Annotated in this window: 59 protein-coding genes and 1 pseudogene (2 of these 60 cut by a window edge); 31 read left to right on the top strand and 29 right to left on the bottom strand. The window is 62.9% G+C overall.

Features of this window, described 5'->3' with window-relative positions; all coding sequences use genetic code 11:
- The 3 genes in view from NKH37_RS17730 to NKH37_RS17720 are tightly spaced (at most 54 nt apart) and all read right to left on the bottom strand, a layout consistent with a single transcriptional unit that may run on beyond the window.
- On the bottom strand, positions 1–355 hold the 5' portion of the coding sequence (locus NKH37_RS17730) for a metal-dependent hydrolase family protein (RefSeq protein WP_352493952.1). It extends 986 nt beyond the left edge of the window; only the first 355 of its 1,341 coding nucleotides appear in the window; it begins with the start codon at positions 353–355; the stop codon falls past the left edge of the window.
- Positions 356–409: 54 nt separating this feature from the next.
- The gene (locus NKH37_RS17725; protein ID WP_352845844.1) at positions 410–1,189 is read right to left on the bottom strand and encodes an alpha/beta fold hydrolase; all 780 of its coding nucleotides are present in this window, start codon (positions 1,187–1,189) and stop codon (positions 410–412) included.
- The gene (locus NKH37_RS17720) at positions 1,186–2,064 is read right to left on the bottom strand and encodes a fumarylacetoacetate hydrolase family protein (protein ID WP_023716702.1); all 879 of its coding nucleotides are present in this window, start codon (positions 2,062–2,064) and stop codon (positions 1,186–1,188) included. Before NKH37_RS17720 ends, NKH37_RS17725 begins: the two co-directional genes overlap by 4 nt.
- A gap of 21 nt (positions 2,065–2,085) precedes the next feature.
- Here NKH37_RS17720 and NKH37_RS17715 point away from each other — a divergent pair, with 21 nt between their 5' ends.
- A complete protein-coding gene (locus NKH37_RS17715) occupies positions 2,086–2,931 on the top strand; it encodes a FadR/GntR family transcriptional regulator (RefSeq protein ID WP_245278491.1) in 846 nt (281 codons plus the stop codon).
- A gap of 43 nt (positions 2,932–2,974) precedes the next feature.
- On the opposite strand, the gene NKH37_RS17710 is transcribed toward NKH37_RS17715, so the two are convergent.
- Positions 2,975–3,823, bottom strand: a complete 849-nt coding sequence (locus NKH37_RS17710) for a MurR/RpiR family transcriptional regulator (RefSeq protein ID WP_023716700.1) — start codon at positions 3,821–3,823, stop codon at positions 2,975–2,977.
- 216 nt (positions 3,824–4,039) lie between these two features.
- Here NKH37_RS17710 and murA point away from each other — a divergent pair, with 216 nt between their 5' ends.
- The 9 genes from murA (at position 4,040) to NKH37_RS17665 (ending at position 14,675) form a co-directional block, all read left to right on the top strand.
- Positions 4,040–5,296: a UDP-N-acetylglucosamine 1-carboxyvinyltransferase gene (murA, locus tag NKH37_RS17705; protein ID WP_352493949.1), complete on the top strand. Its 1,257-nt coding sequence runs from the start codon at positions 4,040–4,042 to the stop codon at positions 5,294–5,296.
- Positions 5,293–6,183 carry a glucosamine kinase nucleotide-binding domain-containing protein gene (locus tag NKH37_RS17700; protein WP_352493948.1) on the top strand — a complete coding sequence of 297 codons (891 nt, stop codon included), beginning with the start codon at positions 5,293–5,295 and terminating at the stop codon, positions 6,181–6,183. Before murA ends, NKH37_RS17700 begins: the two co-directional genes overlap by 4 nt.
- A gap of 186 nt (positions 6,184–6,369) precedes the next feature.
- Positions 6,370–7,275, top strand: coding sequence for an N-acetylmuramic acid 6-phosphate etherase (gene murQ, locus NKH37_RS17695; protein WP_502895874.1), 906 nt, complete (start codon positions 6,370–6,372; stop codon positions 7,273–7,275).
- Positions 7,276–7,374: 99 nt separating this feature from the next.
- On the top strand, positions 7,375–8,895 hold the full coding sequence (locus NKH37_RS17690) for an ABC transporter substrate-binding protein (RefSeq protein ID WP_352493947.1): 1,521 nt from the start codon (positions 7,375–7,377) through the stop codon (positions 8,893–8,895).
- Positions 8,896–8,929: 34 nt separating this feature from the next.
- On the top strand, positions 8,930–9,889 hold the full coding sequence (locus NKH37_RS17685) for an ABC transporter permease (protein WP_352855262.1): 960 nt from the start codon (positions 8,930–8,932) through the stop codon (positions 9,887–9,889).
- On the top strand, positions 9,889–10,728 hold the full coding sequence (locus NKH37_RS17680) for an ABC transporter permease (RefSeq protein ID WP_352482737.1): 840 nt from the start codon (positions 9,889–9,891) through the stop codon (positions 10,726–10,728). The genes NKH37_RS17685 and NKH37_RS17680 overlap by 1 nt, the downstream gene beginning before the upstream one ends.
- A complete protein-coding gene (locus NKH37_RS17675) occupies positions 10,725–12,473 on the top strand; it encodes an ABC transporter ATP-binding protein (RefSeq protein ID WP_353004993.1) in 1,749 nt (582 codons plus the stop codon). The genes NKH37_RS17680 and NKH37_RS17675 overlap by 4 nt, the downstream gene beginning before the upstream one ends.
- Positions 12,474–12,543: 70 nt before the next feature.
- Entirely contained in the window at positions 12,544–13,545 is a 1,002-nt protein-coding gene (locus tag NKH37_RS17670) for a serine hydrolase domain-containing protein (protein ID WP_352482740.1), read from the top strand.
- Between the two features lie 5 nt (positions 13,546–13,550).
- Complete coding sequence (locus NKH37_RS17665; RefSeq protein WP_352482741.1) at positions 13,551–14,675, top strand: anhydro-N-acetylmuramic acid kinase; 1,125 nt, start codon at positions 13,551–13,553, stop codon at positions 14,673–14,675.
- Here the strand turns inward: NKH37_RS17665 and NKH37_RS17660 are convergent, their stop codons facing one another.
- Both NKH37_RS17660 and NKH37_RS17655 read right to left on the bottom strand, forming a co-directional pair.
- Positions 14,676–15,104, bottom strand: coding sequence for a GNAT family N-acetyltransferase (locus NKH37_RS17660; RefSeq protein WP_352855263.1), 429 nt, complete (start codon positions 15,102–15,104; stop codon positions 14,676–14,678).
- Positions 15,105–15,153: 49 nt separating this feature from the next.
- Positions 15,154–16,335 (bottom strand): MFS transporter, encoded by a 1,182-nt coding sequence (locus NKH37_RS17655; RefSeq protein ID WP_023716690.1) that lies wholly within the window; start codon positions 16,333–16,335, stop codon positions 15,154–15,156.
- Positions 16,336–16,383: 48 nt separating this feature from the next.
- On the opposite strand from NKH37_RS17655, the gene NKH37_RS17650 reads away from it, so the two are divergent.
- The 3 genes from NKH37_RS17650 to NKH37_RS17640 all read left to right on the top strand — a co-directional run bounded on the left by NKH37_RS17650 (position 16,384) and on the right by NKH37_RS17640 (position 18,541).
- Positions 16,384–16,923: an Lrp/AsnC family transcriptional regulator gene (locus NKH37_RS17650; RefSeq protein ID WP_352482745.1), complete on the top strand. Its 540-nt coding sequence runs from the start codon at positions 16,384–16,386 to the stop codon at positions 16,921–16,923.
- A gap of 138 nt (positions 16,924–17,061) precedes the next feature.
- Positions 17,062–17,601 carry a dihydrofolate reductase family protein gene (locus tag NKH37_RS17645; protein WP_023716688.1) on the top strand — a complete coding sequence of 180 codons (540 nt, stop codon included), beginning with the start codon at positions 17,062–17,064 and terminating at the stop codon, positions 17,599–17,601.
- A gap of 22 nt (positions 17,602–17,623) precedes the next feature.
- The gene (locus NKH37_RS17640; protein WP_352482747.1) at positions 17,624–18,541 is read left to right on the top strand and encodes a sigma-70 family RNA polymerase sigma factor; all 918 of its coding nucleotides are present in this window, start codon (positions 17,624–17,626) and stop codon (positions 18,539–18,541) included.
- 74 nt (positions 18,542–18,615) lie between these two features.
- On the opposite strand, the gene NKH37_RS17635 is transcribed toward NKH37_RS17640, so the two are convergent.
- From NKH37_RS17635 to NKH37_RS17610, 6 genes are read right to left on the bottom strand one after another with little or no spacing between them, the layout of a single operon-like run.
- Complete coding sequence (locus tag NKH37_RS17635) at positions 18,616–19,875, bottom strand: ABC transporter substrate-binding protein (RefSeq protein ID WP_023716687.1); 1,260 nt, start codon at positions 19,873–19,875, stop codon at positions 18,616–18,618.
- Positions 19,876–19,923: 48 nt separating this feature from the next.
- Positions 19,924–20,352, bottom strand: a complete 429-nt coding sequence (locus NKH37_RS17630) for a DUF4440 domain-containing protein (RefSeq protein ID WP_023716686.1) — start codon at positions 20,350–20,352, stop codon at positions 19,924–19,926.
- A gap of 8 nt (positions 20,353–20,360) precedes the next feature.
- Entirely contained in the window at positions 20,361–21,416 is a 1,056-nt protein-coding gene (locus NKH37_RS17625) for an aldo/keto reductase (protein WP_352482750.1), read from the bottom strand.
- Positions 21,413–21,766 (bottom strand): TIGR04076 family protein, encoded by a 354-nt coding sequence (locus NKH37_RS17620; protein ID WP_352482752.1) that lies wholly within the window; start codon positions 21,764–21,766, stop codon positions 21,413–21,415. Before NKH37_RS17620 ends, NKH37_RS17625 begins: the two co-directional genes overlap by 4 nt.
- Positions 21,767–22,255 (bottom strand): DUF3830 family protein, encoded by a 489-nt coding sequence (locus NKH37_RS17615; RefSeq protein WP_352482754.1) that lies wholly within the window; start codon positions 22,253–22,255, stop codon positions 21,767–21,769.
- On the bottom strand, positions 22,252–22,989 hold the full coding sequence (locus tag NKH37_RS17610) for a GntR family transcriptional regulator (protein ID WP_353041252.1): 738 nt from the start codon (positions 22,987–22,989) through the stop codon (positions 22,252–22,254). Before NKH37_RS17610 ends, NKH37_RS17615 begins: the two co-directional genes overlap by 4 nt.
- Positions 22,990–23,114: 125 nt before the next feature.
- On the opposite strand from NKH37_RS17610, the gene NKH37_RS17605 reads away from it, so the two are divergent.
- The 6 genes from NKH37_RS17605 (at position 23,115) to NKH37_RS17580 (ending at position 28,055) form a co-directional block, all read left to right on the top strand.
- Positions 23,115–23,912, top strand: a complete 798-nt coding sequence (locus tag NKH37_RS17605) for an ABC transporter ATP-binding protein (protein WP_352482755.1) — start codon at positions 23,115–23,117, stop codon at positions 23,910–23,912.
- Entirely contained in the window at positions 23,909–24,658 is a 750-nt protein-coding gene (locus NKH37_RS17600; RefSeq protein ID WP_352482757.1) for an ABC transporter ATP-binding protein, read from the top strand. The genes NKH37_RS17605 and NKH37_RS17600 overlap by 4 nt, the downstream gene beginning before the upstream one ends.
- Positions 24,655–25,563 carry a branched-chain amino acid ABC transporter permease gene (locus tag NKH37_RS17595; protein WP_352482758.1) on the top strand — a complete coding sequence of 303 codons (909 nt, stop codon included), beginning with the start codon at positions 24,655–24,657 and terminating at the stop codon, positions 25,561–25,563. The genes NKH37_RS17600 and NKH37_RS17595 overlap by 4 nt, the downstream gene beginning before the upstream one ends.
- Positions 25,560–26,543, top strand: coding sequence for a branched-chain amino acid ABC transporter permease (locus NKH37_RS17590; protein WP_352482888.1), 984 nt, complete (start codon positions 25,560–25,562; stop codon positions 26,541–26,543). Before NKH37_RS17595 ends, NKH37_RS17590 begins: the two co-directional genes overlap by 4 nt.
- The gene (locus NKH37_RS17585; protein ID WP_352845828.1) at positions 26,540–27,832 is read left to right on the top strand and encodes an NAD(P)/FAD-dependent oxidoreductase; all 1,293 of its coding nucleotides are present in this window, start codon (positions 26,540–26,542) and stop codon (positions 27,830–27,832) included. Before NKH37_RS17590 ends, NKH37_RS17585 begins: the two co-directional genes overlap by 4 nt.
- Positions 27,833–27,908: 76 nt before the next feature.
- A complete protein-coding gene (locus NKH37_RS17580) occupies positions 27,909–28,055 on the top strand; it encodes a hypothetical protein (protein WP_352465989.1) in 147 nt (48 codons plus the stop codon).
- A 51-nt stretch (positions 28,056–28,106) separates the two neighbouring features.
- Here the strand turns inward: NKH37_RS17580 and NKH37_RS17575 are convergent, their stop codons facing one another.
- The 6 genes from NKH37_RS17575 to NKH37_RS17550 form a co-directional block, all read right to left on the bottom strand.
- On the bottom strand, positions 28,107–28,943 hold the full coding sequence (locus NKH37_RS17575) for a GNAT family N-acetyltransferase (RefSeq protein ID WP_352482761.1): 837 nt from the start codon (positions 28,941–28,943) through the stop codon (positions 28,107–28,109).
- Positions 28,944–28,948: 5 nt separating this feature from the next.
- Complete coding sequence (locus NKH37_RS17570; RefSeq protein ID WP_023716674.1) at positions 28,949–29,689, bottom strand: aspartate/glutamate racemase family protein; 741 nt, start codon at positions 29,687–29,689, stop codon at positions 28,949–28,951.
- A gap of 2 nt (positions 29,690–29,691) precedes the next feature.
- Positions 29,692–30,510 (bottom strand): ABC transporter permease, encoded by an 819-nt coding sequence (locus NKH37_RS17565; RefSeq protein WP_023716673.1) that lies wholly within the window; start codon positions 30,508–30,510, stop codon positions 29,692–29,694.
- A gap of 4 nt (positions 30,511–30,514) precedes the next feature.
- Positions 30,515–31,426: an ABC transporter permease gene (locus tag NKH37_RS17560; RefSeq protein ID WP_352482763.1), complete on the bottom strand. Its 912-nt coding sequence runs from the start codon at positions 31,424–31,426 to the stop codon at positions 30,515–30,517.
- Between the two features lie 197 nt (positions 31,427–31,623).
- The gene (locus NKH37_RS17555) at positions 31,624–32,913 is read right to left on the bottom strand and encodes an ABC transporter substrate-binding protein (protein ID WP_023716671.1); all 1,290 of its coding nucleotides are present in this window, start codon (positions 32,911–32,913) and stop codon (positions 31,624–31,626) included.
- A gap of 36 nt (positions 32,914–32,949) precedes the next feature.
- Positions 32,950–34,038: an ABC transporter ATP-binding protein gene (locus NKH37_RS17550; RefSeq protein WP_352547462.1), complete on the bottom strand. Its 1,089-nt coding sequence runs from the start codon at positions 34,036–34,038 to the stop codon at positions 32,950–32,952.
- Between the two features lie 258 nt (positions 34,039–34,296).
- Between NKH37_RS17550 and NKH37_RS17545 the strand changes: the two genes are divergently transcribed.
- Positions 34,297–35,010, top strand: a complete 714-nt coding sequence (locus tag NKH37_RS17545) for a GntR family transcriptional regulator (protein ID WP_352845821.1) — start codon at positions 34,297–34,299, stop codon at positions 35,008–35,010.
- Positions 35,011–35,017: 7 nt separating this feature from the next.
- On the opposite strand, the gene NKH37_RS17540 is transcribed toward NKH37_RS17545, so the two are convergent.
- Positions 35,018–36,115, bottom strand: a complete 1,098-nt coding sequence (locus NKH37_RS17540; protein WP_352845819.1) for a lactonase family protein — start codon at positions 36,113–36,115, stop codon at positions 35,018–35,020.
- 189 nt (positions 36,116–36,304) lie between these two features.
- Here NKH37_RS17540 and NKH37_RS17535 point away from each other — a divergent pair, with 189 nt between their 5' ends.
- The 3 genes from NKH37_RS17535 to NKH37_RS17525 are packed head-to-tail and all read left to right on the top strand — an operon-like array spanning position 36,305 to position 39,183.
- Positions 36,305–36,856 (top strand): MaoC family dehydratase, encoded by a 552-nt coding sequence (locus NKH37_RS17535; protein WP_352590334.1) that lies wholly within the window; start codon positions 36,305–36,307, stop codon positions 36,854–36,856.
- A gap of 3 nt (positions 36,857–36,859) precedes the next feature.
- A complete protein-coding gene (locus NKH37_RS17530; protein ID WP_352590337.1) occupies positions 36,860–38,020 on the top strand; it encodes a CaiB/BaiF CoA transferase family protein in 1,161 nt (386 codons plus the stop codon).
- Between the two features lie 20 nt (positions 38,021–38,040).
- Positions 38,041–39,183 (top strand): extracellular solute-binding protein, encoded by a 1,143-nt coding sequence (locus NKH37_RS17525; protein WP_352590494.1) that lies wholly within the window; start codon positions 38,041–38,043, stop codon positions 39,181–39,183.
- A 219-nt stretch (positions 39,184–39,402) separates the two neighbouring features.
- On the opposite strand, the gene NKH37_RS17520 is transcribed toward NKH37_RS17525, so the two are convergent.
- Positions 39,403–40,239: an amidohydrolase family protein gene (locus NKH37_RS17520; protein ID WP_352590340.1), complete on the bottom strand. Its 837-nt coding sequence runs from the start codon at positions 40,237–40,239 to the stop codon at positions 39,403–39,405.
- A 67-nt stretch (positions 40,240–40,306) separates the two neighbouring features.
- Positions 40,307–41,095 (bottom strand): IclR family transcriptional regulator, encoded by a 789-nt coding sequence (locus NKH37_RS17515; RefSeq protein ID WP_352502210.1) that lies wholly within the window; start codon positions 41,093–41,095, stop codon positions 40,307–40,309.
- A gap of 158 nt (positions 41,096–41,253) precedes the next feature.
- On the opposite strand from NKH37_RS17515, the gene NKH37_RS17510 reads away from it, so the two are divergent.
- From NKH37_RS17510 to NKH37_RS17475, 8 genes and pseudogenes are all read left to right on the top strand, one after another.
- On the top strand, positions 41,254–42,573 hold the full coding sequence (locus NKH37_RS17510; protein ID WP_352715849.1) for a type 2 periplasmic-binding domain-containing protein: 1,320 nt from the start codon (positions 41,254–41,256) through the stop codon (positions 42,571–42,573).
- A gap of 142 nt (positions 42,574–42,715) precedes the next feature.
- Positions 42,716–43,612, top strand: a complete 897-nt coding sequence (locus NKH37_RS17505) for a carbohydrate ABC transporter permease (protein WP_353041248.1) — start codon at positions 42,716–42,718, stop codon at positions 43,610–43,612.
- 2 nt (positions 43,613–43,614) lie between these two features.
- Positions 43,615–44,481: a carbohydrate ABC transporter permease gene (locus NKH37_RS17500; RefSeq protein WP_352590345.1), complete on the top strand. Its 867-nt coding sequence runs from the start codon at positions 43,615–43,617 to the stop codon at positions 44,479–44,481.
- Position 44,482: 1 nt separating this feature from the next.
- Positions 44,483–45,579 (top strand): annotated as a pseudogene (locus NKH37_RS17495) (ABC transporter ATP-binding protein).
- Positions 45,580–45,583: 4 nt separating this feature from the next.
- A complete protein-coding gene (locus NKH37_RS17490) occupies positions 45,584–46,696 on the top strand; it encodes a mandelate racemase/muconate lactonizing enzyme family protein (RefSeq protein WP_352845816.1) in 1,113 nt (370 codons plus the stop codon).
- A gap of 9 nt (positions 46,697–46,705) precedes the next feature.
- Positions 46,706–47,035, top strand: coding sequence for an L-rhamnose mutarotase (locus tag NKH37_RS17485; RefSeq protein ID WP_352590351.1), 330 nt, complete (start codon positions 46,706–46,708; stop codon positions 47,033–47,035).
- Positions 47,028–48,104, top strand: coding sequence for a Gfo/Idh/MocA family protein (locus tag NKH37_RS17480; protein ID WP_352590354.1), 1,077 nt, complete (start codon positions 47,028–47,030; stop codon positions 48,102–48,104). Before NKH37_RS17485 ends, NKH37_RS17480 begins: the two co-directional genes overlap by 8 nt.
- Position 48,105: 1 nt before the next feature.
- Positions 48,106–48,585 (top strand): MaoC/PaaZ C-terminal domain-containing protein, encoded by a 480-nt coding sequence (locus NKH37_RS17475; protein WP_352845813.1) that lies wholly within the window; start codon positions 48,106–48,108, stop codon positions 48,583–48,585.
- 238 nt (positions 48,586–48,823) lie between these two features.
- Here NKH37_RS17475 and NKH37_RS17470 read toward each other — a convergent pair whose 3' ends face one another.
- The 8 genes from NKH37_RS17470 to NKH37_RS17435 form a co-directional block, all read right to left on the bottom strand.
- Entirely contained in the window at positions 48,824–49,780 is a 957-nt protein-coding gene (locus NKH37_RS17470; protein WP_352547444.1) for a C-terminal binding protein, read from the bottom strand.
- A 12-nt stretch (positions 49,781–49,792) separates the two neighbouring features.
- The gene (locus NKH37_RS17465) at positions 49,793–50,551 is read right to left on the bottom strand and encodes an HpcH/HpaI aldolase family protein (protein WP_023716650.1); all 759 of its coding nucleotides are present in this window, start codon (positions 50,549–50,551) and stop codon (positions 49,793–49,795) included.
- A 43-nt stretch (positions 50,552–50,594) separates the two neighbouring features.
- The gene (locus tag NKH37_RS17460) at positions 50,595–51,308 is read right to left on the bottom strand and encodes a hypothetical protein (protein WP_352482785.1); all 714 of its coding nucleotides are present in this window, start codon (positions 51,306–51,308) and stop codon (positions 50,595–50,597) included.
- A 26-nt stretch (positions 51,309–51,334) separates the two neighbouring features.
- Positions 51,335–52,645: a TRAP transporter large permease gene (locus tag NKH37_RS17455; RefSeq protein ID WP_353041246.1), complete on the bottom strand. Its 1,311-nt coding sequence runs from the start codon at positions 52,643–52,645 to the stop codon at positions 51,335–51,337.
- 3 nt (positions 52,646–52,648) lie between these two features.
- Entirely contained in the window at positions 52,649–53,161 is a 513-nt protein-coding gene (locus NKH37_RS17450) for a TRAP transporter small permease (protein WP_023716647.1), read from the bottom strand.
- A 79-nt stretch (positions 53,162–53,240) separates the two neighbouring features.
- Positions 53,241–54,218, bottom strand: a complete 978-nt coding sequence (gene dctP, locus NKH37_RS17445) for a TRAP transporter substrate-binding protein DctP (RefSeq protein WP_352547442.1) — start codon at positions 54,216–54,218, stop codon at positions 53,241–53,243.
- A gap of 92 nt (positions 54,219–54,310) precedes the next feature.
- The gene (locus NKH37_RS17440; RefSeq protein ID WP_353005003.1) at positions 54,311–54,856 is read right to left on the bottom strand and encodes a flavin reductase family protein; all 546 of its coding nucleotides are present in this window, start codon (positions 54,854–54,856) and stop codon (positions 54,311–54,313) included.
- A protein-coding gene (locus NKH37_RS17435; RefSeq protein WP_352455311.1) for an LLM class flavin-dependent oxidoreductase crosses the window boundary here: on the bottom strand, positions 54,856–55,785 show its 3' portion. Its footprint extends 165 nt past the window's final position; the window shows 930 of its 1,095 coding nt (coding positions 166–1,095); its start codon lies off the right edge, out of view — the gene reads right to left on this strand; the stop codon is at positions 54,856–54,858. The genes NKH37_RS17440 and NKH37_RS17435 overlap by 1 nt, the downstream gene beginning before the upstream one ends.

Here is a 55,785-nt window from a genome sequence, read left to right as displayed (position 1 = left end):
GTACCAGCTTGGCCATCTCCATGGTGACCAGCATGTGCTCTTCCACCTCCATCATCTGGATCGGGTCGATGCCGGGCGCGTTGTTCCAGGAGAGATGCAGATGCGCGTCGATCATGCCCGGCATCAGCGTCGCGCCCATGCCGTCGATCGTTGTGACACCGCCTGACAAGCCGCTGTAGGAGGACGACACAGCCGGCGAGCCGAAACGCGACGAGCCCTTGGTGATCTGCTTGATACGGTTGCCCTGAACCAGCACTTCGCCGGTGTAGGGGTATTCGCCGGTCGCATCGAGCACGCGCACATTGGTAAAGAGCGTGCTGCCCGGACCGTTTCCGTTCCAGCCGTCGTCTGCCATCAGAAAACCTCCCAAACTGTCGAGCGCACTGTTTTTACGCCCGAATTCCGATCCTCACCTATCAACGCGTCTCAAAAAATCGGCGAGCCTTTGGCTGCTTTCGCGAGGGCACTCCACCGTGGCCCAATGTCCGCACCGATCGAAAGACAAGAATATCGCTCCCTTTATCCTGTCGGCAAGCGCCTGGCCGACGCTCATCGGATTGACCGTATCGGCGTCGCCGGTAACCAAAAGGGTCGGCGCTGAAATCCGGCGCGTATCCACAGCCGTCGCCTTGGCCAGGGCTTCGCAGCTGCGGGCATAGGCTTCCGGGTCCTGCCTGGTGATGGATTCGCGCACGAAGGCGACGGCGGCCAGCGAGGTTTCCCTGGTATGTGCCGACAGCGCATTGGTGACGATCTGGTCGGCGATGTCGGCGATACCGCCCGATCGCGCCAATCGCGCCCGGTTGGCAAGGCCTTGCCGCGTCGCCTCGGCCGGCTCGGCGAGAGCACCGAACAAAACCAGCGACCTGACCAGCGACGGCTGCATCGCTGCGACCAACTGACAGACGATCGTGCCCATGGAGTGGCCGACGAAATGCGCCCGGGTGACGCCCATGCCCGCCATGGCGCGGATGACGGCGTCGCTCATTAGCTCGATCGTCAATGGATCGAGCGGCCGCGGCGAGCGGCCGGATCCAGGCAGGTCGAGGCGGATGACCCGGTAGGCCGAGAGCGCCTCCAGCTGCGGCTGGAACATGTTCGAGGTTCCGCCGAGACCGTGGATCATCACCACCGGCTCGCCCTCGCCGGCGACTTCCGCGACAATCGGACCGACGGTGACAGTTGTCATTGCACCCGCTCCACGATCCGGTTCTCCAGCGTCCCGATGCCGTCGATCTCGACCCGCACAATGTCGCCGGCTTTGAGATATTTCGGCGGATCAAAGCCGATGCCGACACCGACCGGCGTGCCGGTGGCGATGATGTCGCCCGGCTTCAAGGTGATGCCTTGCGAAAGCGTCGATATGATCGTCGGAATATCGAAGATGAGCAGCGATATTTTGGAATTCTGGCGGAGGTCGTCATTGACGAAACAACGTACCGAAGCGTTTTCCAGGTCGAGCTCATCCTTGGTGATCGCCCATGGCCCCATCGGGCAAAACGTATCCTGCGACTTACCGATTAGCCATTGGCTATATTTTCCCTGCAGGTCGCGGGCAGTGACGTCGTTGACAATCGTATAACCCCAGACGTGATCGTAAGCCTCGGCTTTCGAAATGCCGCGTCCGCCCTTGCCGATAATGACCGCCAGTTCCGCCTCATAATCGATCGCAATCGATATGGAAGGGTCGATCAGCACGTTCGAATGTGTTGCAACGACCGATTCGGGGACCTTCGAGAAAATGATCGGATGTTGCGGAATGGCGCCGGCACCGGCGCTCGAATCGAAGCCGCTGCGGGCAAACTCGTGGGCGTGTTCATAATAATTCTTGCCGACGCAAAAGATGTTGCGGGCAGGCAAAGGTATCGGCGCCTCGAGCTCGACCTGCGCCAGCGGAACCGGCGACAGCGTGCGCGGCATCCCGGCGCCGTTGCGCCGCAACAGCGCCAGCACGCCAGACAGCGCCTGGTCAACAGGGATATCGAAGGGGGCGACCGACTGATTGTCGACATCGACAACGCCGACGCGACGTTCGCCTGCAATCGAAAACGTCGCGACCTTCATTCGTTCCTCCATGAACCTTTTATGAGCCAATATAAGCTCTTTCGTTACACGCTATCGCCGATTGGTTTAGGCTGCAAGAGGGTTTTCGTCACTTGTCGCGGTAAATCGGGCCTTGACCTCATCAGGTACTGGACCGGCAGGGCGCCGGCTGATAGTATTGGTTCAACATTGGATCAGATTAAAAGCTCTCAACAAATGCCCAAGCTCGTCGCCAACGACATCGCCACTGTGCTGAAAAAACGGATTTCGGCCGGCGAGTGGCTTCAGGACGGGCGGATGCCGCCCGAGCGCGACCTTGCGGCCGAGTTCGGCGTGGCGCGCAATACGGTGCGTCGTGCCGTCGGCTTCCTGGAGGAGGACGGAACGGTTGTCCGGCATGTCGGGCGCGGCACTTTTCTGACTGCGACCAATCCCGATTCCATCGCGGCGACGGTCACGCGGATGGAAGGCACCAGCCCCGCCGACATGATGGAGATCAGGCAGTTGCTGGAGCCAGCGGCGGCGGCCTTCGCCGCCACAAATGCCAGCATGGCGGAACTAAACGCGGTTCGCGAAGCGCATCAGACCGCATGCGCTGCCGAGGACATGCCGGACTTCGAGCATTGGGACGCCGAGTTCCATCACTGCGTCTTCGCCTGCTGCCGCAATGACTTCCTGAAAGAGATTCACAATCTCATGCGCACGATCCGCAACCAATCGCCGTGGTTCGAAATGAAAAAGCGCTCATTCTCGGAGGAGCGCAGGCGCGTTTATTGCGACGAGCATCAGACAATATTGGACGCATTGCTGCGCCGCGACCCGGAAAGCGCCAACCAGGCGATGCTCGCCCATCTCAAGACAGTCGAGCGCAACCTTCTGGGCCGCTAATAGACGCGCGGCTCAAGGAGAGCGGGTGAGATGCGTCCAACGACTAAGCCTTCAGTACCGAGACGGCCAGTTCGCTGTTGTGGACGTATTCGTTGGCGTCAGGCTGCTTCTGCACGAGCAGGATGAACAGCAGGTCGGTGAGCGTCAGTTGTGCGTCGCGCGCGGTTATCGACGAAGAGCGCGCGCGCTCTTCATCGGCGATCGTGTGGAGGCGAATGTCGGCAACGCGGCTCAGCGGATTGTCGCGAAGTCCAGTGACGGCGATCACGGTGGTGCCACGTTTGCGAGCCAGTTCGGCTATCCGCAGGGTTTCGATGCTCGCCCCGGAATAGGAGAGCGCGAACAGCACGTCGCCTCGTCCAAGCGTCGAGACATTGGCCATTTGCACATGGCTGTCGCTGTCGTGCAGCACGTTGCGGCCGAGCTTCATCAGCTTGTAGGAGAAATCGCGCGCCACGAGCGAGGATGCGCCGACGCCGGCCAGATGAATGCGGCGCGCCCCGTTCAACGCTTCGAGGGCTTTGCCGATTTCCTGCTCGGTGTTGGCTGCGACGGTCTGTTGCATCGACAAGAGCTTGCTGCCGATCAGCTTGCGCAAGATGACCAGATAGCTGTCGCCGACCTCGATCGAACCGTGGATCATGCCGGCCGGCACGTGCCATTCCTGCGACTTGGCCTCGCTGACGGCGAGCTTGAGCTCCTGATAGCTGGCATAGCCGAGCTTCTGGCTGAACTTGACGACGCTCGACTGACTGCGGCCGATTTCGGCGGCGAGCGCCGCCGTCGACAGGCGCAGCATCTGGTCGGGATTGTCGACGATGTACCGCCCGATCTCGCGATCGCCGGGCGCCATGATCTCGAGCTTGGCCTCGATCTTCTTCAGGACGGACATGCGTTCCCCTGTTGCCAGTCATCGACAATGCCAAGCCAAGGAATAAATTATTCCGTTCCTGATTGACAGCCAAGAATGATCTATCAAATCTCGACCCGTGCGGTTTCGGCCTGGCCTTTCGCCCACACCAACGATTCGGACATGCACGGGAATTCGGACATGAAAGATCGCCTGCAAGCGCGTAGACTCGCCGACACCTTGGATTAGGGCAGAGCCATGGATAGATTGCGGATCGTCGGCGGGCACAGGCTTGAGGGCGCGGTGACGATCTCCGGCGCCAAGAACGCGGCCTTGCCGCAAATAGCGGCAGCTTTGCTCAGCCCCCACCCGCTGCAGCTGACCAACCTGCCTGAGGTGACCGATGTCGACAACATGCTTGGCGTCGTCGGCCTTCATGGGGCTGAAGTCACCAGATCGGCGCATGCCGCCACAATCGATGCCAGTGCTGCCGTCTCTAGGGAGACAAGCTACGACACAGTCAGGCGCATGCGCGCGACGGTGCTGGTTCTCGGTCCGCTGCTTGCCCGCTTCGGCCATGCCCGGGTCTCGCTGCCTGGCGGATGCGCGATCGGCGCACGGCCGGTCGACATGCATGTCGCCGCGCTTGCGGCACTTGGCGCCGACATTGCCATCGAAAACGGGCTGATCGTCGCGTCTGCGCCGGGCGGACTGAAAGGCGCGCGCATCGTTTTGAGCTCGCCGTCGGTCGGCGCGACCGAAACTGCGATGATGGCGGCGACGACTGCACACGGCGAGACCGAGATCCTCAACGCGGCCCGCGAGCCGGAGGTGGCCGATCTTGCCGCCTGCCTGAACGCCATGGGCGCGCGGATCGAGGGCGCCGGCACGCACCGCATCCTGATCGCGGGCCGCACAGACTGGCGCGCCGCCACGCACGACATCATCCCGGACCGGATAGAGGCCGGCACCTATGCCGTCGCAGCGGCTATCACCGGCGGTCAGCTCGAGCTGACCCACGCGCGGCTCGAGCACATGGCATCCGTCGTCCAGCTGCTCGAAGCAGCCGGTGTGAAAATATGGCCGGGCGACCGCGGGCTGATCGTGTCGAGAGACGGGCCACTCGAGGCGGTCGACGTGACGACGGAGCCCTATCCGGGCTTTCCGACCGATCTTCAGGCGCAGTTCATGGCGTTGATGTGCTGTGCCGAGGGCGCTTCGCTGTTGCGCGAGACGATCTTCGAGAACCGTTTCATGCATGTGCCCGAACTGATGCGGCTCGGCGCCAATATCAAGCTGCAAGGCACCATGGCGCTGGTGCGCGGAGGCGAGAAGCTGAAGGGCGCGCAAGTGATGGCGACCGACCTGCGCGCCTCCGTCTCGCTGGTGCTGGCGGCGCTGGTGTCCGAAGGCGAGACAACGATCAACCGGGTGTACCACCTCGACCGTGGCTATGAGCAGCTGGACCGCAAGCTCCGCCTGTGTGGCGCCCAGATCGAGCGGATAAGTGGATGAGTGCCGGCGCGGTGTCTCCGCATTATTTCCTGGGCGTCGATGGCGGCGGAACCGGCTGCCGGGCGCGTATCGAAGACGAGGCAGGAACTGTGCTCGGGCAAGGCCTGTCGGGCCCGGCGACAACGCGGCTCGGTATAGAGGCGGCCTGGGCCTCGATTGCCAAAGCCTTTGGCGCGGCGATCGAAGAGGCAGGGTTCGCGGCGGTGGAAATCGCCAGGATCCGCGCCGGCATCGGTCTTGCCGGCATCGGCCGCAAGGGTGTGCTCGAGGCGTTTCGTGGCATCGAACATCGCTTTGCGAGCATCGACTTCGTCAGCGACGGCGTCGCGGCTTGCCTTGGCGCTCATTCGGGTCAAGACGGCGCCATCGTCATAGCCGGGACCGGTTCGATCGGGCTCGGCTTTGTCGAAGGGCGCGACCTGCGCGTCGGCGGCTACGGTTTTCCGATTTCCGACGAGGGCAGCGGCGCCGATCTCGGACTAAAGGCAGTGCAGCTTGCCTTGCGTGCCCATGACGGCCGGCATGAGCGGACGGCGCTGCTGACCGAGGTGATGCAGCGCTTCAGGGACGATCCGTTCGAGGCGGTGGCCTGGATGGACCGCGCCAGCGCGACCGACTATGCCGCCTTGGCGCCGATGGTGATCCGCCACGCCGACCAGGGCGATCCGGCCGGACGGCGCATCGTGCAAGGTGCTGCCGAGCAGGTCGACACGTTCGTGCGGGTGCTGTTCGAAAAGGGCGCGCCGCGGGTTACGCTGCTCGGCGGTCTGTCCAGCCCGCTAGAGCCATGGCTCGCTCCCGACGTCCGCCGACGTCTGAAGCCGGCCGATGGCGATGCGGTTTCGGGAGCCATAATCCTGGCTAGGAAATCCCTGTGTCAGCGATAGTGCTCCTGCCTTAAGGAATATTATATTCCTAGAATCCGTTGACACGAGGAATATCGAATTCTAAAAAGTTAACCAAGCAGAAGCAAGTTGCCGGTCGCCGGCTGCGGGCACTGGACGTCGGCTGGCACCGCATCACATTCCTGCTCACAGCAGATTGAAAGCAAGCAAGTGGTCGAACACGGGTTGATGTCGGAGCTGGAGCGATTGGTTTCCGAGGACCGGAATCCGAAGACGATGGACATCGATCTGTTGCCGGCCCTCGAGGTGCTGCGCAAGATCAATGACGAGGACAAAGGCGTTGCGGCAGCCGTCGAGAAGGTCATCCCCGACATTGCTGCGGCCGTGGACCGGATCGTGAGCGCGTTCCAGAAAGGTGCACGCCTTGTCTATATGGGCGCGGGCACGAGCGGCCGGCTTGGCGTCCTCGACGCCTCGGAATGTCCGCCGACCTTCGGCGTGCCCGAGGACATGGTGATGGGCCTGATCGCCGGCGGCGTCGACGCGCTGGTGCACTCCGCGGAAGGCGCGGAGGACGATCCGAAGCAGGGAATAAAGGCGCTGCAGGACATCAAGCTGACCGCCGGCGACGTGGTGGTCGGCATCGCTGTCAGCGGACGCACACCCTATGTCATCGGCGGCTTGACCTATGCCAAGCAGGTGGGAGCCACCACCGTGGCGCTGTCCTGCAATCCGCGATCGACCATTGCCGGAATTGCCGATATTGCCATCTCTCCGGTGGTTGGACCGGAGGTCCTCACCGGCTCGACCCGACTGAAATCGGGAACCGCGCAAAAGCTGGTGCTCAACATGCTGTCGACCGCCAGCATGATCCGCATCGGCAAGAGCTATCAGAACCTGATGGTTGACCTCAATCCAAGCAACAAGAAGCTGATCGCCAGGGCGGTCAGGATCGTGATGCAGACGACCGGCTGCGCGGCGCAGCAGGCACGACAGGCACTCGACCAGACCGGCAATGACGTAAAACTGGCAATCCTGGTGACGATCACCGGCATGGGCGTCGAAGAAGCACGTAAGGCGCTTGCCAATGCGGGAGGTTTCCTGCGCAAGGCGATAGGCGAAAAGACGGTGTAAGACCGCATGGATGCTGGGCCGATGTTCCGGGGCGTGTGTCCCTTTGAAGCGGTCCGGGGAACTGCAAGGCATCAGGTTTAACAATAATGGGAGACGACAATGGTACGGCACATTGGCAAGAAACTGCTTTCCGGGATGACGCTTGCGGCAATGCTGGCCATTGCCGCGGCACCGGTGCAGGCGAGTGCGGCGACGCTGCACATGGCCTGGTCGCAGGACGCCACCGGTCTTGATCCGCACAAGCAGACGGCATTCTCCTCGCTGCGGTTGCTGGAGCTGATCTATGAACCGCTGGTACGGCTCGACGCCAATCTGCAGATCACGCCCGCGATTGCCGACTCCTGGCAGTTCTCGGCGGACGGCAAGGAGCTGAGCTTCAGGCTCAATCCGAAAGCAAAATTCCAGAACGGCGCCGCCGTGACCTCGGCCGACGTCAAGGCATCTTTCGAGCGCATACTCGACGAGAAGACCGGTGCGGCCGCCCGCGCCAACTTTCTCTCGATCGCCAGCATCGACACGCCCGATCCAGCCACCGTCGTGTTCCACCTCTCGCAGCCGGATGTGCCGATCCTGACGGCGATGAGCGACGTCAATGCCGCGATCGTCCCGGCAAGCGAAATCACGGCCGGCTCGATCGGCACGACGACGGTCGGCTCGGGTCCGTTCAAGCTCGAAAAGTGGGATCCTAATTCCAAGGAAGTGCTTGTCGCCAACAAGGATTGGGCGGGCGGCGCGACCGGTGTCGACGGCATCGAGATCAGCGTGCTGCCGGACGAAACGGCGATCCTGGCGGCGATGCGCACCAAGCAGATCGACTTCGCCCTGCTCAACGATCCACTTGTCGCCACGCTGGTGCCCAAGGAGGCCAGCCTGCAGTTGAACCGCGTGCCGGTGCTTGCCTACCACGTGCTGCAGCTCAATCCGTCCCGCAAGCCGATGACCGAACTCAAGGTGCGTCAGGCGATATCCTGCGCCATCGACCGGCAGGAAGTGCTGGACACCGCCTCGCTCGGCGAAGGCAAGGTCACCGGCCCGCTGACCATCCCGGCGCTGGCGACCGATCCGAGCCAGTTGTTCTGCTACAAGCGCGACGTCGAGAAGGCCAAGCAACTGATGACTGAAGCCGGCTATGCCGACGGCTTTTCGGCGACCGTGATCGGCGCCACCGGCGAGCCGCCGACAGCAGCGGCGGAAGCCCAGGTCATCCAGTCGCAGCTCGCCGAAATCGGCGTCAAGCTCGACATCAAAATGATGGAGCTCAACGTCTATGTCGATGCATGGCTGAAGGGCGATTTCGACATGGCCGTCGCGCTGAACGGCGGCAGGGCCGATCCCTACACTATGTATAATCGCTACTGGACCAAGACCGGCAATCTGCAGAAGGTGGCGAACTATATCGACGATACGCTGGACGGCCTGATGCAGAAGGGCCGCACCGAGACCGACCCGGCGGCGCGCAAAGCGATCTTCGCCGACTTCGAGAAGCACATCACTGAGATGTCGCCCTGGATATGGCTCTACACGTCCTACAGCTACACGGCCCAGCAGAAGAATATCGCGGGATTCGAACCGGTGCCGACAGGTTCGCTGTTCAGCCTCGCCAAGGTGACGATCCAGTAGCTGCTTCGATGCCGGACGAGAGGATATTCTTCGCGTGAACTATCTGATGCGGCGACTGGCGACCTTCCCTCTCGTCCTGCTTGGCGTGTCCATCGTGGTGTTCCTGGCAATCCGGATGGTTCCGGGCGATTCGATCACGGCGATGCTGGGAAGCGAAGCCGGCCTGCTGACGCCTCCTCAGCGCGACGCGCTTGCGGCCTATTTCGGCATCGACCAGCCCTGGTTCATCCAGTACTGGCGTTGGCTGCTTGGTCTTTTCCAAGGCAATCTCGGCATTTCGTCCACCTATGGCAGGCCGGTGCTCGGCGTTATTCTCCAACGCTTCCCGCTGACGCTGGAGCTTGCGCTGCTGTCGATGATCATCGCCCTTGTCGTCGGCATGCCGGCCGGGATCTTTGCCGCCACCCACAATGAGAAGCTTTCCGATCTCGGCGTGCGCGTTGTCGCAATGATCGGACAATCGACGCCGAACTTCGTCCTTGCACTGCTGATCATCTACACGCTGTCGGCGGGGTTTGGCGTTTTGCCGGCGATGGGCGAGTTTTCGCCGCTGTGGCGGGATCCGCTGCGCAATCTCAGCCAGCTGTTGCTGCCGGCCGTCACGCTCGGTTTCGCCTTCGCGGCGTCGGTCACCCGTATATCGCGTTCGGCGATGCTCGACGTGCTGAGCGACGATTACGTCAGGACCGCGCGCAGCAAGGGCGTCTCGGCGCGCGGCGTCATCTGGCGGCATGCTTTGCCCAATGCGCTCATCCCGGTCGTGACGCTGAGCGGCATAGAGTTCGGCTATCTCCTGGGCGGGGCAGTCATCGTCGAGCAAATCTATGCACTGCCCGGTCTCGGCCGCATGGTGCTGGATGCCATCCTGCAGCGCGACTACGCGCTGGTGCAGGGAAGCGTGCTGTTTATCGCCTTCAACTTCATGATCGTCAATCTCCTCGTCGACCTCGCCTATGTCGCGCTCGACCCGCGCATTCGGCTAAGCGAACACTGATGGCGACATTGCGGGCTATACTTGCGCACACCAGCGGCCGCATCGGCGGTGCCATCGTTGCGCTTTATCTGCTGCTCGCCGTACTTGGCATGCTGGGGCTGACGCCGCACAATCCGCTGACGCAGCACCGGGTCGAGCGGCTGCATGCGCCTGACAGCACGTACTGGATGGGCACGGATCTGTTCGGCCGCGATGTCGCAAGCCGGCTGATGACCGGGATCGGCCAGTCCTTCCTCGTGGCCTTCTTTTCGGTCGCCTTCGCGACGCTGGCCGGCACCGTGCTCGGGCTGGCGGCAGCCTGGTTCGGGCGCCGCTGGGACGGCCTGGTGATGCGCATCATGGATGTGCTGCTGGCATTCCCGGCGATCCTGCTGGCGCTGCTGATCGTCGCGGTTGCGGGACCGGGAACCTGGACCAGTGTCGTCGCCATTGCCATCGTCTACACGCCGATCTTCACGCGCGTGGTGCGCGGCCCGGCTCTGTCGCTCAAGGCGCGTGAGTTCGTCGACGCGGCCCGCACGTTCGGCAGCAGCTCGAGCTACATCGTGACACGGCATCTGCTGCTCAATCTGGTCGCGCCGTTGACCGTTCAGGTGACGCTGGCGCTGGCCTGGGCACTGCTCACCGAAGCCGGCTTGAGCTTCCTCGGGCTCGGCACGCAGCCGCCCGCCGCGTCGCTCGGCCTGATGCTGAGCGACAGCCGCAACCTGATGGAGACAGCTCCCTGGTTGATGATCTTCCCGGGGGTGGCGATCATGATCAGCATCCTCGGTTTCAACCTGCTCGGCGATGCGTTGCGCGATGTGCTCGACCCGAAGACGCGGAGATCGATCGCATGATCCCGCTGCTGTCCGTCAGCGGTTTGCGCGTCGGCTTCGGCCGAAAGCCGTCAGCCAATGAGGTCGTGCGCGGCGTCAGCTTCGATCTCGCTGACGGCGAAACGCTGGCCATCGTCGGCGAAAGCGGCTCGGGCAAATCGGTGACGGCGCTCTCGATCAATCGCCTTGTCGATTATGGCGGCGGCCGCATCACCGCGGGCTCGATCAAGCTGAAGCGGGCCGACGGCAGCATGTTCGACCTGACCGCCGCGGCCGAGCCGCAGCTGACGAAGATCCGCGGCGGCGAAATCGGCATGATCTTCCAGGAGCCGATGACCTCGCTCAATCCGGTGCTGACCATCGGCAGGCAGATCCAGGAGTCGTTTCGCCTGCATCGCGGCCTGACCGGCCGGCAAGCGACGGCGGCGGCCAAGGACGCGCTCGACCGTGTGCGCATTCCCGACGCAGCACGGCGGCTGAAATACACGCCCAACCAGCTTTCGGGCGGCATGCTGCAGCGGGTGATGATCGCCATGGCGCTCGCCTGCAACCCGCGCCTGCTCATTGCCGACGAGCCAACGACGGCGCTGGATGTTACGGTGCAGGCGCAGATCATGGCGTTGCTCGCCGAGTTGAAGCAGGAAACCGTGATGTCGATGATCTTCATCACCCACGATATCGGCTTGGTTGCAGGTATCGCCGACAAGGTGATGGTGATGCAAAGCGGAGAAGCTGTCGAGCAAGGCGCGCTGAACCAGATATTGGACGATCCGCAGCATCCCTATACGCGGCATCTGCTTCATGCGGTGCCGCATTTCGCCGGCGGCAGTGCGACACGCAAAGACATGCAACGCGAAAAGCAAAAAGCTACCGAGCCGGCGCTGAAGGTCGATGGCCTCGTGGTGCGATTTCCCGTCAAGGGTGGCTTTTTCAGCCGCGCCAGCGGTGCCGTGCATGCGGTGGACGGTGTGGATTTCGACTTGATGCCGGGCGAAACATTGGCCGTCGTCGGCGAGAGCGGTTCCGGAAAATCCACCGCCGCCCGTGCGATTCTGGGGCTGGTGCGCTCGACGCGCGGCACAATCTTGGCCAGCACGCGCAAGGCCGCCGCCGGGCAGAGCGCCCTTCCCGTGCAGATGGTGTTCCAGAATCCCTATGGCTCGCTTAATCCCAGGCTCGCCATCGAAAGCATTCTTGCGGAACCGGTGATCGCCACGGGCGGGCGGATAACTGCTGAGACGCGAGCGAAAATGGCCGCGCTGCTGAACCGCGTCGGCCTGCCGGAAAACAGCCTGCAGCGTTATCCGCACGAATTCTCCGGCGGCCAACGCCAACGGCTGTGCATTGCCCGTGCGCTGATGCTCAATCCCTCCGTTGTCGTCCTCGACGAAGCGGTTTCGGCGCTCGACGTATCGGTGCAGGCCAGAGTGCTGGAGCTTTTGATCGAGCTGCAGAGTGAATTCGGGCTGGCCTATCTGTTCATCTCGCATGACATGGCTGTGGTCGAGCGGATCGCCCATCGCATCGCGGTCATCTATGCCGGCCAGATCGTCGAGATCGGCGATGCCAGATTGGTGCTCTCGGAGCCGAAGCACTCCTATACCAAACAGCTTATCGCGGCCGTTCCCACCATAGACCGGCGGCATGAACGTTTCGAGCTGGACACGCGCCAGGTTCCCTCGCTCGTGCGTCCGCTGGGATTTGAGCCGGGCCCGGCAAAATGGCAGCAGTTCGGGCCGGATCATAGAGTACGGGTGGAAGTGTGATGATTGTCGCCCGAAAGCATGCAGAGGCAGACGGACAGCTCCCTCGCTGCCTTTCAGACGGACGCCGCAATTGATCGATCCCGATCTCTTCTCCCGCGCATTCGCCCCTCTCGAAGCGGCAGTGGCTGCGGCGCGCATTCCGGGCGGCGTGCTCGGCATGGTCGACCGGGACGGCGAACGCATCGTCCGGGCAATCGGCTCAGCCCAAGTCGTGCCGAAGATAAGGCCGATGCATGTCGGGACATGGTTCGATCTGGCATCCCTGACAAAAATCATCTTCACCACACCGCGCATTTTGGCGCTGGCGGAAGAGGGGGTCATCGACCTCGACGCGCCGCTGATTTCGGTCCTGACCGATCTTCGCCAATATGACGAAAAGGCCTGGGAGCGGACGGTGACGTTTCGCCAGTGCCTCGGCCATCAGACACCGTTTCCCGCCGTCGCGCCGATCTACACCTATGGGCGTGACCCCGAGCTGTTGCGCGCCTTTGTCTTGCAGCGCGAGTGGCAGGTCGGGGAGCCGGTCTATTCCGATATCAACTTCATTCTGCTCGGCTTCGTCCTGGAGCGCCTGTCCGGCAAGACCATTCGCGACATGGATCCCGGTCCGGGCTTCGCGTTCTCCGCCGAACCGGGTCAAGCGGCGGCCACAGAAGATTGCACATGGCGCCATCGCGTGCTGTCAGGCGAGGTCCACGACGACAATTGCTCGGCATTGCAAGGGGCCGGTCACGCCGGGCTGTTCGGAACGGCAGCTTCGGTCCTCGACTTTGCGCGAGGGCTGCTGGACGGGACCGGCGCGTCGCAGCGTTCGATAGCGCTGATGCGCACGCCCTTGTCGGCAACCCGCACCCATGGCTGGGAGCGACCCTACGAAGGCTGGTCCGGCGGCCGGCTGTGCAGCCCCGAAACCATCGGGCATACCGGCTTCACCGGCACCGGGCTTTGGGTCGACTTCGACAAAAGCAGAGCGTGGACCTTGCTCACCAACCGGATCCATCCGACACGTCATTTCAACAGCGGGATCGCAGCGCTTCGCCAAGCGGTCGGCGATCTCGTCAACGGAGCCTGACAATCATGAAAAATGGCGAACCAATGTGGGCCGTCGGCTTGATGACCGGCACCGTGCTGGACGGCAATATCGACGTCGCGCTGATCAAGACCGACGGCGAACGGATCGCGGATTTCGGCACCTACACGCTGGCCCCCTACCCGCAGTCGATCCGGACCTTGCTGGAAGAGACGCTTAGGCAGGCAAGGAACTGGAATTTCACCGGGCCGGAACCGGCAATCTTCCACGAGGCAGAGGAGGCGCTGACGCGCGCCCAGTCTGCGGCGGTCAAGGATCTTGTCGAAAGCCACGGCCTGACCATGGCCGACATCGGCGTCGTCGGCTTTCATGGCCAGACCGTGCTGCACCGTGCCCCGCAAGTAGGCCGACTGGGCCAGAGTCGCCAGCTCGGTGATGGCGAGCTGATGCATGCCATCCTGGGCACCAAGGTCGCCTATGACTTCCGCTCGGCCGACATGCGCGCCGGCGGCCAGGGCGCGCCGCTGTCGGCGGCCTATCACGCCGCGCTGCTGCGCGAAGCCGACGCCAGCGGCGACACGGCGGTGCTCAATCTCGGCGGCGTGGCCAACATCACCTGGTGGGACGGCAAGGACAATGTCATCGCTTTCGATACCGGACCCGCCAACGCGCCGCTGAACGACTTCATCAAGTCGAAGGGGCTTGGCGAAATGGACCGCGACGGCGCGCTGGCTCGCGTCGGGACGGTCGATGAGGCACGGTTGGCCAAGCTCCTGCAGCACCCGTACTTGACCAAGCCATACCCGAAATCGCTGGACCGTTTCGATTTCGGCGCCTCGATGGCGGAAGGGATGAATGCCGAGGATGGCGCTGCCCTGCTGACGGCCTTCACCGCGGCCGCGGTCGGCAAGGCGCTCGATCTTCTGCCGCGCCGGCCGAAGCGGCTGGTGGTCAGCGGTGGCGGTCGCCACAACCCAACGATCATGGCCATGCTTGCCAGCCGCGCCGGCGTCGAAGCCGTGCCGGCGGAGGCGCTTGGCTGGAAGGGCGACGCGGTGGAGGCGGAGTGTTTTGCCTTCCTGGCTGTGCGCGTGCTTAGGGGCTTGCCGATCAGCTTCCCCAGCACGACCGGCGTGCCACAGCCGATGTGCGGCGGACGCCTTGCCGGCTAGTTAAGCCACCAATTTCTTCTGCAGGAAGATACGGCTTCGGCCAATGGGAAAGTCGGCGAGCGCACCGAACGGTCGATAACCTTGGCGCTCATAGGCCTTGACGGCCTTGGGATTGAACGTGTCGATCCAGGCGCCGTGACAGCCGCGCGCCATCGCCTCCCTCTCGGCTGCCTCGAGCATCCGGCCGGCCATGCGCTGGCCGCGCAGCTTTTCATCGACCCAGAGCCATTGCACATAGAGCCAGCCCCAGGCGGTGTATCCCGAGATGCCGGCGACAATCGCGCCGTGCTCATCGCGCACGAACACGGCCAATGTCTTCCTGCCGGAGGCGCCGACATCGCTGTCGTTGAACGCCGCAAGCCGCTCTCCAAGAAAAGCCAGCTCGTGCGGCAAGGGATTGGCGGTTGTCTCAAGCGTTGTATTGTCCATCCAACGAGCATCTATCGAAGGACCGGGCCGAGACGCAAGCCTTGCTGCGCTATAGCTTCGGCGAACGCCACGCCGCTGCCGCAGCAGCGATCAGCATGAGCAAGGCTGCAACCACCGCCGATGCCGCAAACCCGAACGTGGAATAAAGCGGCCCGAACGCCGTGGTGCCGACGAACACCGCGAGATAGGTCACCGCGCTGTTCAAACCCATGATCGTGCCGCGGCGCGCAGGGTCGAGCGCCGATAGGCGCATCACCAGGACGTTCAGCCCGAAATGATTGGCAAGGCCCCAGACGGCTATCATCGCTATGGTCAGGCCGAAGCTGCCACTTGCCGCAGCAATCGCGACATAGACGAGCGCGACGAGCAGATAGGCAAACGGCATGACCCGCCGCGCGCCCAGACGATCGATGACGCCGTCAAGAAGTGCCGCCGTGCCAAAGCCGGCGCCATAGGCGAGCGCGGCCAGCCCGTTGGCACTGACCGGCCGTCCCAGGCCGTTGTGAAGGTGATCGCCGAGATAGCCATAGACGCCATAAAACGCCGTCATGAAGGCGGCGCAGGCGACCAGAAGCGGCACTATGCCGGGAACACCCAAGGCGCCCAGCGGCGTCGGTGCCGGACCGCTCTTCCTGACGTCGCTGAGCAACGTCAACGTGAGGCTGGCCAATGCGAGTGTTGCGAGCACCGCGACCGCCGCGAACACGGCGCGCCAATGCACCAGGTCGGCAAGTACGGCCGACAGCGAAACGCCGGCGACCATGCTCAGCGTCCAGCCGGTCAGCACGACGCCGATGGTCCCGCTTTCACGACCGGGCGGCGCAATCGCGGCGGAGCTGGCATAGATTGCCGGCATGGCGACACCCGCAGCAATGCCGGCGAGAAGCTGGGCCGCGACCAGCGCCGTCACCGTCGGCGCCGCAGCGCTGGCGACGAGCGCTATTGCCAGCAGCAGCAACGCTCCCTGCAGCATGCGGCGGGCGCCGAGCCGGTCGATGTAGCGCGCCAGGAACAAGGCGCTTGCCGACGTACCGAGCCCGAACGCGGCGGACGCGATCATGACCGCCGGCACGCTTGTGCCGAACGACGCGGCCACCGCCGGTGCAATCGGACCGAGCACAAGCGAGTTCGAGCCGATCACGGCAATGCACCCGGTCAGCAGGTAAGCGAGTGCCGGGATTGGCGGCTTGGGGGCCGCTGCGAATGTGGCGACTTGATCACTGTTCGACATATGGCAATAATGGCCGTATTAAATTCTGCATCAATCGGGAATTTTAATATGGATGAAGAAACAGATGGCATTCCGCAGAACAGGCCTGCCGCCCGCGATATCGATGCAATCGACCGAAAAATATTAGGCGTCCTGGTCGACGACGCGACGATCAGCTATGCCGAGCTCGGCGACCGCGTCGGCCTTTCGCCGCCGGCAGTCCATGAACGCGTCAAGCGCCTGCGGCGGAGTGGCGCCATCCGCAACACCGCGGCCATCATCGATCCCAAGGCGGTACACAAGCCGCTGCTCGCCTTCGTCCATATCGATACCAAGGGGTGGGGAAAGACGCCGGAGCTGATGGCGATTTCCGAACATCCCGAAGTCGAGGAGATCCATTCGGTGGCCGGCGACACATGCATGCTGATCAAGGTCCGCACCGAGGACACGCGGGCGCTCGAAGGCCTGCTGTCGCGCCTCTACGAAACACCCGGCGTCACCTCGACGCGAAGTTACGTGGTGCTATCGACCTATCTGGAGCGGCCAGTGCAGCCGGGGATTACGACGGAGTGGCCGACGCCCCGGCACATGGCCAAGCCGCTCTATTAACTCAAACGATCCTCACGCGTATCCAAAGTCGAACCGGGAACGTCCTAGAGACTGCATCCTGTGGTTATCCATCGGGCCGTTTCGTTTTCGTCGGTTCTTGGGTCTCACGGGACGCCTGTGCGCAACCGGAGATATGCGATGAGAAAATTGATAGTGGGCAGCTTCATTTCGCTGGACGGCGTCATCGAAGCGCCAATGGAATGGGCCTCGCCCTTCTTCGACGAGGAGATGAAGGAGCACTCCTATGAAAAGGCCGGCGAGGCCGATTTTTTCCTGCTCGGCCGCATCACCTATGAAATGTTTTCGGCGCGCTGGCCGCAGGTCAAAGGCAGCAAGTACATGGACCGCATGAACGGACTGAAGAAGCTCGTTGCGTCGCGCAGCCTCAAGGAGGTGAGCTGGAACGCATCGCTGATCGAAGGCGACGTCGCTGCCGAAATTGCCAGGATCAAGCAACAGGCCGGCGGCAACATACTGAAGTATGGAGTGAGCAATCTCGACCAGACGCTGCTCGCCAACAGGCTTGTCGACGAGTATCAACTCTCGATCGTGCCGACCCGCGTCGGGCATGGCAAACGCGCTTTCCAGGATGTCGACCCATCCCTGGTCAAGCTGGAGCTTATAGATACGCACCGTTTCAAGAACGGCGTCATTACGCTGACCTATGTCCCGCTGTGATCCGCCGCCGAATTGAATGCCCATGAAGATGCAGCCAAGACTTGACCCGACCGGGCTTTTCGACGTCCGCTACGCCGGCTTCCTGGAGACAGTCGCGCATTTGCGTGGGCGGCTGCACCGCTACTGTGCACGCATGACCGGTTCGACGCTCGACGCCGAAGACGTGATGCAAGAGGCGCTGTTCGAGGCCTATCGGAAGATCGAGAAGCTGGACGATGCGAGTGCTCTTCGCCCCTGGCTGTTTCGCATTGCACATAATCGCTGCATCGATTTCCTGCGAAGCCGGCAGGTGCGTCAGCATGCGGAGGCCAATTTCGTCGAAGACGAGATCATCCTGCCGGTCGAGCCGGTGGGCAACGGCGCGGATCGCGCGATCGAACGGCTGGTTATCCACCTGCCGCCCAAGGAACGCGCCTGCGTCCTGCTCAAGGATGTCTTCGACTATTCGCTGGAAGAGATCGCCGATCTCGTCGGCTCGACCGTGGGTGGCGTCAAGGCCGCGTTGAGCCGTGGCCGCTCCAAATTGGCCGCCTTGTCAGGCGAGCCAATCGTCCGTTCGGAGCCCCAGCGCGATCCGGAACTTCTGGAATTGCTCAGCCGCTATGTCGAACTGTTCAATCGCCGCGACTGGGACGGGGTACGGGCGCTGACCAGCGCGGATGCCCAATTGCAAGTCGCGGATTGCTTCAAGGGAAGGCTATCGGAATCACCTTACTTCGTTGAATACGAAAGAGCCTCGACGACCTGGAAAATGGCGATTGGCATAATCGATAGCGAGGCGGTGCTGCTCGTGCTTCACCATGGCGAAGACGGTTGGAAGCCGGCCCATCCGGTTCGGATCGAAGCCGCTGGCGGGATCATAAATCGCGTCACCGATTACTATGCCTGCCCCTGGATCATGCCGGCCGCTGGTGCGGTGGTCGTTTCCGGGCCGGCCTAACCGGCAGCAGGACTTGCAAGTGTCCGGCATCGACCTCAATGAAATGGGATCGATGCCGGACGGGGCATAGGCGCTTACTGAAGTTTCGCCTGCAAGGCGTTGACGTCATCCGTCGTCATTTCGCCGTCGGTCGTCACCTTGCCGTCGACGATCTTCCAGAGCCGGAACGGGCCGGTGATGTCGCCATACTTATCGAAGGCGACCGGACCGATGACGCCTTCGTAGCGGATCGGCTTGCCCTCCTTGATCAGGCCGAGCGCCTTGGCGAACTCGTCCTTGCCGGCATAGATCGGCGTGCCGGCCGGGTCGACCGCCTTGTACATCGCGTCCTTGATCTTGGCCGGATCCTCAGAGCCGGCAATGGCGATGGCCAAGCCGACGATGGCGCCGGCATCATAGGATCGATCGGCCGCCGGGTTCGAGGGTTCGATGCCCGAAAATTCCTTGTAGTTTTTGGTGAAATACTCGGTCGATGCGGTCGGGCTGGTGCCGGAGGAAGTGCCGTACGCATCCTTCAGGTAATCCGCGCCAACGGATTCGATGAAGTCCGGGCTGTTCATGCCGTCATTGAGCAGGAACTTCTGGACACCGCCCTGCGAAATCCAGGTGCGGGCGATGGTCGCGCCGTCGACAGGCGTGCTGACGAGATAAAGCCCGTCCGGTTCGCCGGCCATCGCCGCGGTCACTTCCGAGGCATAGCTCGACTGCTTTTCATTGTAGGGCGTGTCGGAGACGATGGTGCCGCCGAGCGCCTTATAGGCGCGTGAGAATTCCGCCACCATGTTAACGCCGAAGTCGTTGTTGACGTGGATGACCGACAGCTTCTTGAAACCCTTGTCGATGGCGTATTTGGCGGCAGCGACACCCTGCAGCGCATCAGATGTGATGGTGCGGAAGAAGATGCCGTTGGTCTTGCCGTCGCGCCCAAGCGCCGTCAGCGTCGGCGACGAGGAAGCAGGCGACACCTGGACGATCTTGGCCGGAGCGGTGACCGAGGTCAGGATCGGGATCGACACCGAGGAAATGATGCCGCCGATGATCACCGGCACCTTCTTGACCTGCACGAGTTGTGTCGCGGCATCGACCGCGATGTTGCCTTGGCTCTGGCTGTCGCGGGTGTCGGTTGCTAGGTCGCAGCCGCGCACGCCGCCCGCCTCGTTGATATCGCGGAAGGCCATTTCGACCGATTTTGCGCCGGCCTGGCCGTATTCGCCGGCGGGACCGGTCAGTTCCATGACGAGGCCGACCGTGATCTTGCAATCCGCGGCCTGCGCTGCACCGGCCGCTGTCACCAGAGCCAGCGCAGTGGTGATCTGAAGTATGGTCTTTTTCATTGTTGTTCCCCTTTCGTTACACGACTCTCATTGACGCCTTGAACCTGTTCAGTCTTCCGGCATCTGCAGCCAGGTTTCATGCAGATGTCGCCATTCGACGCCGTTGGGCGCCGATGAGCTGGTGGTGAAGACCGCACTCGAGCGGCGGCGGCTGTGCTTGCCCCCGCGCTGCTGTGCTTCGATGTAACAGACGACGATCGTGTCGTCTGACTGCCAGCCGGCCCGGATATCCTCGATCGAGATACTGAAATCGCCATCAGAGGTGGCGCGGCTTGCCCTGACATGGTCGAGCACCGCGTCACGATCGAGGACCTGACCGTCCGGCGCAACCATGCAGAAGCCTTCGCCCATGACGCGTTCGAAGCGGCTGAAATCTGCATTGTCCGCACTCGCCGCATTGAACCAGTCGACGAAGAAGCGGTGGAGATCGACCACTTCGGCACTGGCGCGGGAAAGCAAGGAGGGCTTCTCGTCCATGGCCGCGCTCATTTCCTGCCTGCATTCAAATTGTAATGCATGATCGAGCCGTGGCGGCCGTGACGGTCGCGTTCCAATGTGTAGACGTCGCCCAGCGGCCCACGGCTTTGCGCGATCACGGCAGCGATCCTCGCCCGGTCGTCGGCATCGAGCGCGATGTCCATGATTCTGGCATTGGCAAGGGCGTGCGCCTGGTTGCGGGCGCCGACGATGACGGCCGCCACTTGCGGCTGCTCCAGCACCCAGGCGCTGGCGATGGTGGCGATGTCGACGCCGTGGTGGTCGGCGACGGCCTTCAGTGTGCGAAGCAACTCCTGGAAAAGCTCCCAACCGCCAAAGTCGTCGATGATCAGCTTGTATTTGACCAGCGACCGGTTTTCGAGTGGCGTTTGAGGCTCGGCAACGCCTAGCCATTTTTCGCTGAGGAAGCCGCCCGCCACCGAACCGTAGCAGAGGAAACTGACGCCGTGCTGGCTGGCGAGCGCCGCAAGGCTGTTGGCCGGCCGCTGGTCGAGTACCGAGTATTGCAGCTGTTGGCTGACCAGCGGCACGCCGGCGGCCAGGATCTCGGCCAGCCGCGGCGTGTCGAAATTGGTGGTGCCGATGTTGCGCACCTTGCCTCGGAGACGCAGGTCGTTGAGCCAGCCCATCGCATCGACGTAGCCCGGCAGCGCATAGTCCCACCAATGGAACTGAACGAGATCGAGCCGCTCGGTCTTCAGCCGCCGCAGCGACTGGTCGACGATGCTGCTGATGTAGTCGCGGCTGATGCTGGAAAGCCTTTCGAGGTCAGGCACCAGCTTGGTGTGCACCTTCATCTTGGCGGCGGCGTCGAGGCCGCGCTCATTGGCAAGCCGCAGGCGCGCGGCACCGATCAGTTCCTCGACGCCGGTATAGATGTCGGCACAGTCATAGGTCCCGATGCCGGCGTCGAACGTGGCGATCAGGTCGGTTACCGCCTGTTGGCGGTCGATCGCGCCGTGCCCGCCGGCAAGCTGCCAGCCGCCACGAATGACGCGCGAGATCGTGTAGCCGGGGCTGAGCTCGAACGCCTTGGCGGTCATCTCTGGTCAGTCTCCTTGGGCAGCGGCACAGCCGTGGTTTCTGAATGACTGAACCACCGCTTGCCGGTCCTGACGATCCTGAGCCGGCTGGCGCAATTGGGATCTGGACAGGCGATCTCGGCATCCGAAGTCATCCAGTCGTTCCTGTGGGTCGGGCGTTGCTTTGCGGCCAGAAGCGGCAACACTGCCGCAATGGAATAGATCGAGAAGCCCTGCCCCGTCGGCATCGACAGCATCTCGCCCTTCAACTCGAAATAGTCGCCGGCCTTGGCACCGCAATAGATCGGCTTGCCCTCGGGGACGACCGCCTCGACGCGAAGGTCGAAGAGTTCGAAACTGTCGTCGGCCATTCAGATCTCCACCCGGGTGAAGGTGATGTCACAGGCGCCGTTGCGGCGGATCGCGCCACAGGCGGCAGCGAATTGATCGCGCTCTTCGGGACGCACCTGCGCGACGACGCTTCCGGCAAGCCAGCCGATCGGGAACAGCAAGCGCGCGCCCGGTCCATAAAACAAGCCGATGTCGAAGATGGCATTCGGGTTGCCGCCCCACATGCGCGGCGGCACGTAGGACAACACGATGTCACCCGGCTGCGGCGTTAGCGTTGCGTTCTCCGCCGGCAAGGGCCTGGCATAGGTTTGGCCCTCAAGTTCGGCTGATGGAACCGGGCAGGAGATTTCCGGCCCGGTCCACATCGCATGGATGCCGGCAACGACGCGCGGCTGCTCGAGATAGGCCAGCAGGAAGGCGGCGTTGTCGGGCGCCTTTTCAGGCAACAGCAGCGCGGTCACGGAAAGCTTCGAGCGTGGCTCGGTGATCCTGATGCCAGGCGTCGTCATGCCCTCAATCCTTCTTTGCTTGCGGATTGGAGCTTGTCGCGCAGGAAGGCGAAGGGCCGGCTGATGTCCGCCACCAGCGCCTCGCGCGCTGCCTGGGCATCCTGCCTGGAAAGCGCTGCGACGATACGACGATGGTAGTGGGCGGTATCGACTTCACCGGCATCGGAAAATGCGTAAATGGCCACGCGAATGCACGGCCCGGATTGCAGCCACAGGCTCTCGATCATCGGGATCAGCACGGCGGAGCCACAGCATCGGTAGATCTCGAAGTGGAAGCTCTGGTTGAGCGTCGCCTCGCGGTCGATATCCTTCTTGTGCTTCAGCGCCCGCATCTCGTCCCATTGGCCCAGCATGGCTTCGACCGTGGCTATCTGGCGCGAATTCATGCGTGTAGCGGCAAGTGCTATCGCTTCGCCCTCTATGAGGGAGCGGGCGCGCAAGAGGTCGTCGATACGCTCCAGCGTGATAGGCGGCACGCGCACCGAGCGGTTGGGAAGCGCCTCCAGCGCCTTCTCGGTGATCAACCGCCCGAGCGCCTCACGCACCGGCATGGTACTGGTGATCAGCGCGTCGGCGAGGCCACGGATGGTCAGCACCTGACTCGGCTCAAAAAGGCCGCCGATCAAGGCACGGCGCAGCTCCGAATAGACGCGATCCTGCACGGTTTCGCGGCCGACCGGCGTAAGCTGGGCTGCGATCGTTTCGTTATTCCGTTCGATGGCGGCCTTCTGCATGGCGTTCCCGGTGGCCATTCGGCCCGTTTTCGGCTTGCGGAAGAAATTAAAGCCGAATAGCGTGATCAAAGCAAGTGTGATCACAAATCATAGGCGGCGAAGATCGCTTTCGGCCAGAGGGATTGATGGGCGACACGACAGAACGGCAGGAGGAGATCCGCACGCCGGTTCTGACGGCCAGGAACGTCGTCAGACGCTTCGGCGGCCTTGTCGCGGTCAACAATGTCTCGTTTGACGTCCAGCCAGGCGAAATACTCGGCCTTATCGGCCCGAACGGCGCCGGCAAGACGACGATGTTCGACCTGCTGGCCGGCAGCATCCTGCCGACCAGCGGCGAAATCCTTCTCAACGGCGTATCGGTGTCGGGGGAAGCTGCCCATCGCCGCATCGGCCGCGGCCTTGGCCGCACGTTCCAGATCCCCCGGCCCTTGCCCAATCTGACACTGATCGAAAACGTCATGCTGGCCGCGCAGGGGCAGGCCGGAGAAAGACTGCTCGCCAATTTCCTGACGCCGCGGCGGGTCGCCACCGAAGAGCGGGCGGCCGAGACGAGAGCCATCGAATTGCTTGAGCTCGTCACGCTCGCCCGCCTGGCGCACGAGCCGGCGCGCGTGCTTTCGGGCGGCCAGCGCAAGCTGCTCGAACTGGCCCGCGTCATGATGGCCGATCCGGCAATCATCCTGCTCGACGAACCTGCGGCCGGCGTCAATGCGACGCTTCTTGAAGTCATCATCGACCGCATCCGCGATATCAACAGAAGCGGCATCACCTTCCTGCTGATCGAGCACAATATCGACATGGTGACGCGGCTCTGCCACCGGGTGCTGGTCATGGCAAGCGGCCAGCTGCTGTGCGAGGGCACTCCGGACGAGGTTGCGCGCGACCCGCGCGTCATCGAGGCCTATCTCGGAGGCGCTGCATGAGCCAAACGGTACTCGACGTCCGCGGTCTCGAAGCCGGCTATGAGCCCGGCGTGCCGATCGTGCGCGGCGCTTCGATCACCGTCGACCAGGGCGAGATCGTCATCGTTCTCGGTCCCAACGGCGCCGGCAAGTCGAGCCTTATCAAGGCCATCGCCGGCCTTGTCCCGATCACCGGCGGCACCGTGCTGCTGGACGGCAAGGACATCACGGCGGCGCCCGCCCACACCATGGTCCGCCTTGGCCTTGCGTTCGTGCCGCAGACCGAAAACATCTTCCCGCTGATGTCGGTCGAGGACAATTTGAAGGTCGCCTGCGGCATCCTGAGGCCGCGCGAGATCCCTGCCCGCATCGAGGAAATGTATGCGGCCTTCCCCGATCTCGCCCGTCAGCGCAGAACGGCCGCGGGCAATCTCTCGGGCGGACAGCGGCAGATGCTGGCCGTCGCCCGGGCGTTGATCGTCCATCCCACGGTGCTGGTGCTCGACGAACCGTCGGCCGGCCTGTCACCGAAATTCGTGGCGATGGTGTTCGAGATGCTGGCCGGTATCCGCAAATCCGGCGTCACCATTCTGCTGGTCGAACAGAACGCCAAGGCAGCGCTTGCGATCGGCGATCGCGCCTACGTGCTGGTCGAGGGCAAGGACCGGCACCAGGGCATCGCCTCCGAGCTCTGGAACGATCCTGTCGTCGCCGAGCTCTATCTTGGCCAGCGCCGCCCCGACCTTGGAAAAGGAGGCGCGGCATGAACCTGCAATTCGTCGCCGACGGGCTGCTGGCAGGCTCGATGATCGGCCTCGGCGCCATCGGCGTGACGCTCACCTATTCAATCCTGCGCTTCTCGAACTTCGCCCATGGCGACTTCATGGCCTGGGGCGCCTATGCGACGCTCGCCGTGGTTGGCGCTATCGGCGCGATGTTCGGCAAGATCGCGCCGATCGCACCCCTCTCCTTCGGCTGGCCGCTGATCGTCGCGCTCATCATCGGCATGGCGGCCACCGGCCTGCTGGCGCTGGCGCTCGACATGGTGCTGTTCGCGCGGCTGCGCGCCAAGGGCCAGGCGATCATCGTGGTGATGGCGAGCTTCGGCGCCTCGATGGCGCTGAGAAGCCTGCTCGAATTCATCTTCACCTCGCGTCCGACCTATTTCAGCCGGGCGATCCAGATCGCCATGCCGATAGGCTTCGGCATTCGCATCACCCCGGACCAAATCGCGCTGCTGCTGCTGACCGCCGTTCTGGTGCTCGGCGTACATCTTTTGATGACGCGTACCCAGACCGGCCGCTCGATGCAGGCGTTGAGCCAGAACGCGGCACTTGCCCGCATTGTCGGTATCGACGTCGCCAAAGTCGTGCGCGTCACCTGGATCATCGGCGGGGGGCTGGCCTGTGTCGCCGGCGTCATGATCGGCATTCTCATTCAGATCCGCCCGTTCATGGGTTTCGAGATGCTGCTGCCGATGTTCGCGGCCGCCATCCTCGGCGGCATCGGCAGTGTGCCCGGCGCCGTTCTCGGCGGCTTGATCATCGGTTTGGCCGAAGCCGGCGCGGTGCAATTGATCGGCGCCGAATGGCGGGCGGCCATCTCCTTCATCATCCTGATGGCGGTGCTGTTCGTGCGGCCTATCGGCCTTTTCGGAGTGGGGGAACGCTGATGGATCTGCTCGGCTACGGCGCTTTCTTCCTGACCACCGCGCTGATTTTTTCGCTCGTCACGCTCGGGCTCAATTTGCAATGGGGGCTGACCGGGCTTTTCAATGTCGGGGTCGCCGGCTTCGTTGCCATCGGCGCCTACACCTCGGCACTGCTGACCACGCCCGACGATGCCGCGCGACTCGGCGGCTTCGATCTGCCGATCCTTGTCGGCTGGCTCGGCGCCATGCTGGTGGGCGGTGTCGCCGCCGCCATCACCGGCATCGCCACGCTGCGCCTGAGATCGGACTATCTGGCGATCACCACCTTTGGCGTCGCCGTCGTCGTGCAATTGGTGGCTCTCAATGCCCAGACGCTGACCGGCGGCCCGTTCGGCATCGGCTTCATTCCGCGTCCGTTCGGCGGTCTTGCCGAAACCCCATTACTGTTCAACCTGTCGAATCTTGCCGTCGTCTCGGTGGTGACGCTGATCGTCTATCTCGCGCTGGAGCATCTGTCGCGCAGCCCGTGGGGGCGCGTGTTGAAGGCGCTTCGCGAGGATGAGCGGGCCGCGATATCCCTGGGAAAAAGCGCGCGGTTCTACCGGGTCCAGGCCTTTGCCGTCGGCGGCGCCATCATGGGGCTGGCCGGTGCGCTGCAGGCGCACTTCACCGGCTTCATCGCCCCGGACAATTATTTGCCGGCGCTGACTTTCCAGGTCTGGGTGATGCTGATCGTCGGCGGCTCGGGCAGCAATATCGGCGCCGTCATCGGCAGTATCCTGGTCTGGGCGATCTGGGCCGGATCAGGAGCCTTGACGAGTGTGTTGTTCTCGCCCGAACAGCAGGCCCGCGCCGCCTCACTGCAGATCGTCGCCATCGGCGTGATGCTGTGCGTCATCCTTCTGGTCAGGCCGAACGGCCTGTTCGGCGACAGGCCGCGACGCGCAAGGTTCGGCAAGGGCGCGAAAGCGGCTCCGGACGAGAGCGCTGCACGGTCATGAGCAACGTTGCCGTGCCACGCGGCCTTTCGCTATGGCACGCCGTCGGCCGCAACCGCCGCGACCGGCCGGCGCTCGAAGGTGCACTCGATGTCGATCTGGCGATAGTCGGCGGCGGATTTTCGGGCCTTTCAACCGCGCTGCACACCGCCGAAAGAGGCATCTCGGTGGCCGTCCTCGAGGCGGAAATCATCGCCTGGGGGGCAACCGGCAGGAACGCCGGCTTCGTCGTGCCGAATTTCGCGAAAAGAGACCCCGACGATATCATTGCCCAGCTTGGGCCCGAACGCGGCGAACGCCTTGTCGATTTCGCCGCCGGCAGCGCCGACCTCGTCTTTGCCCTGATCAAGCGGCATGCCATCGAATGCGATGCCGTCCAGAGCGGCTGGATACAACCAGCCCATTCACCGGCCGCTTTGCAAAAGACCAGATCGCGCGCCGAACAATGGGCACAACGCGGAAGACAGACTGTCGCGCTGGACAGACAGGCGGTCGAAGAGCTGACCGGGGTTCGCGGTTATCTCGGTGGCTGGATCGACAGATCGGGTGGCGTCCTCAATCCGGTCGAATATGCGCGCGGATTGGCCGACGCGGCGGAAAAGGCCGGTGCGCGCATCTTCGAACATACGCGGGTTAAATCGATCGAGCGGACAGGGGGTGGCTGGACTCTGAAGACGGCCTCCGGTTCGGTCCGTGCCGAAAAAGTGCTGGTCGCCACCAACGCCTATGGCGGACAGCTCGAGCGTACGCTCCAGCGAACCTACTTCCCACTGAAGATCTTCCAGATCGCGACGGCGCCGCTGCCGCGCGAATACCGCACCCGGTTGCTTCCGGGCGGGCAAGGCGTCGGCGACACCAGGCGCAATCTTTTCACCTTCCGCTTCGATGGCGAAAACAGGCTGATAACCGGCGGCATGCATGTTTTTGGCCCCGGTGCCGACACGCGGGTGCCGCGGGCGATCTGGCGATGGCTTGCCCGGCATCTCGATCTCCCGGGAATGCCGCCGATCGACTACAGCTGGTCGGGCATGGCTGCAGTCGAGCCCGACTTCCTGCCGCGCCTCGTCGATCTCGGCCCCGGCCTGGTTGCGGGCTTTGCCTGCAATGGGCGCGGCATCGCCATGACGACTGCCATGGGCAAGGTGCTTGCCGACTGGGCTGATGGAACAAAGCCTCAGGATTTGCCGCTGCCGTTTGGACCGTCGTCGCCGATCCCGTTCCACAGCCTGATGCGGCATGCACCAAACATGGTGCTCCCCTGGAGCATGCTGCGCGACCGGCTGGATGGCTGATCGACGCGCGTGTCCGTCCGTCGTCCTGATACCCGAACTGCTAGACTCGCTCACATCATGTTGTTAACGACAGCGGATGAAGCAGAACTATCTTTATCTCATCATCGGCGCTTTGGCCGTCGCCGTCATTGCCTTGGGCATCTATGTTTATCGCGAGGAGACTAAGCCGAAAGGCGTGGAACTTCGTATCGACGATTCCGGCATTTCGGTTCAGGAAAAATAGACCAGATATTCGTGTTGCCCGACTTTACGCTAGACGTCGGCTTGCACCGTTTCAGCCAAGCTCCAACGTCGTTATCGCAAAAACCCCGGACTGCATGAGCTGCGGCGCCCTTCCCTTGTACATCCGAGCTGTCTCGAAGCCGGGTTGAAGGCCGGCGGACGACAGCAGATCTGCAAATTGCCCGCTGGTCTCGGGCACGTCGAGATGGACGTTTCCGGGACCGGACATGTGCGCGAGTGCGGCGAAGAGACGGCTCGCTGCATCCAGGCTGTCGGCAAAGAGCGGGCCGATCTTGCAGCCGTCCCGGCATTGGCGCGCGACGCCATATCCTGCAATGGCGCCGTGCTTGACGATCGCATGGGCCATATGCGGCGGGCGCAGCCAGTGCTCCAGGAAGGATCGCCTCGGGCCGGGAAAGAAGCGGCGGTCATAGTCCAGTATGTCCGGCACGAGTTCCGGCCCTACGGCGCGAATGTCGCTGCCGGCGGCTGCCGGGGCATTCGACGACCCCATGAGCCGTATCGTCCGGTAGGCCGGCGCAAAACCCATGCTGCGGTAGTTGGCCTGTTGTTCGACGACGCCGTCGAGGCCGATCGTGCGGTTGTCGAGCCGCGCCATGCCGGCATCCCAAACGGCCTTACCATGGCCTTGGCCACGCCTGTCCGGCCGGCAGATATACAGGCCGATGAAGCCGAATTCCTCGCCATAGGCAACGGCTGAAATGCCGGCCGCCATCTCGCCGTCGATAAAGGCGCCGATGAAGCCCTGCGGGTCGGCTGTCTGGAACAGCGCTGCGTCGCTGAGGCCGGGGTTCCAGCCTTCCGCCGCCGCCCAATCGACAAGGGTTTGCATTTCTTCACGTGCGAGCGTTCGGATCGTTCGGGGCATTGCGATCACTCGGCGGCATCAGGCGCGAAGGACTTCAACGCACCATGATAGGGCTTTGCCAATGGGCTTGCATAGGCGCCGCGCTTGGATGTCGTCAGGCCAAGCGTTATCAAGGCCTCGGCCTGCTTGACTGCGGCGCCGACGCCGTCGATGACCGGAAGCCCGAATTCCCGCTGCAGCGCGGCCGCCAAGTCGGCCATGCCGGCACAGCCGAGCACGATCGCTTCGGCGCGATCCTCGTCGATGGCGCGCGCAATCTCGTTGCGCAGCTTCAGGAGCGCATCGGATGCCGGATCTTCGAGGGCAAGAACCGGGATATCGGCAGCGCGCACGCGCGCGCGCCCCGCCATGCCATAGCGCTGCACCAACCCTTCGACCGGCACGTGCGAGCGTCCGGTGGTGGTGACGACGGTGAAGCGCTGGGCGATGAACGAGGCCGTGCTGAGCGCTGCCTCGCAAATGCCGATGACCGGAATGTTGGCCATGGCGCGTGCGGCGTCGAGGCCGGTGTCGTCGAAACAGGCGATGATCGCAGCCTGCGCGCCTGAGCGCTCGCCGGCAGCGATCTCGACCAGCAGGCCGGGTACGGCAAGCGCTTCATCGTAATAGCCTTCGATCGAAACCGGGCCCATCGTCGAGGTGACGGCAACGATCTTCGTCGATTGACCAGCGACCGATCGGGCCGCCGCCGCAATAGTCTCGGTCATGCTGGCGGTGGTGTTTGGATTGACGACGAGGATCTGCACTGTCAGGCACGCTCCCGGCGGCGGCCGACATAGACGATTGCGCCGAGCGTCAGCAGGATCACCAGAAAGGAAAACACGGTCGTCACTGTACCGAGCGCATAGAGCACCGGCGTCGTCACATTCGTCGTCATGCCGTAGATTTCGAGCGGCAGCGTGTTGAAGGTCCCCGAGGTCATCAGCGTGCGGGCGAACTCGTCATATGACAGAGTGAAGCCGAACAGGCCGACACCGATCAGGCTGGGCGCGATCATCGGCAGAACGACATGGGCGAAGGTCTGCCACGACGATGCTCCGAGATCCCGCGCGGCTTCCTCATAGGCCGGCGAGAACCGGTTGAAGACCGCGAACATGATCAGCACGCCGAAAGGCAAGGTCCAGGTCAGATGGGCGCCGAAAGCAGACGTGTACCAGGCGGGGCGGAAGCCGACCTGCTGAAAGACGACGCCGATGCCGAGGCTGATAATGATCGACGGCACGACGAGGCTGGCGACGGCCAGATAGAACAAGGCAGTTGCGCCGCGAAATTTCTGCCGGAAGGCAAGGCCGGCAAGCAGCGACACGACGACCGTGACGATCATCACCATCAGGCCAAGGACGAGCGAGCGTTTGAAACTGCCGCCGAAATCGCCGACCGCCTGGCGCTCGAACAGATTGGCGAACCAGTGCAGCGAAACGCCGTTCAACGGAAACGTCAGACCGCCATTCTCGCCCTGGAAGGACAGGATAAGGATCGCCGAAAGCGGGCCGTATAGGAATAGCACGAAAAGCGCGAAGAAGGCCGCCAGCACGTAGAATTCGAAGGTGCGCTTGTCGTGGCTCATCGCCTCACAGCTCCTTGCGAATATCGACGATGCGCAGGATGCCCGCGACCATCAACAGCACCAGCACCAGCAGCACGACGGCGTTGGCGGCGGCTGCCGGATATTGCAGCAGCGACATCTGGTTTTTCATCATCAGCGCGACAGAGGCGCTCTGGCCGCCGGACATCACCTGCACCGTCGAAAAGTCGGCCATCACCAGGGTGACGACGAAGATGGTGCCGATCGCCATGCCGGGCTTGGCAAGCGGGATGACGACGTTCCACAGAACCTGCCAGCCGGAAGCGCCGGCGTCGCGCGCGGCCTCGATCAGCGATTTGTCGATGCGCATCAGCGTGTTGAAGATCGGCGTCACCATGAACAGCGTATAGAGATGCACCATGGCCAGCACCACGGCGAATTCGGAATAGAGCAACCATTCGATCGGCTTCGGGATCAGCCCCATCTGCACCAGCGTCGAGTTGACCAGGCCATTGCGGCCAAGCACTGGAATCCACGAGATCATGCGGATGATGTTGGAGGTCAGGAACGGCACGGTGCAGACGAGGAACAGCACCATCTGCATGGCTGTGGTTCTGATGTGGAAGGCGAGGAAATAGGCGACCCAGAAACCGATGAACAGCGTCAGCGCCCAAACGATGGCGGCGTATTTCAGCGTGTTCAGATAGGTTTTCCAGGTGACCCAGGAGCCGAGCGTGTCGGCATAGTTGGTGGTCAGGAAATCCGGATACATCGCCGCGAAATCGTAGTCCCAGAATGAGACCACGGCGATCATCAGGATCGGCAACAGGAGGAACGCGCCGAGGATCAGCGCCAGCGGTGCCGCCTGGAGATAGGGTGCGACGCCGGCAAAGGAGCGCCTAGGTCTGGCCGGCTTCGCAGACGTAACGTGCGTGGATTGTTCGAGCGCTACTGCCATCTATCTCTCGGTCCAAGTCGGCGATGCGACTGAGGGGTGTTCCCTTCTCCCCGTGTGGGAGAAGGTGGCCGAGCGAAGCTCGGTCGGATGAGGGGTGTTCCAGCTTGGCACCAACAGTGCTCCGTCCAGCACCCCTCAACCGTCTTGGCGCTGCGCGCCAATCCACCTTCTCCCACAAGGGGAGAAGGCAGAGGGCATCAAGCAGCGATGAACTCGTTCCAGCGCTTTACCATATAGCGGTCCTCGTCCATGACCGAGTTCCAGCAGGCGACCTTGCCCATGCGCTCTTCGAACGAGCCGCCGTCACGCACGGCGCCTGCCTTTTCCATGACCTTGCCGTCCGGCGACAGGATATCGCCCTTTGCTGGCTTACCTTCGATCCAGTAGCCCCATTCGTCCTCGGACATGAACTTCTTGGCCGACACCATGTTGGCCGAGTAGTAGCCCTGGCGATTGAGGTAGCCGCCCACCCAACCGGACGTGTACCAGTTGATGTATTCATAGGCGGCATCGAGTTCGGCGCCGGAGAGATGGGCTGCCAGGCCAAGCCCGCCACCCCAGGACCGGTAGCCTTCCTTGAGCGGCTGGAACCGGCACGCGATGCCCTTGGAGCGGACCGCGGCCACGGCCGGCGACCACATCGACTGGATCACCACTTCGCCTGAAGCCATCAGGTTGACGCTTTCGTCGAAGGACTTCCAGAAGGCACGGAACTGGCCGTCCTGCTTGGCCTTGATGAGGAAATCGATCGTCTTGTCGATCTCCTCCTTGGTCATGTTGCCCTTGTCGGCATATTTGATATTGCCAGTGGCTTCCATGATCATCGCCGCATCCATGATGCCGATCGACGGGATGTTGAGGATGGCTGTCTTGCCCTTGAAGGCCGGATCCATGATGTCGGCCCAGGTGGTGATGTCACGGCCGACGAGGTCGGGGCGGATGCCGAGCGTATCGGCATTGTAGATCGTCGGCACCATGGTGAACCAATTGGTCGGCGCCTTGGCGAATACCTTGCTGTCCTGCGCCTCGACGTAACCGACCGTGTGCGGCGCGGTGCCCTGGGCGATGACGCTGTCCGGCGTCAGCTTGCCGGTTTTGAACAGCGGCACGAGCTCGTCGTAGTATTTCAGCTTGGTGACATCCATCGGCTGCAGGACGCCTGTCGGAAACACCTTCTTGCAGATCCAGTATTCGATATCGGCGATGTCGTAGCTGTCGGGTTGCGTTACCGCGCGCTGGGCGGCGGCATCGGAATCGGTTGCCGTCATCTCCAGCGTGATGCCGAGATCCGCCTTGCACTTGTCGGCGATGGCATTGAGGTTGGACACGCCGGTGCCGAACTGGCGCAACGTGATGTTCGATTGCGCCCAGATGGTCGGAAAGCCTGATATGGCGCCGGAACCGGCGGCAAAACCGACGGCGGCGGCGCCTGTCTTGAGCAGCGAGCGACGCGATATTCCAGTCTTCTTGTCTGTGGTGTTGGTCATGTTCAGTTCCCCTGTTTTGGTTGGTTATGCTGGATTTCAGGAATCGAGACGGCCAAGGACGATCGCGTCCTCGGCGTCCCAGGCGATCGGCACTGCGTCGCCGACGGCAACCGGGCTGGCGAAGAAGCTGGTGTCGTCGACGATCACCGTGAAATCCTCGATGCCCGCGCCATTGACCGAGAGCTTCACGGTCGAACCGCGGTACTCGACGTTTGAAACGATGCCGGTGAAGCCGAGCCCCGCCGCCGGCGGCTCGCCGATCCGCACGTGGTCGGTGCGAATGGCGATGTCGATGGGCTCCCCGGTCGCCCTGCCCTGCCCGCTGGCGGCGAGCGTGACACCGCCGGGCACATCGAAAACAACCATGCCGTCACGACTACCGGTGACGCGGCCGGAGATGACATTGTGGTCGCCCATGAAACGAGCGACGAAGGCCGTGGCCGGCCGCTCGAACACCGTGCGAGGGTGCGCCGCCTGCTCGATACGGCCGTCGTTCATGACCACGATCAGGTCGGCCAGCGCCATCGCCTCTTCCTGGCTGTGGGTGACGTGGACGAAAGTGATGCCGAGCGACGTCTGCAGCTTCTTCAGTTCGGCCCGCATGCGGATCTTCAGGAACGGATCGAGCGCCGAAAGCGGTTCGTCGAGCAACAGCGCCTCGGGATCGGTGATCAGTGCGCGCGCAAGAGCAACGCGCTGCTGCTGGCCGCCCGAAAGCTGCGCCGGACGGCGGCTGGCATATGCCTCCATCTGCATCAGCTTCAGCATGTCGAGTGCCTTGGCGCGGCGCTCCTCCTTGCCGACGCCTTTCATCTTCAGGCTGAACGCGACATTGTCGATCAGGTCGAGATGCGGAAACAGCGCGTAGGATTGGAACATCATGGCAGTGCCGCGCCTGGCCGGCGGCAGGTCGGTGACCACTGTGTTGCCGAGCCGCACATCGCCGCTCGATATGCTCTCGTGCCCGGCGATCATGCGCAGCGTCGAGGTCTTGCCACAGCCGGACGGACCGAGCAGGCAGCAATAGGTTCCCGCAGGGATTTTCAGGCTGATGCCTTCGACGGCAGTCGTCGCGCCATAGACTTTCGAAACGGACACAATGTCGATTTCGGCGGCTTTGGACATCCAGCTTCCCCTTTGGTCGGATTAGCCAAAGCATCATGCGTGCCAGTTCCGCGCCGCCGCACCAACCGACTGAATCCTCGAAGAAATCAGGGCTGCATCGACATGGCTGCCGATATGGCATCCTTGTGCAATGCACAAATTATAGGCGATCGCCGCCGATCCTCGCAAAAATCGCATGCAATCTTTTTCATCCCTGTATTCACTTTGTCTCTCGTCCAAGCGATGCGATTCAGGGTAGAAGTACGCAGGATCACCGCCATGAACATTGCCGACCAGACTTTCCCTGCTATCGAGGCCGCCAACGAGGATCGCGCGCAGGCGATCCGCGACCAGTTGCGCGACGCGATCGTCGATCGCCGGCTGGCGCCCGGAACCAAGCTTTCCGAAGGCGAAGTCGGCACGCTGTTCGATGTCAGCCGCACCGTGGCTCGCGCCGCACTGCAGATGCTTTCCTTCGAGGGATTGGTGCGCACCGAGCGCAATCGCGGCGCCTTCGTCGCCAATCCGTCGCCGGAGGAAGCGCGGCAGGTCTTTGCTTCGCGCCGGCTGATCGAACCCGGCATCGCGATTGCCGCCGCCGGGCGGATGACGCCGGCGCATGTCGTTGCGTTCAAGGCCCAGCTCGATGAAGAGGGCCGTTTCATCGCCGAACGCGGACCGAACGCAAGGCGATCGGAGATCAAGGCGTCGGGGGATTTTCACCTGCTTCTGGCGTCGGTCGCGGGAAACGTCATCCTGCAGCGCTTCATGGAGGAATTGGTCGCTCGTTCATCTCTGGTGATCGCGCTCTATGGCCGCTCGGGTATCTCGAGCTGCGGCCACAACGAGCACACGCAGATCCTCGATGCGCTGGAAAATGGCAATGCCGAACGCGCCAGCGCGCTGATGCTGCACCACATCGACCATATCGAGGCCGACCTCGATTTGCGCGTCAGGAGCGGCCCGGCACTCAGGCAGGCGCTCGAGTTCTGAGATCGCGTCAACGCACGATCCTCACGCACATCGGCGTGCCGATGCCGATAGATCGGCCGGTGTCGGTCAGCCGGCCGGTTGCGGCATCACGGGCGAAAATCGAGATGCGGTCGGCATTCTGGTTGGCCGAGAACAGATGGCCGCCCGAGGGCGTCAGTGCCAGATTGCGCGGCGTGGCACCGCCGCAAGGCGTATAGTCGACAAGGGCAAGCCTGCCGGTTTGCTGGTCGATCGAAAACACCACGATGCTGTCATGACCGCGGTTGGAGCCATAGAGGAAGCGGCCGTCGGGCGAGATCTGGATATCGGCGCAGTGATTGACCTCCCGTGCCTCGGCCGGCACAGCCGGCTTGCTGTCGACCACTGTAAGCTTGCCTGATGCTTCGTCCAGCGCCAGCAAGACGACCGTCGAATCCAGTTCGTTCATGACGAACACGAAGCGGCCGCCCGGATGCAGCGCGAGATGGCGCGGACCTGCGCCGGGCGCAAGCGCCGACTCGGCCAGTTTGGTCAGGCTGCCGTCTGAGCCGATGCGGTAGGACACCAGCCGGTCGATGCCGAGGTCGGCGACGATCGCAACACCGCCGGCAATCGTCTCGGTTACGCTATGGGCATGCGGCCGCTCCTGGCGTGCGAGGTCTGGTCCGGTCCCGCTATGGGCGACGCTCGACAATGGCGCGGTCAGGCCGCCATCGTCGCGCAGCCCGAAGACCACGACCGAGCGATCGGGGCCACCCTCGCCCATGCCGTAATTGGCGACCAATAGCTTCGTCCGGTCGCGCGTGATGGTGTTGTGCGCCGTTATGCTGCCCAGCGTCGGCTGCTTATTGATGTAGGACAGCGTGGCGGCCTGCCTGTCGAAACGGTAGGCCGAGACCACGCCTTCGCGCCAGGTGAACACTTCGGAATTGGCGTAGATGTAGGAGCCATCCGGCGTCACCGACAGGAAGGTCGGATTGTCGATGCCTCCCGTCTCGGCCAGTTTCTTCGTCTCCAGCGCCCCCTCGTCGAAACTATAGACGCCCAGCCCGACGCCGCGCGCGCCCTGAAAATATGGGGCGTCGCGATTGAGGCTGCCGACGAAAAACAGACAGGCATTCTGCATCATTTCCTCCTGTTCCGCCGGCGTTGGCCGCCGCGGATCGCAGCAAAATTTCGCCGAGACTCGCTTGCAACACAACCCCATATGTGAAAATACTATTCACAAAAGAAGATTGACGGGAGGATCGATCATGCATTTCGCTGGTCTGCGGCGCGCCCTGATGGACGATTCCCGCTGCCCGGGAAAGTCGTCATGAGCGGTTTCGCGCCAACCGTGGGCGTGGCATCGACACACCCCGCCAACATGCCGAAGGAACACGCCGACCTTCCCGTCTGGAACGCGGAGAACTGGTTCTACGAAGACTGGCCGGTCGGCCAGAAGATCCGTTCGCTGCGCCGGACCATTGCCGAGGGCGACAGCCATCTCTTCAATACGCTGGTGCTCGACATCCATCCATACGTGCAGGACCAGATGTTCGCCGAAACGGAAGGCATCTTCGGCAAGCGGCTGGTCGCCGGCGCCTTCGTGTTCTCGGCCGGGCTCGGGCTCGTCGCCACCAATTGCATCAACGCCTTTTCGTATGGCTACGACAAATTGCGCTTCATCAAGCCGGTGTTCATCGGCGACACGATTTATTCGATCCGCTCCAACCTCGACAAGAAGCCGAAATACAAGGAAATGGGGCTGATCCGCGCCAGCTATGAAGTCTTCAAGGGCGAAGGCGAGCTCGTGCTTTATTGCGAGCACCTGCAGACGGTGAAGTACCGCAATCCGGCCGATTTCGCCGGCAAGACGGAGAGATAGGCAATGGCGGCCATTGCCGAACTGCCGCTGACCGGGCTCATCGTCGTCGATATGAGCCAGTTCCTGTCCGGGCCTTACTGTTCACTTAGACTGCTCGACCTCGGCGCCCGCGTCATCAAGATAGAACGGCCGGATGGCGGCGACCTGTCGCGCCGGCTTTATCTCAGCGACACCGAGATCGGTGGCGATTCCACCATTTTTCATGCCATCAACCGCGCCAAGGAAAGCCTTGCCATCGACTTGAAGGACGAGGCCGATCTTGCGGCGCTGCGCGGCCTGCTGGCCAAGGCCGACGTGCTGATCCAGAATTTCAGGCCCGGCGTCATCGAACGCCTGGGCTTCGATTACGAGGCGGTGCGCAAGATTAATCCGCGCCTGGTCTATGCCTCGATCAGCGGCTATGGCGAGGAAGGCCCCTGGGTCAAGCGGCCCGGTCAGGATCTGCTGGCGCAGGCCCGCTCCGGCGTGATGTGGCTGAACGGCGACGAGGACCAGGGGCCGGTGCCCTTCGGGCTGGCCATTGCCGACATGCTGGCCGGCTCCGCCGCCGCGCAAGGCATCCTTGCCGCACTGGTGCGGCGCGGCGTGACCGGCAAGGGCAGCCATGTCGAGACCAGCCTGCTCGAAGCACTGGTCGACTTCCAGTTCGAGGTGCTGACGACGCATCTCAATGACGGACGCCGGCTGCCGCGGCGGTCATCTTTCCGCAGCGCCCATGCCTATCTGTCGGCGCCCTACGGCGTCTATCCGGCCAAGGACGGTTATCTGGCGATCGCCATGACGCCGATATCGAAGCTGGCCGATCTTCTGGGCCTCGAAGAGCTTGCGCCCTACCGCGATCAGCCGTCGACCTGGTTCACCGCCCGCGACGAGATCAAGGCGATCATCGCGCAAAAAATCGCGACCAGGACGGTGGATGAGTGGCTCGGCATCCTCGAGCCCGCCGACATCTGGTGCGCCAAGGTTTTGACCTGGCCGGAAATGATGGCCAGCGAAGGCTTCCAGGTTCTCGACATGCTGCAGACGGTGACGCGCGAGGATGACGTTTCGATCCTCACCACGCGCTCGCCGCTCAGGGTCGACGGCATCCGCGCCAAGGTCGAGCGGGCCGCGCCACGCATCGGCGAGCACAGCGCAAAAATCCGCGAGGAGTTCGGGCTGTGAGCGACGTGACGCTCAAAGGCATGACCTGGAGCCATCCGCGCGGCTATGATCCGATGGTCGCCTGTTCGGCGCTGTGGACGGAACGCACCGGCGTCGCCATCGAATGGGACAAGCGCTCGCTGCAGGATTTCGAATCCTTCCCGGTCGAGGAATTGGCCCGTGCCTATGATCTGATCGTCATCGACCATCCGCATGTCGGCCAGATCACCGCCGAGAATTGTTTGACGCCGCTCGATGCGGCCGGCCGGGACGCCGAACGTGCAGCACTTGCGACGGGCAGCGTCGGCCGGTCCTATCCGAGCTACAACTGGCAAGGCAGGCAGTGGGCGTTTCCGATCGACGCGGCCAGCCAGGTGGAGGCCTGGCGGCCGGACATGCTTTCGGCTGCAACGGCGAACTGGGCCGATGCGCTCGATCTGGCCCGGCAAGGCCACGTGCTGTTGCCGCTCAGGCCGCCGCATGCGCTGATGGTGTTCTACACGCTTGCCGGCAATCTCGGCCGGCCCGCCGGCGAAGGCCCCGGCGACCATGTGGATCCGGCAACGGGCAAGCAGGTTTTCGGGATGATGCGCGAGATCGCGGCCCTCGTCGATCCGGCATGCCTTGGCATGGATCCGATCGCGGTTCTGGAGCAAATGGCCGGATCGGGATCACGGATCGCCTGTGCACCGCTGATCTATGGCTATGTCTCCTATGCCATCGCCGGGTTTCGACCCAACCGCCTGGCTTTCGCGGATATCCCGGCCGCGGGCAATGCCGGCCCCAAAGGCTCGGCGCTCGGCGGGACCGGCATTGCGGTGTCAGCTTTTTCGAAGGCCAGGCAGGCGGCCATCGACTTCGCCTACTGGATCGCCAGCGGTGACGTGCAGCGCGGCCCTTACGCCTCGGCCGGCGGCCAGCCCGGCCATGCGGCAGCCTGGGAGGATGCCGCCGTCAACGCTGCCACCGGCAATTTCTACAAGGACACCCGAGCCACGCTCGAAGGTGCCTGGGTCAGGCCGCGGCACGACGGCTACATGTCCTTCCAGCAGGCGGCGTCAGATCGCATCAATCTCGGCCTGAGCGAAAGGCACAATGCCGCTCGCGTCGTTGCCGATCTCAATCGCCTGTTTCGGGAAAGCCTTTCGACGCAGGTGTCCGGCGTTGCCGGCGGAGGAGCCTGAAAACAACCGAACGGAGGAGAACATGAACAGCCTGATCCGCGGCCTTATGGCCGCAACCGCACTTGCATCGGTCACGACCATAGCCTGCGCACAGGACGTGTCCTGATCGGCCTCGGCTTCCGGCCCTCGACCGTGCAGGCGGCACTTGGCCTGGTCATCGTGCTCCTGGTTTCGCTCTACGGCCGCGAGCGGCACGTGTCGGCGACGATCTGAAGCTGCTTACAAACTCCACAGCCGCTTGGCGTTGCCGGAGAGCAGCTTTTGCCGTTCATCGATGCTGGTGCCGGCAAGCAGCGCGTGCGTTGCCGCAATCCAGGTCGCAAGCCCGCCGCCAAGCGTGCAGACCGGCCAGTCGCTGCCCCAGACGACGCGTTCCCAGCCGAAGCATGCGATGGTGTGCTCGACATAGGAACGCAGCGTATCGACAGTCCAGGATCCGGCATCCGCATAGGCGACCACACCGGAAATTTTGCCGACGACGTTCGGGCGCCGCGCGATCTCCGCCATATGCTCGCGCCAGGGGTGCTCGGCACCGCCCTTGATGTCGGGCACGCCGCAATGGTCGAGCACGAACTGCACATCCGGCGCGAGATCGGCGAGTGCGATCGCCTTGGGGATCTGGTGCGGCAGAACGACAAGATCGAAGGTCAGGCCGCTGCCGGCTAGCCGCTTGATGTTTTCGCGGAACAGCGCGCCCTCCGACAGCTCATCGGGCATGACGTGCAGCACACGGCGAAAGCCCTTGACGAAAGGATCTGCGCGCTGCGTTTCCAAATAAGCGGCAAAGCCGGGCTCCTCCGGACGGCAGGAGGCAATCGCTCCCCTCAGCAAACTGCCCTTTTGCCGCGAGAGCGCTTTGACATGGCCGGTTTCGGCCTCGATATCGGCTGGATCGACATCGACCTCCATATGGAACGCGCCGTCGATGCCAGCGCGACGGGCCTGGACTGCATATTCGTCGTAGGGGAAATCGCGGTTGAGCGCCGGCACGCCGGCCAGCCATGGATAGCGCAGGGCGGACTGGTCGATCAGGTGCAGATGGGTGTCGAAGATCATGGCGGCGCGCTCCTCCTTGGCGACTTCGAGATCATCTCACGGAGAAATTCTTCATTCAAATAAGAATTCATCGCGATTGCTTGACAGTCGATCCCGCCAGTTGCGACAGCTTTTCGGTCGCTGCCAGCAGCAGCTCTATCGTCCTGGTGATGTCGGGCGCCTTGGGTGCGTTGACCAGGGTTATGTAGGGGATCGACAGTGCGGCGATTGCCTTGCCGTCCGAGCCGAGAACGGGTGTCGACAGGTTGAACACGCCGGCCGTCTGCATCGACGCCATCATCTCGTAGCCGCGTTCCCGGATCTGATCGAGGCGAGCGAAAAACTCTGGCGATTGCGGTGGCTTGTCGGTGCTGCGCAGATGTTCGGAAATCATCATCTGCCGCTCTTCCGGCGGGCGGAACGCCAGCAGCACATGGCCGGACCCGGTGTCGAACAGGCTGATATGCGAGCCGACGCGGATGGAGATGCCCCAGTAATCCGGCGCTTCCTGCTGGGCAATGACCACGGCGGAGCCGCGATCGAAGACGACGAGCTGGTTTGCCTGCTGTGTGGTTTCGGCCAGTTCGCGCATCAGCGGCGTCGCATAGGAAACCAGCCGGCGCACCGGCGCGTGCAGCTGCGCCAGGCCAAACAGCTTGAGCGTCAGCGAATAACGGTCGCCATCCGGCCGCGTGACGTAGCCGCGACGCACCAGCCGATCCAGCATGCGGTAGAACTCATTCGGGCTGCGGTCGAGTTTCTTGGCGATTTCCGCCTGCGTCAGGCCGCCGTCGACGCCGGCCAGCAGCTCGAGGATGTCGAGCCCCTTGTCCAGCGCCGGGGCTCGATACCGGTCGTCTTCCTCGTCCTCTGCCATTGCGCCTCTCCAGTGAATTTCACTTTTCATATACGCAACAGCCTTGCTTCCGAAAGAACTTTCGGCTTGACGATCCTATAAATGTTTTGTTTGTATATGAATGAAGCTGCCGATCGACCTCGCTACGCGATCGATGCAGGCTCTTTGGGAGGATACCAATGACGAAACTGTTTTGCGGCCTGTCGGCCGGCGTAACGCTACTCGCGTTTGGTGCTAGTGCTGCCCTTGCTGCCGAACTGCCCGGCAAATTTGACGGCGTCACCATCGACGCCAAGCTGATCGGCGGCCAGCAATATGAAGGGCTCTACGCGCGGATCGGCGAATGGGAAAAACTGACCGGCGCCAAGGTCAACGTGATCTCGAAGAAGAACCACTTCGAGCTCGACAAGGAGATCAAGTCGGACATCGCCTCCGGCAGCATCAACTGGTGCGTCGGCTCGAACCACTCGTCCTTCGCGCCGCAATATCCTGATATCTACACCGACCTGAACAAGCTGCTGCCGAAGGAGGAGATCGACGCCTTCGTGCCGTCGACGATCAAGGCCTCGACGCTCGACGGCAAGCTGGTAATGCTGCCGCGCGCGCAGTTCGATGTCTCGGCGCTCTATTACCAGAAGAGCCTCTATCAGGATGAAGCCAAGAAGGCCGCCTACAAGGCCAAGTACGGCAAGGAACTGACACCGCCCGACACCTGGGACGAGGTCGCCCAGCAGGCGGAATTCTTCGCCAGCCCGCCCGATTTCTATGGCACCCAGTTCGCCGGCAAGGAAGAGGCGATCAACGGCCGTTTTTACGAGATGCTCATCGCCGACGGCGGCGAGTACCTCGACAAGGACGGCAGGCCCGCTTTCAACTCGGAGGCCGGCGTGCACGCGCTCGACTGGTTCGTCAATCTCTACAAGGCCAAGGCGGTGCCGGCCGGCACCACCAACTATCTGTGGGACGATCTCGGCCAGGGTTTTGCCTCGGGCACGGTCGCCATCAACCTCGATTGGCCTGGCTGGGCAGGCTTCTTCAACGATCCGAAGTCGTCGAAGGTCGCCGGCAATGTCGGCGTGAAGGTGGCGCCGAAGGGATCGGCCGGCATTCGCACCGGCTGGTCGGGGCACCACGGGTTTTCGGTCACCGAAAACTGCGCCAGCAAGGAAGCGGCCGCTTCGCTGGTCTGGTTCCTGACCAATGAGGACAGCCAGAAGCTCGAGGCGGCAAGCGGACCTCTGCCGACCCGCACGGCGGTGTGGGACTGGGACATCCAGCAGGCGGCAAACGATCCTTACAAGAAGGAAGTGCTGGCGGCTTTCCAGGAAGAGGCAAAGCACGCTTTCGCCGTGCCGCAGACACCTGAATGGATCGAAATCTCCAACGCCGTCTATCCCGAATTGCAGGCCGCCATCCTTGGCGACAAGACCTCCAAGCAGGCGCTGGACGACGCTGCCGCCAAGGCCACCCAGATCCTCGAGGACGCCGGCAAGCTTTGACCATTCTCCCAAGGGGGCGCCGCGCTCATTGAAGAGCGGCGCCCCCGAACTTTTTTCGAACCATGCGCAACCCGCTTTGTCTTGATCCCAGCTCGCCGATGGCGGGCTTCGGTGTCCGGGCACCAACCAGAACCGGATCGCCATGAAAGGCTGGAGACCCTCGCCACCATTGCTGCTCCTGCTGCCGGCGGTGATCGTGCTGGCGGCCGTGGTGGTGGTGCCGTTGCTGCTGTCGCTCTACTCCAGCTTCACGCCGTTCCGGCTGACCAGGCCTGAGACGTTCTGGGTCTTCATCGGCGCCCGCAACTACGTCACGATCCTGACCAGCCGCGATTTCTGGATCGCCTTTGCCCGTACCGTGGTGCTGCTGACGGTGGCGCTCAACCTGGAAATGCTGATCGGTCTCGGGCTGGCCCTGCTGGTGGAAAAAGCCTCGCGCGGCCAGCGGGTCCTGCGCACCATCATGATGTTTCCGATGATGTTTTCGCCGATCCTCGTCGGCTTCCAGTTCAAATTCATGTTCAACGACAATATCGGCCTGGTGAACAACGCCCTGCAGGCGCTCGGCCTGACCGATCGCGCCATCCCGTGGCTGATCGACGGCAATCTCGCCTTCATCGCCATCCTGACCGCCGAGATCTGGTCGTCGACTTCGGTGTTCGCGATCTTCATCCTAGCCGGGCTGCTGGCGATGCCGCGCGAACCGGTCGAGGCGGCCCGCGTCGACGGCTGCACGCCATGGCAGACATTCCGCTATGTCACCTGGCCGTTCATCATGCCGTTTGCCTTCATCGCCATGACCATCCGCTCGCTCGACGTCGCGCGCGCCTACGACATCGTCAAGATCATGACCGACGGCGGCCCTGCCGGCCGCACCGAGCTGGTCTGGACGCTGGTCGCCCGCACCGCCTATGGCGATGCCAGAATGGGCATGGCCAATGCCATGGCCTATTTCTCGATCCTGCTGTCGATCCTGTTCACCGTCTATTTCTACCGCAAGCTCGCCGCGGCGCGCACGCAGATCGCGGCGGAGTGGTGAGGATGGACCAGAACAGCCTGCATCGCGCCGGCAACAAAGCGCTTCGGATCGTCCATGGCATCGGGCTGTTCCTGGCCATGCTGGTCATCTGCCTGCCCGGCATCTGGATCGTGCTGTCGTCGCTGCGGCCGACTGTCGAGATCATGGCCAAGCCGCCGGTGTGGATTCCGCAGCAACTCTCGCTCGATGCCTACGTCGCGATGTTCAGCGGCGTCGGCCAGGGCGGCATTCCGGTGCTCGACTACTTCCGCAATTCGCTGATCATCTCGGTGACCTCGACGCTGATCGCCATCGTCATCGGCATGGCCGGCGGCTATGCCTTTGCGCGCTATCGCTTCCGCGCCAAATCGGCGATGTTCCTTGGCCTGATGCTGACGCGCACGGTGCCCGGCATTGCGCTGTCGCTGCCGCTGTTCTTCGTCTTTGCGCGGCTCGGCATCATCGACACGCATTTCGGGCTGATCCTGGTCTATGTCGCGCTCAATGTGCCCTTCACCATCTGGCTGATCGACGGCTTTTTCCGCCAGGTACCGAAAGACCTTGCCGAGGCGGCGCAGATCGACGGCTGCACGCGCTGGCAGGCCTTCTGGCAGGTCGAGTTTCCGCTCGCCGGGCCCGGCATCGCCTCGGCCGGAATCTTTGCCTTCCTCACCTCGTGGAACGAGTTCGCGCTGGCCTCGCAGCTGACACGCTCGATTAACTCCAAGACCCTGCCGGTTGGCCTGCTCGACTATACGGCCGAATTCACCATCGACTGGCGCGGCATGTGCGCGCTCGCCGTGGTCATGGTCATACCGGCGCTCACGCTTACCTTCATCGTCCAGAAACACCTCGTCGGCGGCCTCACTTCCGGCGCGGTGAAAGGCTGACATGGCAACCGTATCGCTCAAGAATCTCACCAAAAGCTACGGCCCGGTGGCGGTGGTGCACGGCATCGATCTCGAGGTCGCCGACCGCGAGTTCATCGCGCTGGTCGGGCCGTCCGGTTGCGGCAGTCGACAACCCTGCGCATGATCGCCGGCCTCGAGGCGATCAGCGACGGCGTCATTGAGATCGGCGGCCGCATGGTCAACGACCTGCCGCCGCGCTCGCGCAACATCTCGATGGTGTTCCAGTCCTACGCGCTCTATCCGCATATGACGGTGCGCGAAAACCTCGGCTTCTCGCTCAAGATCGCGGGCGCCGCGAAAGAAGAAATGGACCGTCGCGTCGCCGAAGCGTCCGGCATTCTCGGCCTCGACCAATTGCTCGACCGCCGGCCGTCGCAGCTGTCCGGCGGACAGCGCCAGCGCGTGGCCATGGGCCGCGCCATCGTGCGCGATCCCGATGTCTTCCTGTTCGACGAGCCACTTTCCAATCTCGACGCCAAGCTTCGGACGCAGATGCGCACCGAGATCAAGAAGCTGCACGCCAAGGTCAAGTCGACGGTGATCTACGTCACCCATGACCAGGTCGAAGCGATGACATTGGCGGACCGCATCGTCATCATGCGTGACGGTTTTATCGAGCAGGTCGGCACACCCGACGAGGTGTTCCGCCGGCCGCAGACACGCTTCGTCGCGGGCTTCATCGGCTCGCCACCGATGAACCTGCATGAGGCGGTTGTCGACGACGGACAGCTGCTGTTCGCCAGCGGCGAGAAGCTGCCTCTGCCCAGCCAGTTCAAAGCCAATGTCGAAACCGGCGACAAGGTCGTGTTCGGCCTCAGGCCCGACGACATCTATCCGACCGGACACGGCATCAGCTCCGGCGAAGATGTCGACGTCCACCAGGTCGAGTTGCCGGTGACCGTCACCGAGCCGCTCGGCAATGAGACGCTGGTGTTCGCCGAATTCAACGGCAGCGACTGGGTATCACGGATGCTCAATCCAAAGCCGCTCAAAGCCGGCGACCGGGTCAAGATGAGCCTGGACCTGTCGCAGGCCCATCTGTTTTCTGCTGAAACGGGCAAGACATTGCGAGGTTAAAATCATGGCAAAGATCGAGAAAGTCGAACTGCGCATGGTCGACTTGGTGCCTAAGGTCAAGCGCACCGATGCCATCCAGAGTTTTGTCAGCCAGGAAACACCGATCGTCACCATCACCGATGCCGACGGCGCGGTCGGCTCCGGCTACAGCTACACGATCGGCACCGGCGGCTCGTCGGTGATGCGACTGCTGGCCGACCACCTTGCGCCGCGGCTGATCGGCCGCGACGCCGACATGATCGAGGCGGTCTGGCGCGAGTTGGAGTTCGCCACCCATGCCACGACGATCGGCGCGATCACGGCAATCGCGCTGGCGGCCATCGACACTGCTCTTTGGGACCTGCGGGCGAAGAAACAGAGACTGCCGCTGTGGAAGCTGGCCGGCGGCGCCAAGGACCGCTGCCCGCTCTACACGACCGAAGGCGGCTGGCTGCATATCGAAACCGAGGCGCTGGTCGAGGATGCGCTGGCCGCCAAGGCCAAGGGTTTTCGCGGCTCGAAGGTCAAGATCGGCAAGCCGCACGGTTCCGAGGATCTTACTCGGCTGACGGCGGTGCGCCGGGCGGTTGGAGACTCCTACGAGATCATGACCGACTGCAACCAGGGCTTTTCGGTCGACGAGGCAATCCGCCGGGCCGAACGCTTTCGCGACCTCGACCTCGCCTGGATCGAGGAACCGCTGCCGGCCGACGACATTGACGGCCATGTGCGGCTGTCGAGTGCGACGTCGACGCCGATCGCGGTCGGCGAGTCGCTCTATTCGATCCGGCATTTCCGCGAATATATGCAGAAGGGCGCGTGTTCGATCGTGCAGGTCGATGTCGGCCGCATCGGCGGCATTACGCCGTGGCTGAAGGTGGCGCACGCGGCCGAGGCGTTCGACATCCCCGTCTGCCCGCATTTCCTGATGGAACTGCATGTCAGCCTGACATGCGCCGTTCAGAACGGCAGATATGTCGAGTATATTCCCCAGCTCGACGAGCTGACCGGCAAGAAAATGCGTATCGAGGACGGGCACGCATTGGCGCCGGACGAGTCCGGCATCGGCATCGACTGGGACTGGGATGCGATCAAGGCGAAGAGCATCGCGGAATTCACCACGACGATAGTGAAATAGGAGGCGGACATGCAGCGAATGGGAATGGTGCTCGGCCTCAAGCCGGAGAAAGTCGCCGAGTATGTGCGGCTTCACGCCGCCGTCTGGCCGGACGTCCTCAAGATGATTTCCGCCTGCAACATCAAGAATTATTCGATTTATCTGAGGGAGCCGGAGCACCTTTTGTTCAGCACCTTCGAGTACCACGGCACCGATTTCGCCTCCGACATGGCCAAGATGGCGGCCGATCCCACGACGCAGGAATGGTGGGCGCTGTGCATGCCATGCCAGGAGCCGCTGCCGACCAGCAAGGAGGGCGAGTGGTGGGCGTCGATGGACGAAGTCTTCCATTATGACTGATGACATCTTCGATCCTGCCTCGCTTTCCCAGGCCTGGGCACAGCCGTCAAAGCCCAGGCCGATCGTGATTTTCGGCGCCGGCTCGATCGTCGGCGATGCGCATTTCCCGGCCTACGGGAAAGCCGGTTTCCCGGTTGCCGGGCTTTTCGACCCCGACCTGGCCAAGGCCGAAAAACTGGCGCAGAAATGGGGCGTCACCGCTTACCGGTCGGTCGAGGAAGCTGCTGCGATCAAGGACGCCGTCTTCGACCTGGCGACACCGCCGGCCTATCATGCCGGCGTGCTCAGGGCGCTGCCCGATGGTGCGGTGGCACTGATCCAGAAGCCGATGGGCAGCAATCTCAGCGAGGCGACCGAGATCCTCGAAATCTGCCGCTCCAAAGACCTCCAAGCGGCGGTGAACTTCCAGCTGCGCTTCGCGCCGATGATGCTGGCGCTCAGGGATGCGATCGCCAAGGGCTGGCTGGGCGAAGTGGTCGATTTCGACGCATGGCTGGCGCTGGCGACACCCTGGCAGCTCTGGGAATTCCTGTTGCAGGCGCCGCGCGTCGAGATCGCCATGCATTCGATCCATTATCTCGACCTGATCCGGCAATTGCTCGGCGACCCCAAGGGGGTTCACGCCAAGACGCTCGGCCACCCCGGCCACAAGGTCGCGCAAACGCGCACCAGCGCGATCCTCGACTATGGCGACACCGTGCGCTGTGCACTGTCGATCAACCACGATCACAAATTCGGTCGAAAACACCAGGCCTGCGAATTCCGCATCTGCGGCACCGAAGGCGCCGCCTACCTCAAACTGGGCGTCAACCTCGACTATCCGCGCGGCGAGCCGGACATCCTCGAAATCTACCCCAAGGGCGGCACGGACTGGATTGCGGTTCCACTCGTCGGCGCATGGTTTCCGGACGCCTTTGCCGGCCGCATGGCCAATGTCCAGCGCTACGCATCTGGCGAGGACGCCGAGCTTGTCAGTTCCGTCGAGGACGGCTGGAACACCATGGCGCTGGTCGAAGCCGCCTACCAATCGAGCGCGGCGCCGGCAACACCGATAGCGGCGAGGCCCTGACATGGAGCAGACTGTCTATTTCGAGGACTACCAGATCGGCTCGTCGCGCATGACCAGCGGGCGCACCATCACCGAGACCGACTTCGTCGTCCATGCCGGCCATACCGGCGATTTCTTTCCCCACCACATGGACGCCGAGTTCATGAAGACGACGCCGTTCCGCCAGCGCATCGCCCACGGCACGCTGGTCTTTTCGGTCGGCGTCGGGCTGACGGCGAGCGTCGTCAACCCGGTCGCCTTCTCCTATGGCTACGACAGGCTGCGCTTCATCAAGCCGGTGTTCATCGGCGATACGATCAGGACCCGCACCACCATCTCGGCCAAGGAGGACGACCCGAAGCGACCCGATTCAGGCCGGGTCGTCGAGCGCTGCGAGGTGATCAACCAGCATGGCAACGTGGTGCTGGTCGCCGACCACATCTACATCGTCGAGCGTCGCGACAAGCCGAGCAGGGCGTCGACGGACGGCCCCGAAACCTGAAACAAAAAAACCGCCTTGCGGCGGGTCCTCAGTGCGAATCAGCACCATACGCAAATTAGTAGCATAGCTGCCGGCACAAAGCAAGAACAAAATGTGGCGCTGTCGGCAAAAAATGCGAATTCACTTCACCCGTTCCCGTCTTTATCCGCTTGCCGAGGTCGCGCTCAAGGCTGCCTGCCCCGGAACGTTAAGGTGGAACTGCCGGCAGGCAGCGGATGATGCCGACATCGGGAATTGGTCACACCCGGTTGACCGGATATACCGCCTTGCCGCCGCGCAGGACCGCTGCGACATCGGCAAACACCTTGTTGCGAACCTCCGCGTAAGACTGCGTCGAGTAGTGCGCCGCGTGTGGACTGACCAGGACGGTGTCCAGCGCCAGCAGCGGATTGTCGGGCGAAGGCGGCTCCTGCTCGAACGTGTCGATGCCGGCGCCCGCCAGATGGCGACGCCGGATCAGATCCGCCAACGCGACCTCGTCGACGAGGCCGCCGCGGGACACGTTGATGAATATCGCTCCTTCCTTCATCCGCGACAGGGCATCCGCCGACATGATGTTTCTGGTCTCCGGTGTCGCTGGAACGTGCAGCGAGACGATGTCGGCCCTGGCCAGCAGCTCGTCGAAGCCGACCGGTTCGGCACCGCCGGCCGTGATGCGCTCTGCCGGCATATGCGGGTCGTAGGCGATGATATGATAGCCGAAGACCCGCGCCCGCTCGGCAGTCAGGCGCCCGATCTGGCCGAAGCCGATCAGCCCGAGAATCTGCCTGTCCGGCCGCGTGATGCCGGCACCGTCGGTCATCGCCGCCCAGCGGCCGGCGCGCACCGCGCTGTCGAACTGCTTCAGCCTGCGCGCCAAGGCCAGGATCAGGGCCATGGCGTGGGTGCTGACTTCCACCAGATTGGCGTCCGGCACGTAGGTTACCTGAACACCGGCACGGCTAGCGGCCTCGACGTCGATCGAGTCGAGCCCTACGCCGAACCGCCCGATGACCTTGAGGTTCTTCAGTTCCGCCAAAACGCGAGCCGTGATCGGCTCCCGCAATACCATCAATGCGTCGGCGTCGCGGCAGTGTTCGATCAGGGCATCTTCTGTGAGCAGCGTCTTTTCGACAAACTCGGCGCTCAAGCCGTCGAGGTAGCGCAGCTGCTCCTCCTCGACTGACAGCACACCGTCGGTCTTGATGATCTTCATGGCAAACTCTTGCTATGAGGCGCTGCGCGCCGAGGCGACGCCGGCGGCAAGGCCGGCGCCGAGAAACATCGTGTCGCTGGCCAGCATGTAGAAGCTGATGCCGTGCCGCGACCATTTGCCGACATCATCCGCCGAAGGGCGAAAGATGCCGACGGCCTTGCCGGCCGCGCGCGCTACGGCCGCAATCCTGGTAATCGCGGCATTGAGCTTGTCCTGGCCGGCCGGCCCCATGGCGTCGATCGAGACCGACAGGTCGCCGGGGCCAATGAAGACCACGTCGACGCCGTCGACCTGGACGATGTCGTCGATGTTGGCGAGGCCCTCGGCCGTCTCGACCTGGATGGCGACCGTCAGGACCTCGTTGGCCGATTTGAGGTAGTCCGGAATCCTGTAGCCATAACCGGCGGCGCGGCCTGGACCGACACCACGTGCGCCGACCGGCGGGTAACGGCAGGCCATGACCACCATGCGGGCTTGCTCGGCCGTCGAGACGCGGGGTACCAGGACGCCCGACGCGCCGGCGTCGAGCGCGGCCGCCATCCATTCCGGCGTGTGGCCGGGAACGCGCACCATCGCGGGAACCTTGTGGACATCGGCGGCGCGAACCAGATCCTCGAGCCGTTCGCGGCCGATCTGCGAATGCTCCCAGTCGATGCACAGGAAATCGACCCCGCTGGCGGCCGCCACTTCGACCGCCACCGGGTGCGGGATGGCGCAGAACGTGCCGATGAGGCGATCGAGAGAGACACATTTCTTGCGAAAGTCGTACATGAAATCTCCAGAGATTTTTCGGCGTCGGCAAAACCTGTTTGCGCTATGTGGCCCGCGGCAAAGGATGCACGGCTTCCGTCGACATCGGGAAATGCCGGCTGCCGCCTGAAAACGGCGGGAAAGTCTTGTAGTCGGCGCGCATCTCCAGCCGCGCCGGCGACTGCAGGGCGTGCGTCAATGCCGCGGGGCTGTCGAACATGACCCGGTTGCGCTGCATATGGTCGATGCGCGGCCAGGGCAGCGAACCGCACCAATCCAGTCGCGACAGAACCTCGATGTGGCGAATGCCGGGGAAGCCCCGCATCAATTGCGGATGATGCGTCACATAGTGGTAGAGCCAGACATTCATGTCTTCGGCCGGCCCGGGATAGTGGACAAGATAGCTGCAGGGGAGCCCCGACGTCTGGACGCCAGCGTCGTCGACGGGAAACGGACGCACGCACATAGCCTGTTGCGTCGGCCTCGAACCGGCGACGCTCGACAGCATACCCGGTGCGGCAAGCGCCTGCAGATGGCCGGACGGCGCCAGCGCCGCCTCCATGTCCGCCAATTCGTCGAAATAGAGCTGGAAGCCAAAGACCGGCGGTGGGCCATCCTTGTTGAACATGTCCGTCGCCACTTCGGGCAGATAGATGTTTGCAAGCGCAAGGCCCGGCGTCGATGCAATCACCCCCCGCACGGCATCAACGTCTTCACCGGCGATGGCCAAATTTGCCTCGCGGTCATCATGGAAGAAAGCAAGATAGGCAAAGCGCATTTGGACACCTGCTGGATCGAGTTCGACTAGATCAAATTCGGAAGAAAGAGAGCGATCTGCGGAAAGAGGACAATCAGCAGGATCAGCAAAAGCGTCAGCGCGATGTAGGGTGCCGCTGACATGGCAACCGTCTTGAGCGATGTGCCTTTCGGCGCAACACCGATCATGATGAACAGCAGCAGACCAAACGGCGGCGTGGTGAAGCCGACCTCGTAGGCGAGCAGCAGGATCAGCCCGAACCATACCGGCTCGTAGCCGAATTGCTGGGCGGTCGGCACGAAGATCGGCAGCGTGATCAGCATCATCGAGACCTGATCCATGAACATGCCGAGCAGCAGGATGACGAGCACCATCATGAGCAGCATGGAATACGGTCCAAGATCGTAGCCGACGATGAACTGGATAAAGCCGTTCGAGGCGCCGGAGAAGGCGAATATCTGTGAAAACGTCGTCGAAGCCGAGATGATCAGGAAGGTCATGCCGGTGACCTTCATCGCATCGTCCAGCGACTTCCAGACAACCGACCAGCTGAACCGCCGGTAGACAAACAACAAGGCGAAGACGGCGGCACAGCCGAGCCCCGCCGACTCGGTCGGCGTCGCTATTCCAAGGATGATCGTGCCGACCACCATGAACACGATGACGCTCATCGGAATGATGTTGACGGCAACCGCCCTCACCTTCTCGGCCGCAGGAACGGCGGGTACCGGATAGTGCGGAGCGGCGTCCGGATCGATCTTCGTCTGTGCAAAAATCAGCGCCGCGTACATGACAACGAGAAGCAGTCCGGGCAAAGCCCCCGCGATGAGCAGCGCGCCGACGTCGATCTGGGCCAGCGAGCCGAGCAAGACGGCCAGCGAGGATGGCGGGATGATGACGGCAAGGCTTCCGGCACCAAGCACCGGGCCGTAGGCCATATGCGGCTTGTAACCCCGCTTCAGCATCTCGGGCACCATCAGCGAGCCCATCATGCCGGTATTTGCGAGGCTCGAGCCTGATAGCGCGGAAAAGATGGTGCCGGCGGCGAGAACGACATAAGCGAGGCGTCCGCGCAGATTGCCGATGCACAGGTCGAGCGCGTAGATGACTTTCTCGCCGAGGCCGGAGCGGAAGAACAGGCTGCCCATGACGAGAAACATCGGCAGCGGAGCAAGCGCATAGGTCGAGACGGCGTCGGAGAAGTTGGCGACCATCTGCGTCACGCCGATCGAACCGCCGAAGAACAGGTACAGCCCGATCACATTGGTGACGAAGAACGCGAAGGCGACCGGCAGCCCAAGCCCCATCAACACGAGGATGGTGCCAACGAGCACGGCGAATGGATACAGCCAGGCCACCGTTCAGAGCCCTTCCATTTCCAGAGGATCCAGCGTGTACAGCGTGTCACGGCCGAGCAGATATCTGAGCCATTCCAGCGCGGAGAGGTAGAAGGCGAGCATGATGGGCAGAAAGACCAGCCATTTCGGCATGTCGAAACTGCGCGTTTCATATTCGCCGCCCGCCACGGCGCTTGTCAGGGAAAACAAGGCGACGCTGCCAAGGTAGAGGCTGACGCCGATGCAGGCGAGATAGACCAGTTTTTCAAGCACCGCCCGAGCCCGCATCGGCAGCGCCTTGCGCAGGAACTCGACGAAGACATGGCCCTTGCTGTGGACCAGCCAGGGCATCGGCAGGAATGCCGCGTAAAGCAGGCCGTATTCCGTCGCCGATACTGCCCAGGCAAGCGGCCTCAGGCCCAGATTGCGGACGCATACATCAGCAACCACCGCGACGATGATGAGGCCAAGCACCACTTTTGCCGTCGCCGCCAACGCAAGGCTCAGCTTCGCAATCGCTGCAAACAATCTGTCCATGTCCGACGACCCTCATGTCCACCGTTGCCCCGCTTTTGCCCAGCTTTGATGGAGGGCTTACAAGGCAGCCTCCGCTCGGCTACTGGAAGAATTTCTTCAACTGATCGATGTTGGTGGGATCGCGTTTGGCCATTCTCGCCCAGCTCGCCTGCGTGGCAGCCGCCAGGAATTTGTCGCGGCCGGCACCGGTCAAGCTAATCACCTTCTGCCCGCCGTCGATCATCGCCTGTGCCTGCTTTTCCGACTCGGCAAGATTGGCGTCATAGCTCGCGCGCTCGTATTCGACGGCCGTGTCGGCAAGCAGCTTCTGCGCCTCGGGCGACAGCGTGTCCCATTTGGCCTTGTTGATCGAGATCAGCACGTCGGTTTTGAAGAATTGCGGGTCGACACGGTATTTGGTGAACTTGTCCCAGCCGAACGACGCATAGCCAAACACGGTATAGGCGTTGGCATTGACGACGCCGCGCTCGAGCGAGGTGTAGACGTCCCCTGGCGCTTGCACGATCACCGTTGCGCCCAGGGATTCAAGGAAATCGCGATAGAGCGGCGACGAGCGGATCTTCAGGCTGCTCCAGTCGATGCTGCCTTCGCTGTTGAGCTTGGGTTCGTCGATGGTGAAGACGTTGAAGCCCGAGCCCGCGTCGACATGCGCCAGCAGATGGGCATTGGCCTTCTTCTCGAAAATTCCGCTGATGAAGTCCCAGCCGCCATTCTCGCGAACCTCCCACGGCGTCTTTGTCGATGCGGAGAACACCTCGCCTTCGGGCACGAGCTCGAGGAACTGCCCTGCCGGCGTGTCGATCACGTCGATCAGGCCGCTCCTGAGCGCCGCGCCCTGCTGGATCGGCGGAATGACCTCCGGCCCGCCACGCACGTTGATCTGGACCACGCCCTTGCCCTTTTCGTTCACCTTCTGAACGAATTTCAGGAAGCTCTGGGCGTAGCCGTTCTGCGTCGGCGTGAAATGCACGGCGTTGAGGACGACCTCCTCGGCCGCGGCGATACCCACCACACCCGACAGGAGTGCAGCCAGAACAAGGGATTTCCAAATGCGCATTGCCGTACTCCCTTTGATAGTTCGCCCATGATCCGGCCCGTGATCGGGCCGATCTGAAAATTACAATCGCTGCGCCGCCACGCGAACGGCGGTTAACTGGCATCATCTCCTACTGTCAGGAACCGTCCATGTGCGTAGAAGACCGGCGATCGGTCAGCGCGGTCCAGCGCGACGCCTGAGACGATGCCGATGACGATCATGTGCGACGCCCGCACAATGATTTCGGCCACCCGGCATTCGAACATTGCCCGCGCGCCGACAAGCAAGGGCGCGCCGGTTTCGCCACGCACCCATGATCCGGACGAGAACCGCGCGGCACCCTTGGCTTTGGTCATGCCGCCAAAGGCACGCACAACGTTCTCCTGATCGCCGGCGGGAAGATTGACCGAAAAGGGCAAGCCTTCGCGAATGGCCGAGGCAAAGGTGCTGCCGCGGTTGACGCAGGCCAGCAGCGACGGCGGCTCGGCACTGAACGAGCAGAGTGCCGTCGCTGTGATGCCGCAAAAGCCGATCTCGTCATGTTCCGACGCGAGAATGGCGACCGAGCCCGCCACGGCCCGCATTGCCTGCTTGAACGCGCGCGGATTGATGGCGTCGTGTCCATCCACCCACGGCGTCGGAATGGCGGCCGCCGGCATCAATTTACTCGAAGCCCGGCCTGGCGCATCAGCGGCAGCACGCGGTCGCAGAAGAAGGGCAGTTCGTAGGTGTAGTTGACGAATGTGAGGGCGGCGCCGGAATAACCCTGGTCCATGATCTCAGTGAGGTCGTCGACGATCTTTTCCGGCGTGCCGATGAGCGGGAAGGTTCCAGCACCGCCGGCGAACCTTTGCCGATATTCGGTGAAGGCCTTCGCATCATGCGAGTTCGCGAATTCCTTCTTCTTGCGCATATGCTCGTCGACGGCGCCCTCGTCCGCGCATTCCAGCGCGTAATGCCGGTAATAATCCTCGGCTTCCTGCTGGGTTTCCCGGCAGACGACGTGACAAACCGTATAGACGCCGACTTCGCGTCCGACTTCGGCCGCTCGGTTGGTGATGTCGACCACATGCGCACGGCCGTCGGCAATTTCGGAAAAAGTCGAAAACAGGTAGTCGCAGTGGCGCGCCGCATAGTTGCGCCCCGGCGCGCCGAAGGCGGCGTTCATGGTCACCGGTCGCGGCGCCTGCAGGCTTGGCGGGCGGCTGACGACCCCCTTCAGATCGTAGAACTCGCCGCTGAAGTCGAACGGCTCCCTCGATTGATAGGCACGCACGATGATGTTGATCCATTCCTCGGCCTGATCGTAGGTCCGCTCGCCGACCGTCTGCCCGAACATGGCGAACTCGTCCGGGTTCCAGCCGCAGACGATGTTCAAGCCGGCACGCCCGTTGGAGATGTGGTCGACCGTCGCCAGCGCTTTTGCAGCCTGCAGCGGATGAACCAGCGGCACATGCACCGTCATGAACAGGCCGATGTTTTCGGTGGCGACAGCAAGACCCGCCGCCCAGGTGAACGTCTCGAACGACCATTCCCGCACATGCGTCAAACCGCCGAAGCCGCGCCAGCGGGCGATCGGCAGCAGAAA

The organism is Mesorhizobium sp. M1217 (genome assembly GCF_040318275.1).
In the GTDB taxonomy this organism is placed as follows: domain Bacteria; phylum Pseudomonadota; class Alphaproteobacteria; order Rhizobiales; family Rhizobiaceae; genus Mesorhizobium.
Note: the sequence above shows the minus strand (reverse complement) of the source record. Positions and strands in the feature narration are given on the sequence as shown.

Coding starts and splice junctions, on each gene's coding strand:
- NKH37_RS17725 (WP_352845844.1), bottom strand. CDS start 1,189: ATGACAACTGTCACCGTCGGTCCGATTGTCGCGGAAGTCGCCGGCGAG.
- NKH37_RS17720 (WP_023716702.1), bottom strand. CDS start 2,064: ATGAAGGTCGCGACGTTTTCGATTGCAGGCGAACGTCGCGTCGGCGTT.
- NKH37_RS17715 (WP_245278491.1), top strand. CDS start 2,086: ATGAGCCAATATAAGCTCTTTCGTTACACGCTATCGCCGATTGGTTTA.
- NKH37_RS17710 (WP_023716700.1), bottom strand. CDS start 3,823: ATGTCCGTCCTGAAGAAGATCGAGGCCAAGCTCGAGATCATGGCGCCC.
- murA (WP_352493949.1), top strand. CDS start 4,040: ATGGATAGATTGCGGATCGTCGGCGGGCACAGGCTTGAGGGCGCGGTG.
- NKH37_RS17700 (WP_352493948.1), top strand. CDS start 5,293: ATGAGTGCCGGCGCGGTGTCTCCGCATTATTTCCTGGGCGTCGATGGC.
- murQ (WP_502895874.1), top strand. CDS start 6,370: ATGTCGGAGCTGGAGCGATTGGTTTCCGAGGACCGGAATCCGAAGACG.
- NKH37_RS17690 (WP_352493947.1), top strand. CDS start 7,375: ATGGTACGGCACATTGGCAAGAAACTGCTTTCCGGGATGACGCTTGCG.
- NKH37_RS17680 (WP_352482737.1), top strand. CDS start 9,889: ATGGCGACATTGCGGGCTATACTTGCGCACACCAGCGGCCGCATCGGC.
- NKH37_RS17675 (WP_353004993.1), top strand. CDS start 10,725: ATGATCCCGCTGCTGTCCGTCAGCGGTTTGCGCGTCGGCTTCGGCCGA.
- NKH37_RS17665 (WP_352482741.1), top strand. CDS start 13,551: ATGAAAAATGGCGAACCAATGTGGGCCGTCGGCTTGATGACCGGCACC.
- NKH37_RS17660 (WP_352855263.1), bottom strand. CDS start 15,104: ATGGACAATACAACGCTTGAGACAACCGCCAATCCCTTGCCGCACGAG.
- NKH37_RS17655 (WP_023716690.1), bottom strand. CDS start 16,335: ATGTCGAACAGTGATCAAGTCGCCACATTCGCAGCGGCCCCCAAGCCG.
- NKH37_RS17650 (WP_352482745.1), top strand. CDS start 16,384: ATGGATGAAGAAACAGATGGCATTCCGCAGAACAGGCCTGCCGCCCGC.
- NKH37_RS17645 (WP_023716688.1), top strand. CDS start 17,062: ATGAGAAAATTGATAGTGGGCAGCTTCATTTCGCTGGACGGCGTCATC.
- NKH37_RS17640 (WP_352482747.1), top strand. CDS start 17,624: ATGAAGATGCAGCCAAGACTTGACCCGACCGGGCTTTTCGACGTCCGC.
- NKH37_RS17635 (WP_023716687.1), bottom strand. CDS start 19,875: ATGAAAAAGACCATACTTCAGATCACCACTGCGCTGGCTCTGGTGACA.
- NKH37_RS17630 (WP_023716686.1), bottom strand. CDS start 20,352: ATGGACGAGAAGCCCTCCTTGCTTTCCCGCGCCAGTGCCGAAGTGGTC.
- NKH37_RS17625 (WP_352482750.1), bottom strand. CDS start 21,416: ATGACCGCCAAGGCGTTCGAGCTCAGCCCCGGCTACACGATCTCGCGC.
- NKH37_RS17620 (WP_352482752.1), bottom strand. CDS start 21,766: ATGGCCGACGACAGTTTCGAACTCTTCGACCTTCGCGTCGAGGCGGTC.
- NKH37_RS17615 (WP_352482754.1), bottom strand. CDS start 22,255: ATGACGACGCCTGGCATCAGGATCACCGAGCCACGCTCGAAGCTTTCC.
- NKH37_RS17610 (WP_353041252.1), bottom strand. CDS start 22,989: ATGCAGAAGGCCGCCATCGAACGGAATAACGAAACGATCGCAGCCCAG.
- NKH37_RS17605 (WP_352482755.1), top strand. CDS start 23,115: ATGGGCGACACGACAGAACGGCAGGAGGAGATCCGCACGCCGGTTCTG.
- NKH37_RS17600 (WP_352482757.1), top strand. CDS start 23,909: ATGAGCCAAACGGTACTCGACGTCCGCGGTCTCGAAGCCGGCTATGAG.
- NKH37_RS17595 (WP_352482758.1), top strand. CDS start 24,655: ATGAACCTGCAATTCGTCGCCGACGGGCTGCTGGCAGGCTCGATGATC.
- NKH37_RS17585 (WP_352845828.1), top strand. CDS start 26,540: ATGAGCAACGTTGCCGTGCCACGCGGCCTTTCGCTATGGCACGCCGTC.
- NKH37_RS17580 (WP_352465989.1), top strand. CDS start 27,909: ATGAAGCAGAACTATCTTTATCTCATCATCGGCGCTTTGGCCGTCGCC.
- NKH37_RS17575 (WP_352482761.1), bottom strand. CDS start 28,943: ATGCCCCGAACGATCCGAACGCTCGCACGTGAAGAAATGCAAACCCTT.
- NKH37_RS17565 (WP_023716673.1), bottom strand. CDS start 30,510: ATGAGCCACGACAAGCGCACCTTCGAATTCTACGTGCTGGCGGCCTTC.
- NKH37_RS17560 (WP_352482763.1), bottom strand. CDS start 31,426: ATGGCAGTAGCGCTCGAACAATCCACGCACGTTACGTCTGCGAAGCCG.
- NKH37_RS17555 (WP_023716671.1), bottom strand. CDS start 32,913: ATGACCAACACCACAGACAAGAAGACTGGAATATCGCGTCGCTCGCTG.
- NKH37_RS17550 (WP_352547462.1), bottom strand. CDS start 34,038: ATGTCCAAAGCCGCCGAAATCGACATTGTGTCCGTTTCGAAAGTCTAT.
- NKH37_RS17545 (WP_352845821.1), top strand. CDS start 34,297: ATGAACATTGCCGACCAGACTTTCCCTGCTATCGAGGCCGCCAACGAG.
- NKH37_RS17540 (WP_352845819.1), bottom strand. CDS start 36,115: ATGCAGAATGCCTGTCTGTTTTTCGTCGGCAGCCTCAATCGCGACGCC.
- NKH37_RS17535 (WP_352590334.1), top strand. CDS start 36,305: ATGAGCGGTTTCGCGCCAACCGTGGGCGTGGCATCGACACACCCCGCC.
- NKH37_RS17530 (WP_352590337.1), top strand. CDS start 36,860: ATGGCGGCCATTGCCGAACTGCCGCTGACCGGGCTCATCGTCGTCGAT.
- NKH37_RS17525 (WP_352590494.1), top strand. CDS start 38,041: ATGACCTGGAGCCATCCGCGCGGCTATGATCCGATGGTCGCCTGTTCG.
- NKH37_RS17520 (WP_352590340.1), bottom strand. CDS start 40,239: ATGATCTTCGACACCCATCTGCACCTGATCGACCAGTCCGCCCTGCGC.
- NKH37_RS17515 (WP_352502210.1), bottom strand. CDS start 41,095: ATGGCAGAGGACGAGGAAGACGACCGGTATCGAGCCCCGGCGCTGGAC.
- NKH37_RS17510 (WP_352715849.1), top strand. CDS start 41,254: ATGACGAAACTGTTTTGCGGCCTGTCGGCCGGCGTAACGCTACTCGCG.
- NKH37_RS17505 (WP_353041248.1), top strand. CDS start 42,716: ATGAAAGGCTGGAGACCCTCGCCACCATTGCTGCTCCTGCTGCCGGCG.
- NKH37_RS17500 (WP_352590345.1), top strand. CDS start 43,615: ATGGACCAGAACAGCCTGCATCGCGCCGGCAACAAAGCGCTTCGGATC.
- NKH37_RS17490 (WP_352845816.1), top strand. CDS start 45,584: ATGGCAAAGATCGAGAAAGTCGAACTGCGCATGGTCGACTTGGTGCCT.
- NKH37_RS17485 (WP_352590351.1), top strand. CDS start 46,706: ATGCAGCGAATGGGAATGGTGCTCGGCCTCAAGCCGGAGAAAGTCGCC.
- NKH37_RS17480 (WP_352590354.1), top strand. CDS start 47,028: ATGACTGATGACATCTTCGATCCTGCCTCGCTTTCCCAGGCCTGGGCA.
- NKH37_RS17475 (WP_352845813.1), top strand. CDS start 48,106: ATGGAGCAGACTGTCTATTTCGAGGACTACCAGATCGGCTCGTCGCGC.
- NKH37_RS17470 (WP_352547444.1), bottom strand. CDS start 49,780: ATGAAGATCATCAAGACCGACGGTGTGCTGTCAGTCGAGGAGGAGCAG.
- NKH37_RS17465 (WP_023716650.1), bottom strand. CDS start 50,551: ATGTACGACTTTCGCAAGAAATGTGTCTCTCTCGATCGCCTCATCGGC.
- NKH37_RS17460 (WP_352482785.1), bottom strand. CDS start 51,308: ATGCGCTTTGCCTATCTTGCTTTCTTCCATGATGACCGCGAGGCAAAT.
- NKH37_RS17450 (WP_023716647.1), bottom strand. CDS start 53,161: ATGGACAGATTGTTTGCAGCGATTGCGAAGCTGAGCCTTGCGTTGGCG.
- dctP (WP_352547442.1), bottom strand. CDS start 54,218: ATGCGCATTTGGAAATCCCTTGTTCTGGCTGCACTCCTGTCGGGTGTG.
- NKH37_RS17440 (WP_353005003.1), bottom strand. CDS start 54,856: ATGCCGGCGGCCGCCATTCCGACGCCGTGGGTGGATGGACACGACGCC.